This window comes from Streptococcus sp. 20925_1_77 (assembly GCF_041432125.1).
Lineage (GTDB): Bacteria > Bacillota > Bacilli > Lactobacillales > Streptococcaceae > Streptococcus.
In genome coordinates this window covers 1-57,671 of sequence record NZ_JAPVZB010000008.1, presented here as the reverse complement: position 1 = coordinate 57,671, position 57,671 = coordinate 1, and the positions used below count along the sequence as shown (strand labels likewise).

Genomic DNA, 57,671 nt, shown 5'->3' with positions numbered 1-57,671 from the left:
TGCAGGTTCAAAGAAATCTGCTCCGAGGTAATTTTTCAACTTCACTTCATTAAGCTGGTCATTGCCAACAAGAAGGGCCACAACTGGCTCATCATCCGCAATATACACCAAAGTCTTGATCGTTGCTTCTTCTGGGACATTCAAGAAGGCTGCCACTTCATCAATGGATTTGACACCTGGCGTTTCCACGCGTTTCACTTCTTCTTCTGCTACGACACGGTTACTTGGCTTGTATTCATTGGTAGCCATTTCCAAGTTTGCAGCATAGGTTGATTCACTTGAATAGGCAATAGTATCTTCACCAGAGACCATCCATTTGAGCAATTCTGCTTTGATTTCTTCTTGGACTTCTGCTGGAATCTCATCAAATGAAGCCACCGATTTGTCTAAAACAACCCAACGATCCAAGTCAGTACGAGCAGGTGTAACAGCCATAAACTCTTGGCTATCTTTTCCGCCCATGGCACCACCATCACCGATGATGGCCTTGAAGTCGATGCCGCTGCGGGTGAAGATCCGCTCATAAGCTGCCTTGTACTCATCATAAGTAACATCCAAGCTATCATAGTTGGCATGGAAACTGTAACCATCTTTCATGATAAACTCACGGGTCCGAAGAAGACCATTACGTGGGCGTTTTTCATCGCGGTATTTTGGTTGGATTTGGTAGAGATTCAATGGCAATTGTTTGTATGATTTCACTGAGTCGCGCACAATAGCGGTAAAGGTTTCTTCATGGGTTGGGCCCAAGATAAAGTCAGAGCCTTCACGGTTTTTCAACTTATAGAGGTCTTCCCCGTAAGTTTCGTAACGACCAGATTCACGCCAGAGATCTGCACTCAAAAGGGCTGGAGCTAGCATTTCTACTGCTCCAATTTTTTCGAATTCTTGGCGCATGATGCCTTTTGCTTTTTCAATCACACGATTAGCAAGTGGCAGATAAGAATAGACACCAGCTGATACTTGGCGAACATAACCCGCACGCAACATCAGAGCATGGCTAATGACTTGGGCATCGCTTGGCATTTCGCGAAGCGTTGGAATCAACATTTTACTTTGTTTCATGGACAATATCCTTTTCTATTTCAAAAATAATTTCATAATATCATTCCAGGTGACAGCAATCATTAAAATAACCATTACAGCTACACCTGCAAGCGTCATATAGGTTTCTACTTCTTGTTTCAGTGGCTTTCTCCGGACCACTTCGATCAAATTGATCAAGATTTTTCCACCATCCAGGGCCGGAATCGGGATTAGATTGAAGATCCCAATATTGATGGAGAGCATGGCCATAAGTGATAAGACTGCCGGAATCCCTAATTGAGCAGCTTGTGAGCTGGCATTGTAGATGGCAACCGGACCACCCAGTTTATTGAGACTAAAGTGGAAAATGATATCTTTCAGGGCTCCCAGGATCCGGGTCGCTGTATTCCAGGTATCTGTAAAACCAGACAAGAGTTTATCCACAAATCCTGTCTTGAGGCCGTTTGTCACACCCAGATAGTAACGATTTCCTGACTTGGTTGGCTTCACTTTAACTTCTTTTTCTTGACCATCTGTCTTGACCTTCAGGGTCAATTCAGGAGCCGTCTTGCTGTCCTTGGTCGCTTTTTCAACAGCATCTGTCAACTCATCCCAGTTGCTAACGGTATCGTTGTTTACCTGAAGAATCTGAACATTGCTTTTGACACCGACCTTGGCCAGCGCCCCATCGGGGGCCACCTGAACATTGTTGCTGTAGTAGTCAATCGCACCGCCTCGCATAAAGGCTAAGAGTGAGTAGACAACAATACTGAGGATAAAGTTGTTCATAGGACCCGCAAAGTTGGTGATTAACCGTCCCCAAATGCTGGCATTCTGATACTGAACATCTCTCGGTGCAATCCGCACTTCTGTCCCATCTTCCTCAACGATGGTTGCATCATGATCGACACTATAGGTCTTTGTCTCATCGAGAACCAAGCCTGTGATTTCTAATTTATCTTCAAAGTCAAACTGGGTGACATTCATAGGAAGGGCTGTCTGATCTAGATTCTTTCCTGAAAGATTGATCCGGATGACCTTGCCAGCCTCATTTACCGTCAAGCTGACAGGAGTTCCGGTTTTAATCTCCGTTGTATCTTCACCCCAGCCAGCCATACGAACATAGCCCCCTAAAGGTAGGATCCGAATCGTATACGCTGTCCCATCTTGACCAATATGGGCAAAGATTTTCGGACCCATCCCGATCGAAAATTCTCGCACTAGGATGCCCGATTTTTTTGCAAAATAGAAATGACCAAACTCGTGAACGAGAACGATCACTCCAAAAATAACTATAAAGGCAATAAACTGCATCGTTCTATACGTGGTTTCCTTTCTATCTCTTCTGTCTTAGAACAATCCCAAGAAATGCATCAAGGGAAAGACAAAAATCAAACTATCAAAACGGTCTAGAACACCGCCATGTCCTGGAATAAATTTTCCAGAATCTTTCACACCGAAGTGGCGTTTAATTGCACTCTCTACCAGGTCGCCAAACTGACCTGCAATACTAAAGAGAATGGTAAAGAAGATCATAGCTAGAAAACCATGCCCACCTGCCACCGAGCGATCCACGATCATATAGATCACAGTTACCGCAACTGCAGACAAGATTCCCCCAAGACTTCCTTCAATCGTTTTATTAGGAGAAACCGCAGGCATAAGCTTACGTTTCCCAAAGCGACTTCCTACTAAATAGGCACCGGAATCTGTCGCCCAGACAATAAAGAGTGCCAATAAGACCTTATCAATACCAGCAATTCGCGCATCCACTAATGAATGGAAACCAAGTCCAACATAAAAGCTAGATGCGATGGGGTAAACCACATCCTCATAATTGTAATTCTGAGCAAGAACAGTTGTTCCCATGAGAATCAAGATAATCAGACCATAGGCAATCATATTGCCATCTGCTGGAAGGTAAGGCAGATAGTCCTCAATCGGCAAGGTTAAGACAAAGGCCGCCAACATGGCTAGCGCTCCTTCAAAGGTCGCTGTTTCAAGCCCCTTCATCTTGAGTAATTCATGAACCCCTAACATAGCGATCAAACCAATTACAATCTGGAAGAACATCCCTCCAACCATTACTGTTGGAATGAAAAAGAGCAGGGCAATTCCTCCAAAAATTACACGTTTTTGTAAATCTTTCGTCATCATTTTCTCCTAAACACCGCCAAATCTCCGGTGGCGATGGCTATATTCTACTACAGCACTTCTTAGTGCCTCTTCTCCAAAATCTGGCCACATGACATCTGTGAAATACAACTCACTATAGGCGGCCTGCCAAGGAAGGAAATTACTCAAACGGATTTCTCCGCTGGTACGGATAATCAAATCCGGATCCCTTAGGACACGTGGCAAACTCTCGGTATAGAGATAATCTGCGATCATCTCTTCTGTGATATCTTCTGGACTGAACTTCGCATCCAAGACTTCATGAGCGATCTGCTTCACAGCCTGAGTAATCTCTGCACGTCCACCATAATTGAGTGCGAAATTCAGGATCAAGCCCGTATTGAGGTGGGTCATCGCTTCTGCTCTTTCCAAAGCTTCTAATGTTTCTTTGGGTAATTTCTTAGTGTCACCGATCATTTGAATCTTGACATTATTGCGATGCAATTCAGGGACAAAGCGATCATAAAACTCAACTGGCAAGTGCATGATAAACTTGACTTCATCTTCAGGGCGTGTCCAGTTTTCCGTCGAAAAGGCATAGACCGTCAAGACCTGAACTCCCATATTTTTTGCTGCAATCGTCACTTCTTGGAGAGCTTCCATCCCTGCCTTATGACCAAAGACGCGCGGTTGCATCCGCTTTTTTGCCCAACGACCATTGCCATCCATAATAATGCCAATATGTTTCGGGACTTCTAAAGGGATCTCGATTTTTTCTTTCTTCTTAAAACGAAACATGTTTTTCTACCTATTTCAATATTTATCGCTTCATTATACCATAAATCCCCATAAAATAGGGATACTGGCCTCTATTTTGAACGAGCAGGCCTTTCCTTCATCGTGCAATTCCATTTGCCCACCAAAAAAGAGGCTCTTGCCTCTTCTTTGATGATTATTCTTCGATAGCTGAATCGACATCTGAGCTAGCAGATTCTGTAGCAGTGGCTGAGATCCCTTCTGATACAGGAAGAACTGTTTTGATCGCTCCCAATTCAAAGGTCAGGTAGACACCATCAACATCCAAGACAACGGTCTTGCGATCTGTATCGACTTCATCGATGGTTCCGTACAAGCCACCAATCGTGATGACTTCATTTCCTTTTTGAAGTTTATTCAAACTTTCCATCCGTTTTTGGTACTGTTTCTTTTGGCTACGGCTCATGAAATACATCAAACCGACCATAAGAACAAGCATAATTAGCAAACTTCCGCCTTGCATATGTTTCTCCTTTAATTTTCATATATGCTATACTATATCAAATTTCGCCCGCCTTTTCAAGTTTTCCCATCCTCTTCAAGCAAAATCAGACTCCAGTCTCAGATTTTGATGCAAAAGAAAAAAACCACGAAAAGTGGGCTACTGACTAGTCAATCGTAATGCCATACTTTTCGTGATTCTCATCATACCAATCAATCAAGGCCAAAGCCGTTTGATAGGTAATATTTTTGATTTTACTCGTTCCCTTCGTCAAAGTCGCCAAGCTCATTTTGCTGATGTTTGTTTCAGTTGCGACACGATAGCTCGTCAAGCGACCATCAACCATCAGTTGAACAACGGCTTCTACTTTTCTGTATTCGGGAGTTGAGTAGATATCAATTGTATTGCTCATCTTACTTCCATTCCTCAAATTTTATTCTTGTATAGATTATATACTTATTTTCTTTATTTATTAATAAATTTGCTCAATTTGGGTTAATTTCACTAATTATTGATGTTTTTTTGGCCCAAATAGGGGGATTTTAGCCTTATACAGCGAATAATTTCCCCCAGGTGGGAAGAAAAAATAAAGGCTGCTATCATATAGCAGCCTCTATTTTCACAAACTAATTCGCCTTATTCTGCTTGTTTATCAGTGGTTTCTTTTTTCTTTGTGTCTTTTTCTCTGATCACAAGTACACCATCTTCCATATCAGCTTCTAGGTGTTTAGCATCAAGGTTATCCAAGTGGAAGTCTGTGACTTTGTCACGGATTTGTTGTTCAACTACCCGACGGAGTGGACGAACACCCATCACTTCATCATAACCTTCTTCAGTCATATATTCTTTAGCTGCATCGCTCACTGCCAAGTCGATTTCTTTCTTAGAAAGGGTCTTATTGACATCTACCAACATCAAATCCACAATCTTAGAAAGGTCTTCCTTGCTCAAGTGTGAGAATTCAATCACAGCGTTGAAACGGTTCAAGAATTCTGGACGGAAGTAAGGTTTCAAACGATCCATGAGTTCTGGTTTATCCGCATCTTCTGTCAAGTTAGCTTCGTAACCAAATCCAGCGTTTGAAGTAGCGATAATTACAGTGTTCTTGAAGTTGACCGTATTCCCTTGACCATCTGTCAAACGACCATCGTCCAAAACTTGGAGGAGAAGGGTGATCACTTGAGGATCCGCCTTTTCAATTTCGTCAAGAAGGACGATTGAGTAAGGGTTACGACGAACACGTTCTGTCAAAGTATTGCTATTGTCATCATAACCAACATAACCAGCTGTTGTACCAATCAATTTAGAAACGGCTGTACGGTCGCTGTATTCTGACATGTCCAAACGGATGATGGCATCTTTGGTTCCGAACATATCAAGAGCCAATTGTTTAGCCAATTCAGTCTTACCAACACCAGTCGGACCTACAAAGAGGAAGCTACCAATTGGGCGGTTACCTTCGTCAAATCCTGCACGGTTCCGACGAATAGCACGCGCTACTGCTTCAACAGCCTTGTCTTGACCGATAACTTTCGTTTGCAAACGGTGACCCATATCTTTCAAACGTTCGATATCAGTTGCACCCATTTGTGACACTGGAATACCAGTCATCCGTTCTACTGATTCAGCCACATCGTTGATTGTTGCAGTTACCTTATGGTCTTCTGTATGGTTTTCAATTTTCTTTTCAAGTTCTTCGATACGAACTTTTGCTTTCAAAGCTGCTTCGTAATCTTCTTTCGCCGCAGCTTCTTCTTGTTTGGTTTTTTCTTCTTCAATTTCATGTTCCACGGCATGGACATCTGTTACTGGATGTTGAGCCGCCAAGTGAGCAGCTGTTACATCGACCAAGTCAATGGCCTTATCAGGCAAGCTACGTTGTGGAATGTATTGGATCGAATAATCAACCGCTGCTTTCAAAACTTCATCTGGCAAGATGACATTGTGGTGTTTTTCATAAAGATCACGGATCCCTTGAAGAATCTTGAACGTATCTTCAGCTGATGGAGCATTAACCTTCACTTCGTTGAAACGACGAGCAAGGGCCGCATTCTTCAAGATGGTGTTACGGTATTCATCTTGAGTAGTTGCACCAATGACTGTCAATTCCCCACGTGAAAGAGCCGGTTTGATGATATCCGCAAGACCTTTAGATCCTTGACCATCACCTGTGCTACCTGCACCAAGGATTTGATGGATTTCATCAAAGAAGAGAATGACATTTCCCATCGCCTTGACTTCTTGGATCAGATTTTGAATATTTTCTTCAAAGCTACCACGGTATTGAGTCCCTGCTTCAAGACCAGAAATATCAATGGAGATGACCTCTTTGTTCTTGATGGCAGCTGGAACGTCCCCGTTCACAATAGCTTGTGCCAAACCTTCTACAACTGCTGTTTTACCAACACCGGCATCCCCTACAAGGACAGGGTTGTTCTTGGTACGACGAGACAAGATTTCAGCCGTTTCTTGAATTTCTTTATTGCGTCCGATAACCGGATCCAGTTTTCCTTCACGTGCTTCTTCGGTCAAGTTGCGACCAAGTTTTGCAAGGATCCCATCTTGTTTCATTCCTTTAGCTTGATGGTGTTGCGCTTGCTCACTTCCTTCATTTGGAAGTTGACCAGTTTGACGGTAGATAGCGAATTCTTCTGGTGTCACTTCACGACCATTAATCATGTAGCGACGGCTTTCAGAACGAAAACCACCCATGTTGCCCATTAGTTGATTGAAAAGATCATCCATATTGTTAAAGTTGTTGTTCATAGTTCTTACCTCTAATTTACATAATTTTTATTTGTTCTTAGGAATAAGCAGACCAATTGGCTGCGGTTTGGTTGTTTACATAATTTTAATTCATTTATTTAATAATAGCCCTACAGGCTAACAGTTTCTATTCTTCCTTTTATCAATTAGTTGTCTTAATTCTGGAAATAGCATATTACCATCTCCTTTCCACTATTGATCTTGTAAACCAGTAGGTGTTTCCAACCTCTTTTTGTTTACATAAATTATTATAACGCAGACTGATTTCTTTGTCAACACTTTTTTACATAATTTTTTAAATTTATTAAAAAAATCTGGATGTTACTCCAGATTCCATATTTAAATGGAAGTTCTTGGCTAGATAGATTTAAATTTCCCAGCTTTTTCTTGAATAGCTGTCTGTACATTTTTAGCAAATTGCCCCACCATGGATTGGTCCAGTTGCTTTCCGACTACCTGTACGTCTTCTTCAGCTACTGTTGCAATTACAGTCAATTCATCATTGAAGCGTTTCTCGACTCCTGCCTTGCAGGTCAATAAAATGGGGGCATAGACAACCCGTATTAATTCTTTTTCAAGTTTCTTTCTGCTTTCGATGATCCTCATCTTATCTTTCATATCTAAATCAAAGAAATCTTTGACAGGACTATCACCCATACTTCCTCCTCTTCTATACTATGAAACTTTATCTTGTGCAATTTCCTCTTCCAACTGGCATCTCTCTTTACGGTAGGATTGCCATAAATTCTCTTCTTCAGTATCGATCTGTTTTATGGCTACTTGCGCTGCATCTCTAGCTTCGAGATCATACTCTTCTATACAGCGATGAAGGGACTCCCATGCACAACTGCTATCAACCTCCTGCTTTTGTAAAAAGGAAGCTGCCATCGCATACTCTTCTTCCAACATCCGGGTAAAGAGCTGCTGTTTTCTTTCCACCAAGCAACGCTTTTCATCGAGCTCCAAGCGCGCTTTTTGAAATTCTCTTTCCAAGTGATCTAGTTGCTTTTCCCTTTTCGAAGGAGTAGATGACATTAATAAGCTAGTTGTTCCCACTGGTTCATTTCTCCTGCAATTTTTTGATCTTTCGTTTTTAAGAGCTCAATTCCTGCATTCACTTGCTCGTTTAAAGTATGAAATTCATTCGACAAGGACTGATACGCAGCCAAACGGTTGTCGAACCTTTCTCTTACTTCAGTGACAACTGTTTGCCTTGTTGCACCAGCCTGTGCATAGGCCTCTTCTACTTCTGCAAGATTGAGAATGAAGCCTTTCGGAACGGTCTGTAATACTTTCTCCAAAGCTTCTAAATCTGTATCCAGTTGTACCTTAGATTTCTGAGCTTGCTCCAGCCCTTCATCCACTACTCGAATCAGCTCATCAGAAGCCAAGCGCGCCTGCAAAGCATCAAGATAAATCCGTTCACTTGAGCTCAGTCCACCACCTGTTTTTTGCAATTTATCCTTTAGGCGATAGTAAACCTTCATCCGCTCTTCAATGATTTCCTTCCGAGTGATGGCTTCCGTTCCCTTTTCAAGAACCAAATTCCCATCCTTATCATAGATATAACCATGCATCATGTGCTGCAAGCCGGTATTTTTCAAATTCTTCGTTTTGAGGTGCTTGACAATCCCACTGGATTCCTTGCTTCCAGAATCCTGATAGCCCAAGCTAACCAAATCTTTATGGTCAATGTGGTTGTAGATTTTGTACTTCAGCGAATCTATACGCACTTTTTGCTCGGGTGTTAAGATAGGATAGGCATTAGGGCCATTGTATAGATGGACGGTCCCAATATGAGAAGCTTCCTCTTCCGTCAAACAAGCAAGCGCATACTGAATATTCATAGACCCCAGAGAGTGACCGTATAGATCTATCTTGGCATTGGGGTATTTTCGGATCACCTCTTTCAAATGAGCTGCAGCATCTTTAAATTGCGGAGGTGGGAAAGTACCGTTTTCGTCATTGTATTTTTTTAAAAAAGCAGCTCCCATTAAAGTAGGAAATCTAACCTGTTCTTCGGCTGTCCTTTCTGCAAAAAATCCGACCATATCTGATGCTTTTTCCTGTACGAAATTGCTGAAAGGATTGTCCATCGCTTTTTGTATGAATCTACCTAAGGGAGTGGCCTCCGGTGGAAGATTAACTGATGTAGGAATAATTGCATCTTCAAGAGCTTCTACAGCATTGTTAAAACCATCTTTAGCCTTATCTCGCGCATAATTCTTCGCATATTCGGTTGCATACTCGCTCGCACCACCAGGGTTCAAAATATTGGAAGCTGCCGGCAAATCTGTCTTTACCCAATCCGTAAACGTATCATGGAGTAATTTTTGTGTACTTATTTCAGTTTCAGATCCCTTCATCAAGACTGTCACGTCATGGATCTGGGCGCGCGCATCATCTGAAGCAGTATAGGGGACTGGATCTTGTTCAACACCCTTGCCACTATCCGTCAGTACGAAGACCTGTTCTTCATTGCCATTTATACTATCATAAATGTGAGAAACATTGCCAACATATTCACTACCTTCTTTAATTTTTTGATTTTTTCCTAATTTTAATGATCTATATTCAATTAATGATGCTTCTACATGCTGTCTGTCTGAAAAATTTGTGTTATTTACCATATTCATCTCCCCTCAGTAAACGACTTAACTCTGCAGAAATACCATAACTTCCAGCCTCAAATTCTCCCGAATCTTCCATATGAACAGTAGTATCAATAGTTAGTTTTTCATCATTATTGACTTCCAAATATACATTCATACCACCCATTGGATTGTATTCCAATTGATTTTTCAAGATTTTATACGAGTGTATTTTCCCCTGCGGAGTTAATGCTTCAGGATCAATATCCTTTAACATATTCTCAATCGCTACCTTCATCTTCTTACTCTCTGCGATTTGAATCATTTCTTGTTTCTTGGCAGATTGTCCATTTAAAAAGCTACATCCCCCTAAGCTCAGGCTAAATACTACCATTATCAACACAATAAATTTACTTTTTTTCATCTTCTTCCCATTCTTTCTTCAGGTTTCTTAGAATTTATTATACAAAATTCTATTCATACCTGAAATGTTACTTTTGTTAAAAAATGTTGCCAAATCGTTACAAGCACTAGCTATTAATGTAACATATTGGTTTTGATACAGAAATGTTTCTATTTACCTATATTAGGGGTATTTACCTAAATGAGTTTATTTCCCAGTCTCTTCTGCTTTACTTAACAGATCATCTAATTTTGCTGAAATACCGTAACTACCTGCTTCAAACTGTCCTGAATCTTCCATTTGAATAGTCGTATCGATCGTTAACTTTTTATCGCCATTGATAACGAGATAGACATTCATGCCTCCCATTGGGTTGTATTCCAATTTACCTTTTATCAGGGTATAGGAGTGAATGACTCCTTCTGAAGTGAAAGCTTTCGGATCGATACTGATTAACAAGTGTTTTATCGCTCGCTCCATTTTCGTGCTTTCTGCAATCTGAATCATTTCCCTTCTCTCAGCAGCTTTATCCGTAAAAAGACTGCAACCTCCTAGAAACATAGTCAGTAAGAATAGTAGTACAAATCGTTGTTTTTTATCAGTCATATTTCCCTCTCACTTATATTATTCGTAATGATTTTTAAAAAATGAGCTAAATTTTAAAATTTTTTCCAGAATCCAAAAAACACACCCTACATAGGTGTGTCTCTTGTTAAATCATGTATTCGACGCTATAAGTAGCATCAGATAAAATCCGTGAAAGGAATTGTTTGGTCCGTTCTTCCTTTGGACTATTGAAGAATTCATGGGGTTCGTTTTCTTCGATGATGTGTCCGCCGTCCATAAAGATAACGTGGTTGGCCACATCACGCGCAAAGCCCATCTCATGGGTTACGACAACCATGGTCACTCCTTCTTGGGCTAGCTGTTTCATGACATCTAAGACATCCCCAACCAATTCTGGGTCTAACGCTGAAGTCGGCTCGTCCAGCAAGATCACGTCTGGTTTTACTGCGATAGCACGTGCGATTCCGATCCGCTGCTGCTGACCACCTGACAATTGAGAAGGATAGTAATCCTTGTAAGCGAGGAGACCAACTTTTTCAAGGGCGGATTCTGCCCGTTGGATGGCTTCTTCTTTTGGAATCTTACGAGCTACAATCAATCCTTCCAAGATATTTTCAAGTGCTGTTTTGTTGGCAAATAGATTGTAATGCTGAAAAACAAAGGCTGTCTTTTGACGAATTTCTAAAATTTCCTTTTTGCTGAGTTTTGAGAGGTCATATGCTTTTCCACCTAGGGTTAGGTGGCCTGTATCTGCCTTTTCTAAGTGATTGAGGCAGCGAAGGAAGGTTGTTTTTCCTGATCCAGATGGACCCAAAATAACGACGACATCCCCTTGGTTGACCTTGAGATTAACATCTACCAGGACTTGGTGGTCCTTAAATTTTTTCGATACGTGTTCTACTTCTAACATCTTCTTATTTCTCCTTCTTCTATGCGAGTGTCAGGCGTTTTTCCAAGAGGTTGAATCCCCACTGAATCACCCCACAAATGATAATATAAAGAATAAAAATCACGAGATAGGATTCAAAATATTGATAACCATAAGAGGCTTCGACCTTGGCAATGGCGGTGATATCCTTGATCGTCATGACAAAGACAAGGGAAGTTCCTTTGACCAAGTTGATGACCAGGTTACACAAATTAGGAAGGGCTGAACGCAAGGCTTGAGGAAAAACAATTCGGATATAAGCTTGGCGGTTGGTCAAACCAATGGCTTGCGCTGCTTCTAGCTGGCCCTTATCCACAGTCAGAATAGCTGACCGGAGAATTTCTGCAAGACTCCCCGTTGTCATCAAGCTAAAGATGATAAAGGCATAGTAAATGGGATTGATCTCAAAGACATTAAAGTGACTGCCTATGCTCTTAAAAAAGCTATTCAAGAGGCTAGGAAAGAGACTATAAAAGAAGAGAATCAAGAGAATCGGAGGCGTCGCGCGAATAAAGGCTAAGTAAACCACTGAGAAACTGCGAACCCCTTTGACCTTGTAGATCTGACCGAGCGCCAAAAAGAGGGCTGGAAAAAAACTCAAGAGAATCGATACGACCATGATCAGAAGGGTCACTGGAACACCACCCAAGGTGGCTAGAAATGTTTTACTAATAAAATTGAAATCCATAAGCTACCTTTCTGTTACGCTGAGTCGTTTTTCAAGCAATTGAGCGGAGAAGGAGATCACAAGGGCAATCGCCCAGTAGATCACTGCTACAGCTGTATAAGTCTCGAGGGAATAATTCCCAAGATTGCGGCTGATCAAGTTATTTCCTGCTCCCATGATATCGATAAAGCCAATGGTGTAAGCCAAAGCGGCATCGCGCATGAGGTTCAAGATGGCAGTTGTCATATTTGGAAGAGCCACGCGAAAGGCTTGAGGAAGGACAATCCGCCAAATGGTTTGAGCCGGCGTCAAGCCAATACTCAAGCCCGCTTCCATCTGACCTTTTGGAATGGCCAAATAGGCTGCCTTGAAGACCTCAGAGATCATCGCAGCAAAGAGAAGAAACATGGCAACAAGGACAAAGACAAACTTGGACCAGTGGTCAATGTCAATGCCCAACCACCAGTTCAAAAATTGGGGCAGTCCATAAAAGACCAAAAAGAGCAAGACAATCGGAGGGGTACAACGCAAGGTAAAGACATAACCTTTTGCCAGACCTGCTCCTACCTTATCTTCTGATACTTGTGCCCAGGTCAAAACCAAGCCAAATGCAGAACCGAGAACCGTCGTTAAAACCATCAAAGCTAGGGTCGCTGGTAGAGCTTGGACCAAGGTTGGAAGAAATGACCAAACCTTGGAAATGTCGTATGAGACCATGTTTCTTTTCCTTTCTGTATCCGGATAGAAATAAGGAAGCTGGGGCTATGCGCACCCAGTTCCATCTTATTTCTCTTTATCTACATAACTGAAGACATCTTCACCGAAATATTTTTTCGACAATTTAGCAAGTGTCCCATCTTTTTCCAATTCTTTGATAGCCTTGCTGTATGCTTCCGCAAATTTTTCGTTTTTCTTATCCTTATGGATCAATGGGTAAGTTGGAATTCCTTTGTAGGCAAACCAGCTAAGTTTGTCCGCATATTGGTGGTAAGAACCATCTTTATCTGTGACAGCTTTTTCAAAGGAAAGTTTGATGTCAAAGAAGGCATCGTAACGTCCTTCAAGAACCCAAGCATAAGCATCTGCGACTTTGAAAGATTCCGCAGCTGTTAATTCGATTTGTTGGTCCTTATGCTTTTCATTGTATTCTTTAATAACATTCCATTGTGCATTTTGTGGTGAAATTGGAACCAATTTTCCTTTTTCTTTAGCGAAGTCATCGATGTTCTTGTATTTATTCGCATCTTCTTTCCGGACGGTAAATCCGATGATACTTGCACCGATTGGTTCTTTTGGAATGATAAATTTCTTGGCACGTTCTTCGGTATACCAAGCTCCTTTGGTTCCGATATCGTATTTACCAGATTCTAGACCGATCAAGAGATCGTCATCACTTGTTCCAGTGTACTCAAACTTGTAGTCTGGTAGTTTTTCGTCAATGGCTTTGAGAACGGCTACTTCATAGCCATCTGATTCTCCTTTTTCATCAACGAAATCATACGGTACATAGTTTTGAGTGTGGGCTACTTTCAAGGTTGTTACCTTGTTAGATCCTGTTGAGCCTTTGCTGTCGTTTGCATGGTTCAAGCTCCGTCCAAGAATGGTTGCACCTGCAATGGCAAGAACTGCCACCCCACCGATAATCCATGTTTTTTTACTCATACTTTGTTCTCCCTTTTTCTATTTTCCTTATTCTGCTGCAGCTTCACGAACCCATTCGATTCGTTCTTCATCAATGTCACTTGGAATCGTACAATCGGCACCAATGACCAAGCCTGTGGTTCCTGTTTCTGCGATGATGCGTTTGGTTTCTGCTTGGATCGCAACCTTGTCTCCTGTGTAGAGAAGACCATTTTTGCCATTTTCAAAACCACCAAGAACCGTGCGTCCACCGAAGATTTCGCGTCCTTCTGCTAGGCTGATGCCTTCTGGTCCGACTGCCCAGTTAATGACTTGGGCTGGGTAGTCTGTGAAGAGATGGATATCATTGCGGGCTCCTTCGTAGCCACAGATATGAAGAATATTTACGCCACCGGCTTCATTGGCTGCCTCTAAGACATGGAGTTCACTCGGTGCAATAATGTTTTTATAAACTTCTTGTGTAACTCGCGCATCTTGGATACTTTGAACACTGAGGTAGATCCCGTCTGCTCCTGCTTCTTTAATAATTCGTTGGCTCAAACTTGCAATGTCTTGGCCAATTGTATCCAATACTTTTTTAAGAGTTGCTGCATCTTGATCGATGAAGTTTGCGATCAAGTCATCTCCTCCTGAAACTTCTCCGACCAACCATTTGAAGTAGGTCACCGGAGCAAAGATATTGTAGATAGCCACAATGTCTTCTTCAAAACCGGCACGGATTTTTTTAACCAGCTCTACTTGCTCTGTGATCCATGGATGATCTGCTCCGAGTGGTTCAATCCCTGCTAAGTCAGAGATATTTTCAAGGCCTTTGTGAATGGCTGGGTTTGGATAAGCAAAGTAACCATCACTCATGAGTTTGACAAAGTCTGGTTTGACCTTGTGAAGGAAGTTTTTATGGCCATTGAGGTTTTTTTCAATAATTTCCGGATTAGAAAATCCTTTCAACCATTCTTCTTCTGTTGTAAAATGATGCCAAAATCCAACTGGCACACGGTCAACTGCTTCTCCTTTGAAAGCTTTTAACACTAATTCTCTTTTTGATGACATGTTCTTACCTCGTTCTATCTTTTCTTGTTTGTTATCTTATCACTTCAATGATGCTTTGACTAATATATATTTTTTATCAAGCTCTTCATCTTTTTTTATCACTGATCTTCGAGAAGAAGAATTCCTGCTAGATCAGACGGGCGAAGGAGGGAGAGACTATGGGCTGGAATTTTCTCCAGTCTTGCCATATCTGGATCTTTCTTTGCTTTCCCCTGACTACTTGCAAGAGCGACTTTACTAAGCCCTAAAAGCAAAAACAAAACGGTTACCAGGATGCACCATCCACTGATCTTTTTCATCTCCCTCTCCTTTCTTCTTACAATACAGCTGCTTGACGCACCCAATCTAAGCGTTCCAATTGGAAATCATCTGGTACGGTACAGTCTGCTCCAAGGATCAAACCACGACTTCCGGCTTCAGCCACCAAGCGACGCGTTTCTTGCTCAATAGCTTCTCGTTCCCCTTGATAGAGCAAGCCTTTTTTGCCATTGACAAAGCCACCCAAAACGGCACGATCGCCGAAAAGTTTACGACCTGCGGCTAGGCTAAGGCCTTCATGATGGGTCGCCCAGTTAATGACTTGAGCTGGATAATCCTTGAAGAGCTCCACTTCATTGCTGGCCCCTTCAAAACCACAGATATGAAGGATATTGATGCCTCCAGCTTCATTGGCTGCTTCTAGGACAGCGATGCTGCTAGGCTCAATGAACTTGCGGTATTCTTCATCTGTCACACGCTCATCTTGGATCTGCTGGGTTGAAAAGTAAATACCTTCAATACCTGCTTCTTGGATCAAGCGACGACTTAAAGTAGCGATGTCTCCTGCAATCACGTCAAGGACATGAGCTAAAGTTTCTGGATCTTCCTTGATAAAGTCTGCAATCACTTGGTCTCCACGAGATTGATCCGTACGGAACCAGCGTTTCAAATAAGAAATGGGCGAGAAGATATTGTAGAAAGAAGCAATCTCTTCATGGAAATGAGAACAAATTTCCTTGACCACCTCGATTTGTTTTTCAATCCATGGATGATGCTCTCCAATCGGTTGAATATCCTTCAATTCTCGGATCGATCTGATCTCTCTCGAATAAAGAGCACTCGGATAGCGGAAGAAGCCATCACTCATGATCTTGACAAAATCAGGTGAAATTTCTTCTACATAGTGTTGGTGGCCCTTAATACTTTTTGCTACTACAGCCGGATTGTCTAGACCCAATTCTTTTTCTTCTTGGGTCACATAATGGAGCCAAAATCCTACAGGGATTCGTTCTACTGTTTCGCCTCGAATGGCACGAAGAACCAATTCTTTTTTACTCATACTGTGAATCCTCCTCAATATTTCTCCAATAGAAAGGCTAACTGCTTTCCTTCTGGAATTTGTAACCATGATATCACCTCGAAAAGTAGCTGACTAATATATTTTCCCTATCAAGGCCTTAAAATTTCTTTATTAAAAAAGGTATCAAAAAAACGCAAGTCCTTGAAAATAGGGACTTGCGGGTATCTTTCTTTATTCTTTCATTTTAGAAGAAAAGGGATGCTTTGATCTTTTCTTGATCCGGTTATAGCAGAAAACTATATCCCTTCTTTTAAAGGAAAATATAGCATATGTTGAGGCGAAGAAACCTTTCATAGCAGCGTTTTTCCTTCTTTTTTCTTTTCACCGATTCCTAGACACCTTCTTCTCTTTCTTGTCAGGCAAGATTGAAAGGAGTATAATTTTTATAGAATAATTTTAAGGAGTGTACGGTTTATGAAAACAACAAAAACCACCTTTACCATCGTTTCTGCTCTTGCTTCTGTCATTTTACTGACGAGTTGTGGAAGCAACACCAACAAAACGCAAGAGACAAAAGCAAGCAGCACTAAAAATCAGGTGACGATGACCTATGATCAACAGCGCTCACAAGAAAATACCATGTCTGTCCTTTGGTACCAAAAGGCAGCTGAAACTAAGGCTTTGTATTTACAAGGCTACAATGTCGCTACTGACCGTTTGAAAGAGATCCTCCAAACTCCTTCTGATAAGCCTTATTCCATCGTCTTGGATTTGGACGAAACTGTTTTAGACAACAGCCCTTACCAAGTTCAAAACGTCAAAGATGGTACGGCCTTCAATCCTAAAGATTGGGATGTTTGGGTGAAAAAAGCAGCCGCAAAAGCGGTGCCAGGTGCCAAAGATTTCCTTCAATATGCGGATCAAAACGGGGTTCAAATCTACTACATTTCTGACCGTACAACCTCTCAAGTAGATGATACCATTAAGAACCTTGAAAAAGAAGGCATTCCTGTTCAAGGACGTGACCACCTCATGTTCTTAGAAGATGGCGTCAAATCAAAAGAAGGCCGTCGCCAAACTGTACAAGAAAAGACCAATCTTGTCTTGCTCTTTGGGGACAACCTGGTTGACTTTGCAGACTTCTCTAAGACCTCTGAAGCTGATCGCGACAAGAAATTGGACGAATTGCAAAAAGAATTTGGTGAAAAATTCATCATCTTCCCAAATCCAATGTATGGATCATGGGAATCTGCTGTTTACCAAGGTAAAAAACTAGATGCCAAGGGACAAACAGAAGAACGCCTCAAAGCCTTGCAAGGTTTTGATAAATAAAGCAAACATCCTCGCTAGGAAAAACCTAACGAGGATGTTTTTTTCTATATGGATAATTTTATTCAACTGTTACAGACTTAGCAAGGTTCCGTGGTTTATCAACATCGAGCCCACGATGAAGGGTTGCAAAGTAGGCAATCAATTGGGTTGGCACCACCATTGAGATTGGAGAGAGGTAAGGGTGAACTGCTGTCAAGACCAAATCATCTGTCTCTTTAGCGACATTTTCTTCTGCAATGGTTAAAACATGAGCCCCACGTGCTGCCACTTCTTGGATGTTTCCACGTGTGTGGCTGGCTAGGACTGGATCAGACAAGAGAGCGATGACCGGTGTACCCTCTTCGATCAGAGCGATAGTACCGTGTTTCAACTCACCCGCAGCGAAGCCTTCACATTGGATGTAAGAAATTTCTTTTAATTTCAGACTGGCTTCCATAGCAACATAGTAGTCTTGGCCACGTCCGATATAGAAAGCATTGCGGGCTGTTTCCAACAAGCCACGAACTTTTTCATCGATGACTTCTTTTTCTGAAAGGGTTGATTCGATCGATTGGGCAACGATAGACAATTCGTGCACCAAATCAAAGGCTTTGGCCTTCTCATTGCCATTGGCTTCCCCAACAGCTTTAGCAAGAAAGGCAAGGGCTGCGATTTGAGCCGTATAAGCCTTAGTAGAAGCTACCGCAATTTCAGGACCAGCATGGAGCAACATGGTCATGTCTGCTTCACGTGAAAGAGTTGAACCTGGAACATTGGTCACTGTCAAGCTTGGAATGCCCATTTCATTTGCTTTGACCAATACTTGGCGGCTATCAGCTGTTTCGCCAGATTGGCTGATAAAGATGAAGAGTGGTTTCTTGCTAAGAAGTGGCATACCATACCCCCACTCAGATGAAATACCGAGTTCTACTGGAGTATCTGTCAACTCTTCCAACATTTTTTTAGACGCAAATCCAGCATGGTAAGAGGTACCAGCCGCAAGGATATAGATGCGGTCTGCTTCTTGAACAGCCTTGATAATAGCTGGATCTACCACCACTTGTCCAGATTCATCTGTATAGGCTTGGATCAACTTACGCATGACAGTTGGTTGCTCATCGATTTCCTTGAGCATGTAGTATGGGTAAGTCCCTTTTCCAATATCAGAAAGGTCGAGTTCAGCCGTGTAGCTAGCCCGTTCTTTGACGTTGCCATCATAGTCTTGCACTTCAACGCTGTCAGCCTTGACAATGACCAACTCTTGGTCATGGATTTCCATGTATTGGTTGGTTTCACGAATCATGGCCATGGCATCAGAACAGACCATATTGTAACCATCGCCAAGACCGATCAAGAGTGGTGATTTATTTTTTGCCACATAGATGGTGCTTGGATCTTCCGCATCCATCAAAGCAAAAGCATAGGCCCCACGGATGATGTGGAGGGCTTTTTTGAAGGCTTCGAGCGTAGACAAGCCATCTTCTTCAGCAAATTTTCCGATCAAGTGGGCTGCGATTTCTGTATCTGTTTGCCCCTTGAAATGGTGACCGGCTAGGTATTCTTCCTTGATTTCAAGGTAGTTTTCAATCACCCCATTGTGGACCAAAACAAAGCGACCTGTTTCAGAGCGGTGTGGGTGAGCATTGTCCTCAGTTGGTTTTCCATGAGTGGCCCAACGGGTATGTCCAATCCCAGCTGTCCCTTCGACACCTTCTGCCTTAGATGACAATTCTGCAATACGGCCAACTGCCTTTACCAATTGGCTCTTGCCTTCACTAGCCAGAAAAACACCCGCAGAGTCATAGCCTCGGTATTCGAGTTTTTCAAGTCCTTGAATCAAAATATCAGTAGCATTTGTATTTCCTACAACACCAACGATTCCGCACATAGTTTTTACGATATAGCCTTGCTATACTTTCCCCTTTACTTAGTCAAACGACCCATGGTCGATTTCTCAGTTACTTTGAAATTGGTCTAGTCTAATTTGACCAAAAAGCAACCAGCGGAGTCAGTATACAATGCTTCTTCCAGTTTGTCAACTAGGAAATTCAAGAAAATTGGTCTAGTTAAGGAGGGGTTAAGAAAAACCTATCAACATCTTGGTTGATAGGTTGCTTTTTCTACTCTTCAAATCCATTCTGCTGGCTCAACTTACGGAACCAATGACCAGATTTTTTGAGGGTTCGTTTTTGACTTTCGAGGTCCAACTCAACCAAGCCATAGCGGTTCTTGTAGCCATTGAGCCATGACCAGCAGTCAATAAAGGTCCAGATCAAATAACCTTTACAGTTGGCACCATCTTGAATAGCCCGGTGAAGCTCACGAAGATGGTCTTTGACAAAGTCAATCCGGTAGTCGTCTTGGATCACTCCATCCTTGCGGAATTTTTCCTCTCCTTCAACCCCCATTCCATTTTCTGTCAGGATCCACTCGATATTGCCATAGTTTTCCTTGATATTTTGGGCAATGTCATACAAACCTTGCTCATAGATTTCCCAACCTCGGTGGGGATTGATCTTGCGCCCTGGCATGACATAGGGTTCATAAAATTGTTCAAAGAGTAAGGGAGATGCTGGATTTGGAGCATAACGAGGAGCTGCCACACGGAGTGGTTGGTAATAGTTAACACCTAGATAGTCGACGGTATTTTCCTCCATCAAGCGCAACTCAAAGGGATCATAATCTGGCAAGAGATCAAGCTCCCGCAAGATCTTCACTAATTCTTGAGGATAATGGCCAAGAACAGAAGGATCTAAAAAAGATTTGGCTTGGAAGAGCTCGGCGATACGAGCGGCTTTAACATCTTCTGGATGCTGGCTCCGAGGGTAGGCTGGTGTCAGATTGAGCACAATCCCGATCCGGGAATTGGGATCCACCTCGTGACAGGCCTTGACCGCTAGAGAGCTTGCTAACTGGGTGTGGTAGGCTACTTTTACAGCTGCAGCTGCATCTACCTTATGAGGAAAATGGGCATCATAAAAATAACCAAACTCCACAGGGACAATGGGTTCATTAAAAGTGATCCACTGGTCGACCAGATCCCCATAGGTCTTGAAACAAAAACGCGCATATTCTTGATAAGCATAGGCGGTTTCCTTGTTTTCCCAACCATCGCCCTGCTTTTGGAGAGCCATCGGCAAATCAAAATGATAGAGGTTGACCAAGAGGTGAATCCCTTTTTCCTTAATCTTTTCAAAGACACGACGGTAGAAATCGACACCCGCTTGATTGATCTCCCCTCGGCCTTCTGGGAAAATGCGGGACCACTGAATAGACGTCCGAAAAGCTGTGTGACCGGTTTCTAACAAGAGATCCAGATCTTCTTCCCAGTGTTCATAAAAAGTGGATGTTTTCTCTGGTCCCTGCCCTTGATAAAAGCGATTGGGTTCGATCCTATACCAGTAATCCCAGAGATTGTCACCTTTTCCATCCTGATCTAGACGCCCTTCTGTCTGTGGACCCGAGGTCGAACTCCCCCATAAAAAATCCTTTGGAAATTGAAACATGTTCTAATCCTCCTCATTCTACTAGCTCTATTGTAGCGAATCCTCCCCCAAAACCTAGGCACAATTTACAGTCTTTCTTACGCAGATTAAAGAAAAAGCTCCCTTAGAAAAATTCCTAAGAGAGCTGGTCCTCATTATAAGTCATTCACAACATATTCAAAGAGTTTGTGGTCTGCTGGACTCTTGTCAAAACGCAGTTCCGGATGCCACTGAACGCCGAGAAAACGACTCTCATCTGTGGATTGAACCGCCTCTATGACGCCGTCTTTGGGATCCCGCGCGATTACTTCTAAGCCAGCTGCCAAGTCTTTGATACTTTGATGGTGAAAGGAATTTATGCGACTGGTCTTACCATAGATCTCTTGTAAAACCGTCTGATCCTTGGTCACCAGCTCTTGGCTGGTGTACTGACCTGGATTGTCCTGCCAATGGTGTTCAATGTCTTGATGCAGAGTTCCCCCTAGAGCGACATTGTAGAGTTGGGTCCCACGGCAAACGGTAAAGATCGCTTTTTTAGCCGCACGCGCTTCCTCAATCAAGGCCAACTCAAAAAGATCACGTTTTAAGAGGTAGTCGTCGCTATCAATGGTGATTTCTTCTCCATAAAACTTGGGCAAGACATTTTGACCACCAGTAATGATGAGCTTATCAATCATCGACATGTAGTGTTTGGCCATGTCCGCATCTCCAATTGGCAAGATCAAGGGAATTCCTCCCGCCTCTTTGACCGCTTCGACAAAACCAGTCGCCGCATAACTCATGTTCGCGTCTGGATCATCTGGGAAGGGTCTTTCATTTCCTGTAATTCCAATCACTGGCCTTTTTTTCATACTTGTTTCCATATACTTTCATTCGTTTTCAAGGCTTATTGTAACACAATTTTAAGCTAGACTCAATGGAGAGTTTTTGAAGAGAAGGCCTCTCCCTCTATAACAAAAGCTTGCTGAAAAGGGTTAAAATTGCTTCCTATCAAAAAATCCTCAAGTGCGAAGACTTGAGAATTGTTTGTTAATTTTTGATAAACCCTTCTTTTACCAAAAAGTCACGCGCTACTTGAGCAGCAGGCTTACCTTCTACTCCGACTTGGTAGTTCATCTGACTCATTTGGTCTGCTGTGATTTTACCCGCCAACTGATTGAGAATCCCTTCCAATTCAGGGTGTTTCTTAAGAAGAGTTTCTTTCATGAGGGGCGCCCCTTGATATGGCGGAAAGAGTTGCTTATCATCTTCAAGAACCACCAGGTCATAGCGAGCCAGCTCGGCATCCGTTGAGTAAGCATCTGTGATCTGGATGTCACCGGACTGGATCGCCTGGTAGCGAAGGGCTGGCTCCATGGTGGAGACTTGTAGATGAAGACCATAGACCTTCTGCAAACCCTTATTTCCGTCCTCTCGATCGTTAAACTCCAAGGTAAAGCCTGCCTTGAGTTGTCCTTCCACCTTTTTCAAATCTGAAATGGTCTTGAGGCCATACTCTTGGGCAATTTTCTTAGGCACCGCGACAGCATAGGTATTCTGATAAGCCATGGGTTTGAGCAAGGCCAGGTTGTCTTGTTTCTTGATCCCATCTCGAGCCGCTTGATAGACTGCTTCTGGATCATGGTCGACTTGCGGCGCCGGCTTGAGGAGACTTTCGGTCACAGTCCCTGTAAACTCTGGATAGATAGCGATATCCCCTTTTTTCAAGGCTTCATAGAGGAAGGTAGTCTTGCCAAAATTCGGTTTGACGGTCACTGTCATATCCGTATTTTTCTCGATCAAGATCTTATACATATTGGCGAGAATTTCAGGTTCAGGACCTAACTTCCCAGCAATGACCAGGTTTTCTTTCTTCGGTTTTGGAAGAAGACTTTGCGTATAAGAAGCTCCTAATCCAATCACCATCACAGCAAAGGCCGCAAAGATGGTCCTCAATTTAGCCTTTTCCATCCATTTGAGAAGAAGGTTAAAAGCAATGGCTAAGAAGGCAGAAGATAGGGCACCGATCAAAATCAGACTCGCATTATTGCGGTCAATCCCTAGAAGGATAAAGGAACCGAGTCCCCCTGCTCCAATCAAGGCAGCTAGGGTAGCCGTCCCGATAATCATCACAGCGGCCGTGCGAATCCCAGACATAATGACGGGCATGGCCAAGGGAATCTCGAACTTCTTGAGTCGCTCCCACTTGGTCATCCCAAAGGCGACCCCTGCTTCTTCAAGGCTTGGATCAATCCCTTGTAAACCAGTGATGGTATTTTGAAGGATGGGGAAAATGGCATAGATGACAAGAGCTGTTAAGGCCGGAAGCGTCCCGATTCCCATAATGGGAATGAAGAGGCCGAGAAGAGCCATGGAAGGAATGGTCTGGAAGATCCCAGCTAGCTGTAAGACCCAGTTGCTTGTTCTTTTGTGGATACTCAAATAAATAGCTAGAGGAACAGCTAGAAAAATCGCAAGGAGCAAGGTCAGTAATGACAGTTGCAAATGTTGCCCCAGTGCAGCGAGCCAGTCCCCAAAGCGTTCTTGAAAGGTTGCAAGTAGTTTAGACATGGTGAGCACCTCCAAATAGATCTGCGACAAAGTCGTTGGCTGGCTGGGCAAGAATGGTCTCAGAATCCGCTACTTGTACAATCTCTCCTTCTTGCAGTACTGCAATCCGGTCGCCTAATTTTAAAGCCTCGTCCGTATCATGGGTAACGAAGATGGTGGTCATACCAAACTCTTTGTGCAATTTTTTAGTCAAAGCCTGCAACTGCTTACGGGAGATGGCATCCAAGGCTGAAAAAGGTTCGTCCATCAATAGAATTTTTGGCTCTCCAATGATAGCTCGAATAATGCCAATCCGCTGTTGCTCCCCACCAGATAACTCGCTTGGTAACCGATGAGCATAGTCTGCCGCAGGAAGCCCCACCTTGGCCAAGAGTTCTTCTGTTTTCGAAGCGATTTGCTCCTTGCTCCAGCCCTTCATTTCAGGAATGAGAGCAATATTTTCCGCAACGGTCAAGTTAGGAAATAGGGCAATGGCTTGAAGCACATAGCCGGTACTGAGACGTAACTCCCGTTCATCATAGTCCTTGATACGTTTCCCATCCATATAGATATTGCCATCTGTCGGCTCCAAAAGACGGTTCACCATCTTGATCATGGTGGTCTTACCAGATCCTGAAGGACCCACTAGCACCATGAATTCTCCATTTTCAATGCGGAGATTGACATCTTTCAAAATGTCCTTTTCCGTGTAGCGCAGGGCTACATGTTTGTATTCAATCATGTTTTTCCTCAATAAGTTTTCTGTCTCTTAGAATATCCAATAAGCTACTTGCTGGATGCCCTAGGACTTTTTCGACATCTGTAGAAACCCCAGCTTGTTCTCCAGCTTTAATCGCTGTATAGGTGCTGACCCAGGCATCGTACTCCCATGTTTGTGCTGGCCATTTTTTCCGTGACTCATAAGCTTCTTCTACCGATTCATCCACATACGCGATGGTCTTACCGGTCTCTTTTGAGAGAAGCGCTACGATTTCCTCCATAGAAAGTTCCTCTGGTCCTGTTAGATTCAAGGTTTGATTTTTCCATTTCTTAGCATGTAAGAGAATCTCTGCTGCAACCCTAGATGTGTCCTTTCGGGCAACTGCTGAAACCTTCCCACTTCCTGCTGGACCACGAATCTCTCCATTTTCAAGCGCAATATCCATCAAGAAGTCCAAGTAAAAATTATCTCTCAAAAAAGTGTAGGTGAACCCTAACTCCTTGATATAGGCTTCCGTCTGGGCATGATCTCGAGACAAGGTAAAGCTTGCTTTTTCATCTGCTCCGTAAAAGGAGGTATAGACGATATGCTGCACCCCCGCTAGCTTTGCAGCATCTAAAAACTCCTTGTGCTCCTTGACACGCTCTGGATTTTCCCGAGCAGAGACCATCAACAAGGTATCGATACCCTTTAAGGCCTCAACCACCTCTAGAGTATTGGCATATACCATCTTACGGATTTCTGCAGACGCGTAGACTTTTGCCCGCTCTGGACTTCGTGCTAAGTGCACGGAAACCATTCCTTTCTTATCGACAAGATCAGCCATATAAGAGCCTAATTTCCCTGTTACACCTGTTATTCCAATCATAAGCATTTTCCCCTCTACTACAGTTCATTCTCTTTAGCTTTTAGATTGTCAATAATCCGCTCTTGATAGGCTTCAAATTCTCGGATTTCTTGATCAGAAAATCCTTGATAAAAAATCTCTCCCAGTTCTTTGCTGACACGGTCTCCAATTTCCTTTTGCGCCCAACCAAGGTCTGTCAAAGAAATATATTTTTTCCTTTTATCCTGCGTACAAGGTTGAATCGTGACCAGGCCTTGTTCTTCCAATTTCTTAACCATACTGGTCAATGTATTATTGGCTAGACCCGTCGCAAGAGCGATATCTGTCGCAGTAGCGCACCCCAACTCTTGCTTCCACAAAATCGTTAAAATTTTCCCTTGTTCACTTCTGTATTGAGCATCTGGTTCCTTGCTCAAGAGTTTTTGAAAAAGTCGCCCGTTCAATAAGCGTATCTGTAAAGCTTGGTAGCCCCCTTGCATCTTGTCCATTTTGTCTCCTTTTTATTTCTATATCGAAATATCAAAGTCATTGTACCACTGCCTATTACATCTGTCAACTGTTTCTATATAGAAATAACATTTTTTTCTAAGATACTCTTCAAAGAATTCTTGACGACCTCAAAATTGCCAGACTTTTTCTCTTTTTTCACAATTTTTCTTGGAAAAAGAGCAACATTTAAACTCCTTGTAGAACAACAATGAGTTTTACATCTGTTCACTGTAATCCAGAATGAAATTTGTTAAAAAGCCTCGGTAGCGTTCTTCCTACCGAAGCTTTTTTGATGAAAGAGATAAGGGTTAATGTCCTTTATGCTTGTCTCTTCGTTTTTGCTGTTTGCGTTCGAATTTCTCTTGTTTGAGCAATTGCTTTTGGACACTAGATTGATGTTTTGAAATCTTTTTCCTTTCCTCATACTGCAACTGCAATAGTTCTTTCGACTTGGAAGAAATTTTCTTCTTTACTTGTTTCTTCACAGCTCGCTGTAATCGTTTAGGATTCTTGATTTTTACATGTTGCTTAACTGTAGCTTCTGGACTAAAAGATAAATGAGTAAACTGAGTCTGTAACATCTCTAGAATTTCATCATCTTTTGGCTCCTGACCAAATGTCACACGACAAACTTGATAAGTTTCTCGATACACTTGTTCGAACAAACCATGCCAAAATCCATCTTCAAAATAAACTGTCAATCCAATTGAAATTGTTTCCACGACAGCACCTCCTTAAATCTATCCCTAAGAATGGACAACCAAGGAGGAAGGTTACTGATAGGCTTGCCTACGTCTGGACTACCAACCAGAACTGTGTTTTTATCTTAGTTGGGACTATTATAGCATATTTATAATCTTATGTTATTGCTTCTTCAAATACCTATCAAAAAAATGAATCGTAGCCAACCAAGAATCCTTACTCTCTTTCATCAATAAACGCCAATCTTTTCGATAACGATGATTTGGTTGATAAGCCACTGTCAACATGTGACCTGTTTCATAGTATTTTTTAAATGTAATGTGGTGTCCTTTATAATGTGAAACAATATCATCAATTGCTGACGAGGCATCCCATATTTCATCAACAGTACTTCCGAGCAATAAGATTGGTGAATGCATTTGGCCAATATCTATCCTAGCAGAGCAATCTTTAAGGAAGGATTTTTTTAAAAGTTTGCTGAACAGATAATCTCTAAGTCGAAACTTTTGATAGGGAAGTTCTCTTTGCAAATACGTCCAAGAAGAAGAATGGGAGTTCCATTTCCCTTCTATCCCTTCATACACCACATCAGAGGGTGAATTTAGTACCAAACATTGGACGTCATTAAAAATGCTCTCCTCAGCTAAAACTAACTCTGCTCCCTTAGAACGTCCATAGATTCCAATTCTTTCACTATCTACTTGATGATGCTGACGTAGATAATCCTTTGCTTCCACAAGGCACTCTAAAGGAATACGTTCCAAATGTTTTGGGAACCCCTCTAAACCAAAGTAGGCAACTGCTAGGCAAATATAACCTCTAGAAGATAGAAGCTGAGCTATATTCTGTGCCTTTTCAATCCTTCCTTCACTACCGCTCACAATAATCAATGCTGGTGCTTTTATTGCCTTTTTATCATAAAATAGTCTCCCTTGAAAATGTTTCCTGTAAATATCTTGATGACTAATTTGCGAACTCATGTAATGTCTTGTGAAAGTTCTCTCTGCGACGACAGTATTACCTTGTATAATTTTGATTTCCACAAAAAAGTGATCTAATAAAGGAATTTTAGAAAGAGAGTTTGGAAGTTTCTTTTTCCTATTGGTCAAGGGCTTGGCATTGGCTTGGCATTAAAGAATAACCCCATTGTTGCAATATCTTCATAAGAGCCAGAACAAGATGGAGTTTGTGAAATATCAATAATACCATTCTTATCTGATACAAAAGTCGCTGTTGATTTCCATAAAACATCATGAGCTAAAAGCATAGGAGCATTGATACAATAATAATCAGATAAATACATTTCGACTCGATAGGTTTCTCTTGGTTTTAAGCCATCGATGACAATATTAAAAGATTCGTCTGCTAAATCAGACTCTGAGATCAGTTCAATTTGTATATTCATATCTTCCTCTTTTTGTTAATATAATTAACAATATAGTTTTAAAATTACCGTGATTTTTACCACGGCAATTCTTGCCATACCTGTTCAACATCATCCATCAGTTTCATAACCATTTGAAGATCCTCCTCACTATAGTTTCTTAAAACTGAAAAAATGGCCTTTTCAATATGTTCTTGCTGCTCTTTATGGATATTAAAAACTTCAACACCTTTTTTGGATAATATCAGATATTTATTTTTTTCATTATCCGGTGCAAATTCAAAAGTAACGAGGTCTTTCTTAGTTAAACGTCTAACACTCTGAGTAATGGCACTCCTAGATACTTCAAGTAACTCAGATAATTTCACTAGATTCACAGGCTGATTGCGACCTATCAGGTCGATCAAATGGACTTCATTAATAGTGATTGATTTATCAATACTGTTCCTATGCTGAGCTTTTTTCAACTGTTCAAAAGCTAAAGCAAAGCTGTTAAAACGATTATTAAACTTATGCAGTTCTTTCTTATTCATAGCGCCTCTCTTTTGTTAATGATATTAACAAAAATACTATTTATTGTCAAGCTGAGCCTAAAAAGTCCTCCAGAGCTGAACTCTGAAGGATTTTTAAATTTATTTAACAACAATATTAACGAGTTTATTAGGGACACTAATCACTTTCACGATGTCCTTGCCATCGATCTCTGCCTTGACTTTTTCGTCAGCTAGAGCGATTTCTTGTAATTCTTCGCGTGAAAGATCCTTCGCAACCATGAGTTTAGCACGGACTTTACCTTTGATTTGAACGACGATTTCAATTTCGTCTTCAACCAGTTTGCTTTCGTCCCATGTTGGCCAAGCTACATAAGAGATAGACTCACCGGTTGCTGCGACTGTTTGCCAGAGTTCTTCTGCCAAGTGAGGCGCAAATGGGGCAATCAATTGGATAAAGCCTTTGGCATAGTCTACATAAAGTTTATCTTCCTTATTCGCTGCATTGACAAAGACCATGAGCTGAGCAATGGCAGTGTTGAATTTCATCGACTCGATTTGCTCAGTGACAGATTTAACGGTTTCGTTATACACCTTGTCAAGAGCGCCATTGTTTTCCGCAACGATTTCTTTACTTGTGATCAAACGGTACACACGGTCAAGGAATTTACGGCTTCCTTCCAGACCTTCTTCAGACCAAGCGATGGAAGCATCAAGTGGTCCCATGAACATTTCATAGACACGAAGGGTATCCGCACCGTATTGTTCCACCACATCGTCTGGGTTCACCACGTTCTTGAGGGATTTAGACATCTTGGCTGGCGCTTGCTCCAACTCTTCTCCCGTTTCCACATGGAAGAAAGAACCGTCACGTTTTTCAACCTTGTCAGTTGCCACAAGAGCTCCACGGTGATCACGGTAGCTAGTTCCCAAGATCATTCCTTGGTTAAAGAGTTTTTGGAATGGCTCTTTAGTCGGTACAACACCAAGGTCATAGAGGAATTTGTGCCAGAAACGAGCGTAAAGCAAGTGAAGCACAGCGTGTTCTGCACCACCCACGTAGATATCGACTGGCAACCATTGTTTGAGGAGATCCTCGTCAGCCAATTTTTCAGTGTTGTGTGGATCGATATAGCGGAGGTAGTACCAGCTTGAACCTGCCCATTGTGGCATCGTATTCGTCTCACGACGACCTTTGACTCCATCCTCACGAGTCACTTCCAGCCAGTCTGTCAAGTTGGCCAATGGGCTTTCCCCAGTACCTGAAGGGCGGATGTCCTTGGTCACTGGCAAGACAAGTGGGAGTTCACTTTCTGGAACAGCTGTCGAAGTCCCATCTTCCCAATGAATGATTGGGATTGGTTCACCCCAGTAACGTTGACGGCTAAAGAGCCAGTCGCGGAGACGGTAGGTCACCTTTTCTTGACCAAAGCCTTTTTCTTCTAGCCAAGACACGATTTTAGCAATCGCTTCTTCTTTGTTGAGACCGTTCAAGAAGTCAGAGTTGACGTGAAGGCCATCCTCCGTGTAAGCAGCTTCTGTTACGTTGCCACCTTCCAAGACTTCTACGATTGGAAGACCAAACTGTTTAGCAAATTCCCAGTCGCGCTCATCGTGGGCAGGTACGGCCATAACAGCACCTGTTCCGTAGCTAGCAAGAACATAGTCGGCAATCCAGATTGGAATTTCTTTACCATTGACAGGGTTGATAGCATAAGCACCAGTCCAAACCCCTGTTTTTTCCTTGGCAAGGTCTGTACGAGCCAAGTCTGATTTAAGGCTAGCTTGGTGTTTGTAGTCCGCTACAGCCTCAGCTTGTTCAGGTGTCGTGATGGCATCTACTAGTTCATGTTCAGGAGCCAAAACAGTGAAGGTCGCACCGAAAAGGGTATCCGGACGAGTTGTAAAGACGGTGAATTCCTTGTCAGTCCCTTTTACTTTGAAAGTAACGTTAGCACCAGTTGATTTACCAATCCAGTTGCGTTGCATGTCCTTGATAGACTCTGGCCAGTCAAGGTCATCCAAGTCGTTGAGCAAACGTTCCGCATAGGCAGTGATTTTAAGCATCCATTGGCGCATTGGTTTGCGGACAACTGGATAGCCACCACGCTCAGAGGTTCCATCTGGAAGAACTTCTTCGTTAGCGATAGCTGTTCCTAGTTCCTCAACCCAGTTTACTGGTACTTCAGCTTCATAAGCCAAACCTTTTTCGTAAAGCTTAGTGAAGATCCATTGCGTCCACTTGTAGTAGTTTGGATCTGTCGTATTGACTTCACGGTCCCAGTCGTAAGAGAAGCCAAGCGCATTGATTTGGCGTTTGAAGTTAGCGATGTTTTCTGCTGTGAATTCCGCTGGGTCATTCCCTGTATCCATAGCGTATTGCTCAGCAGGCAAACCAAAAGCATCCCAGCCCATTGGGTGAAGGACATTGTAACCTTGCGCACGTTTGAAACGGCTAAGGATATCTGTTGCTGTGTAGCCTTCTGGGTGTCCTACGTGAAGACCCGCTCCAGATGGATAAGGGAACATGTCCAATGCATAAAACTTAGGTTTTGAAGCATCCGTTCCTGTCTTAAAGGTGTGATGGTCAGCCCAGTATTTTTGCCACTTAGGCTCAATTTCTTTATGATTGTAAAAACTCATAGCGTCTCTCCAATTTTCGTGATGCTCCTATTATACCATTTTTAGGCGATTTTTAAAGGTTCAGACAAAGAAAACAGGTCCCATACGGGACCTGTCTTTCCTGTTTTCTTCAAGAAAAGTCTATTTCACATGCTTTTCAAGTTCTTCTTGCGCTTTTTTATTGGATTTTTCTTTTTCTTTCTTCCATTGATCACGCGCTTTGTCGTAGTCTTTAGCCGATACGACCTTGTCTTGAACTTCCAAATATTTATAGTTGAAGGATTGACCCTTGTGGCCTGTCCAAGCAAAGGCTGCGGAGTATGGTACAGTCTTACGAACGCCTGGAGAAGCTCCATCTGAATGGATCGGAATCAAGAGGGCACTATCGGTCAACCAAGCTTGAGCGGCAGCATATTTTTCGTAACGCTTGTTCACATCTTTGGTTTCATTGTGCGCATCTTCGATCAATTGATCGTATTCATCAAAACCAGCTGCTTTTGCGGCCGCATTATCCGTACCAGCATCGAATCCAAAGTAGGCATTGGCATTTTCGCCAGATTTACCACTAGTGATATCAATGTAAGAAGATGGGTCCGTATAGTCTGGTCCCCAACCCAAGTTATTGTTCAAATCCCAGTCTTGTTGCGATGCATTTTCAGCAAAGTAGGTAACCCGTTGCAGGTCATCATCTGAGATCATTTTCAGATCAATAACAATATTTTCTGCTCCTAAAGTTGACTCGATCGACTGTTTGAAGGATTGGGCTTGTTTGATTCCTTCTGTATAAGTTGAAGAAGTTGGAAGGTCCAAATGAATTGGGAATTCAACTCCTTGAGCCTGCAAATCTGCCTTAGCTTTGGCAAACTCTTCTTTGGCCTTGGTTGGATTGTAGAGGGTATCTTTTCCATCTGCGACAGAGACCCCTTTCCATTCATCCCCATAAGCTTCCAAGTCTTTTTCTACTGCATCCCCAAATTGTTGGCCATTGATTTGGACAAAGTTTGGTGGCGTAAAGGTATTACGGATGACCTTATTGGCAGCAGCTTCCCCGTTCGCCTGAGCTACATATGCCTTACGGTTGAAGGCAAACATAATGGCTTGACGGAAGTCTTTATTTAAAATTGCTTTCTTAGTTGAAGTCTTTTGAGCATCTGTGGTCTTGGCTGTAATTTCATAAGACTGACGGTCAATGTTGAAGGAAAGGTTGTAGGTTGAGGAACCTTGGTCACTAAAGACGATATCGTCTTTGTGCTTCTTCTCTACACTCTTATAGTTAGAGCCACTTGGGAAGACACGGGCAACCGTATAGTCGCCTTTATCAAATCCACGGATCAAGGATTCTGAATCTTGTCCATCATAATAGGTCAACTTGACTTTACTGATCTTGACATTATCCGCATCCCAATATGTTGGGTTCTTTTCCAAGGTCGCAGAAGATTTAGAAGTGATGGACTTGATCAAATAAGGACCGCAGTAGAGGATACTAGATGGAGAAGTTCCTTGACCATAGTCATCTCCTTTAGATTTCAGGAATTCTTCGTTAACCGGCATCAAGATCCCCATCGTAGTCTTAGAATTCCAGAAACTTTCCGGTTGGCTCAAGGTATATTGAACGGTATAATCATCAATAGCCTTTACTCCAACAGTTGAGAAATCAGATGTCTTCCCTGAAACATAATCATCCAAGCCTTTGACAGATTTTTGGACCAAGTAAATCGCTTGTGATTTCTTGTCTGCCGCGTGTTTGAGGCCTGTGACAAAGTCTTGGGCTTTGACTTCTCCATATTCTTCCCCTTCAGAAGTCATCCATTTGACCCCTTTACGGAGTTTATAAGTATAGGTCAAGCCATCCTTGGAAACAGTCCAGTCTTTAGCAAGCGATGGGATCAAGTTCCCGTACTTATCCACTTCCAACAAGCCATCTATCGCATTTCCTGTAAACTCGGAAGTCGATTTTTTATTGGAAATCGAGTAGTCTAAGGTATCCGGATCCTGGGTATAGACATAGCTAAATGTCTGACCACCAGAGCTACTAGATTTCCCTCCTGAGCAGGCTGCCAGTACACCAGCTGATAAAAGCAGAGCGCTGGTAGCTAAGAGTACCTTCCCTTTGTTCATATAAATCACCTCATTGTAAAAAATGTTATACTCAATTTAAATTATAGCACTTTCTAGGGAAATGTAAACGCTTTTACTGCGAAATTATCCTATTTTTCCTTTATTTTTTCAATTTCTACTTTTTCTAAAATTTTTTCAAGTTGAATCCCTGGCCTGTATGATATAATGGAATCTATGAATTATGTGAGACATTTACACAAACGACTAAAACGCAGCCTCTTGTCCCTCCTTGTAGGAGTCTTGACATTAGGCCCTATTTCCACTGCTTTTGCGGATGACATCTACCAGCAAGAAGATGTCATGAAAATCGCAGCTGATGCTGGACTGGTATTGGACGATTTTTACAAGCCTAAGGCTGACATCGTCATCGACGCCAATACTGGAGCCATTTTGTACGGAGACAATATCGACACGGTCCGGGACTCCGGAAGCATGGCCAAACTCATGAGTGCCTATGTGGTCTTTCGGGCCCTTAAGGAAGGCAAGATCAAATATGATACCGTGGTCACAGCAACAGAGGCTGATCAAGCTATTTCGGAAAACAATTTGTTAAGTAACTCACCTATTGTAGCTGGTGTGGACTATAAGGTATCTGAATTGATCAAGATGCTCTTTGTTCCATCTTCTAGCGCAGCTGTGATTATGCTCGCAAACGCTGTTACGGACAATGATCCCGATAAGTTTTTGGACTTAATGAATCAGTACGCACAAGAAATGGGGATGAGCCATACCAAATGGCACAATCCAAATGGGGCGATGATCTCGGTGCTTCAAGGCTACTACAACCCTCAGCGCTATGATGTCAATGCCAATAACGAAATCACAGCACGAGACATGTCTATTCTGGCTTATCACATCGTAAACGACCTGCCAGAAATGTTGGAATACACCAAGCAAGCTCACACCACCATCATGGAAGGAACCCCTTACGAGCAAAGCTACGATAATTACAACACTTCCCTCGAAGGTGGAAAGTTCGCCCTCAAAGGAACAGATGGACTCAAGACCGGATCCAGCCCGACTGCTGACTACAACTACACCGCGACAACCAAGCGTGGTAAACAGCGGATTATCGAAGTCATCCTAGGCGTTGGAAACTACGATGTCGAGATCGCCGAAAGCTACCGCAATCAAATCGGAAATACCTTAGCCGAGAAAATGTTTGCGGACTACCAGTATAAAAAAGTCCTTTCTGCAGGCCAACACACCATCGACGGGAAGACCATTCAACTGAAGCAAGACTTTTATGCAACCGTTAAAAAAGGTACGAATCCAGCAATTAAACTGGAAAACAACCGCCTGGTCGTCCAAAACGGCTTGCAACAGGTATCTCCAAGTATTAAAGCGGGAGTGGCCGTAAGTGAGTCTAAAACAACGACCTCTAGCAGTAAAAGCAAAGGACTCGATATCATGTGGCTCTTCTGCTTCCTGCCTGCCGGAATTTTATACCTGATCTTTAAACAAACCGATCCAAAAAGAAGAAAATAGAAAAAGAACTCCCATTACCATAAGGTATGGGAGTTCTTGGTTTGTCGACACAATGATTGAGAACGCTTCATTATTATTTGATATTTCTTATGATTTCTAATCCAATCAAAAATCCCAAAAGCTAGTTTCAGTAGGTTGAAACTTGGCTTTGGGGATTTTTATTTTTTTCACGAGCGATCAAGAAAATCAATCGCCTAACTGAAGTCGAGACTACTTCCTTTGGAAAAAAGATAAATCACTATCACGAAATTGAACTCGCCCTAAAAGCGTCGAGAAAAAGAGAGATTGACTGGTGGGCATGGCCTACATGGTCAATCTCCTATTTTCTTCTCGCTTTTTTACGGGCTTAGTATCTTAATTTACCAAATAATTACACGATCCTCTGGTGCGCGCCACATGCCATCTCCTTCTTTGACATCAAAGGTTTCAAAGAATTCGTCAAAGTTTGGCAATTGGACATTGGTACGGAGTTTTCCTGGTGCGTGGACATCAACACTTGCGAGGAGTTGCATGTACTCTGTCCGAGCTTTCATACGCCAGATGCGAGCAAAGTTGGTGAAGAATTCTTCTGCTGAGAAGTCTGCTTCTTTCTTCGCTGCTTCAAGGGCTGCAGCAATTCCTCCTAGATCTGCCACGTTTTCAGAAACGGTCAATTTCCCGTTAATCTTAGCACCGTAAGAGTCTTGCCCTTCAAACTGATCGATGACCTTTTGCGTGCGAGCGGTAAAGGCTTCGTAATCTTCTGGCTTCCACCAGTCTTTCAAGCTACCGTGCTCGTCAAAGGAAGCACCATTGGTGTCAAAGGCGTGGGAGATTTCATGGGCAATGACCGCACCGATTCCACCGTAGTTGGCTGATGATGATTGGTGAAGGTCATAGAATGGTGCTTGTAAAATCGCTGCTGGGAAGACGATTTGGTTTTGTTGCGGATCATAGTAGGCATTGACCATATTAGCTGGCATGTGCCACTCGCTTCGATCAACCGGTTGGTTCCACTTGCTCCAAGTATGGGCAATGGAAATTTCGTAAAGGGCTTGAGCATTTTCCACCAAGGTCTTGCTCTCGTCGATGATCTTCTTGGCGTATGTTTCTGGTAATTTTTCAGGGTAGCCGATATGCGGTGTGATGACATTGAGCTTGACAATAGCTTTTTCGCGAGTTTCAGGAGCGAGCCAGCCTGCTTTTTCCAGACGATCCTTGTAGACCTCAATCATGGTCGCTACTTTATGCTCTACGTCTGCTTTTGCTTCTGGTGAGAATTTTTCACCTGCATACCAGAGTCCAAGCGCTTGGCTATATGGTACTTCTGCTAATGACAAGGCCGCCTTTTCTTTTGGACGAGCTTCTGGAATACCCGAAATGGTCCGTCCATATTCACCAGCCAAGACACGAATTTCTTCGGTTAAGAATAAAGTCCAATCTAGGGCTGCACTGAGTTTCAATCTTGCATGAATAGTTTCCCAGTTGGCTGCTGAATAGAATGTTGGTGCGAATTCCTTCCAGAAACGCTCTTCTGGAACGATGATTTTATCTGGTGTTTGTCCGATCACTTCTGTAAAGAAAGTATCGAGTGGCAATTCTGGAACCAAGGCCTTGAAATCTGCCCACTTATAAGGATGGTAGAGTTTATTGTACTCGGATCTTTCTTCATTTGACAAGATATATTTGGCCAATTCTGCATCCGACGCAATGACCTTATCCAGGATATCTTTGATTTCTGCCTCTGAGAATTCAAATTTAGGTAAAAGTTTTTCCATCATTTGGCGCCAGATAGCCAGTAATTCTGGGCCTTTTTCGTTACCTTCTTCATAGTAGGTCGTATCTGGCAAGATATGAGCCGGCGCTTCTCCCCACAAGACATTCATTTGGGCATTCATATAGTCTGGTGACACGCTAAATGGCATGATATTTGGTTTGCCAGCTAGTTCATAGGCTCCCAGCTTGCTGGTATAGTCTTCAAAAGAAGACAAGGCCTTGATTTCATTGATCAAGGGCATGGCTGGTGCTACACCAGCTGCTTCCCGTGCATCAAAATCTGCCACCATTTTATGGTATTTGACAAAGTTTTGCAGAATGCTGTCTTCAGGTAGCTCTTCTCCTCGTTGCCATTTTCCAGTGATATCCAACATCAAGTTTTCGATATCTTGGATCAAGTCCATAAAACCACCAGTTGACGGTTTGTCATCAGGAATCACAGCTGTCTCAGCCCATTCCCCATTGACGTAATCATAAAAATCATCTTGTAAACGTACCATGATCTTCTCGCTTTCATTCTTTTCTAATAACCTTATCAAAAATAGGAACTTTTTTCAATGATTACAAGAGATTTAATCTAAATTATTTCAAAAATTAACTTGACTTAATTTTTTTATTCATGTATATTAATGGTAAAGGAGAAAAATCATGATTCAAATTGAACATCTAAGTGTTGCTTACCAGCAAACACTGGCCTTGGAGGATCTTTCCCTCACCATCCAGGGTCCAACCATCCTAGGCATTCTTGGCCCCAATGGGGCTGGAAAATCAACCCTAATCAAGGCCATGCTAGGACTTCTCCCTCATTCGGGAAGGGTCCTGCTCGATCAAAAAGATCTCGGCCAAGTTCTTCAACGAGTGGCCTACGTCGAACAGAAATCCGCTATTGATTTCCACTTCCCCATCACGGTGCGGGAGTGTGTCTCACTGGGTCTCTATCCCCATCTTTCGATCTTCAAGAGAAAAAGCAAAGAGGATCTCCAAAAGGTGGAAAATGCCTTGAAACTTGTCAATCTTCTTGATCTAGCGGATCGCCAGATCGGCCAGCTTTCAGGAGGGCAATTCCAACGGGTCCTGATCGCCCGCTGCTTGGTCCAAGAAGCAGATGTCATCTTTTTGGATGAGCCCTTCGCAGGGATTGACTCTGTCAGCGAAGACATCATTATGCAGACCCTTCAGACCTTGAAAAAAGAAGGCAAGACCATTCTGATCGTCCATCACGACCTCAGCAAGGTCCCAGCTTATTTCGACCAGGTCCTCCTCCTTCATCGCAAGCTGATTGCTTTTGGGAAAACAGAAGAAACCTTTACCAAGGAGAATCTTCACGCAGCCTATGGGCATGAACTCTTTATAGGAGGTGGCGTCGGATGATTACAGAATTTATCGATGGATTACAGCAATTCCACTTCTTACAGAATGCCCTGATCACAGCCATCGCCATCGGGATTGTCGCTGGAGCCGTTGGATGCTTCATTATTTTAAGAGGCATGTCTCTCATGGGAGACGCTATCTCACACGCAGTTCTTCCTGGTGTGGCTCTCTCCTTTATCCTGGGCATCAATTTCTTTATTGGCGCTATTGTCTTTGGCCTCCTGGCGTCCGTCCTTATCACCTATATCAAGAGCAACTCCATCATTAAGAGCGACACTGCAATTGGGATTACCTTTTCTTCTTTCCTCGCCTTAGGAGTCATCCTGATTGGAGTCGCTAAAAGTTCCACCGACCTTTTCCACATCCTCTTTGGGAATATCTTGGCCGTGCAAGACCAGGATATGTGGATAACCATCGGTGTTGGTGCTGCGGTCTTGCTGGTGATTGTCCTACTCTTTCGACCCTTACTGCTCACATCTTTTGATCCTGTTCTGGCTCAATCCATGGGCGTCCGGGTCAAGGTCTATCACTACCTCCTTATGGTGCTCTTGACCTTGGTTTCTGTCACTGCTATGCAGAGTGTCGGAACCATTCTCATCGTCGCCATGCTCATTACACCCGCTGCGACGGCCTATCTCTATGCCAATAGTCTCTGGTCCATGATGCTCCTTTCATCCGGATTAGGTGCTCTTGCATCCATCCTGGGACTCTTTATTGGCTATAGCTTAAACATCGCCGTCGGGTCTTGTATTGTCCTCACTTCTGCTGTCTTCTTTCTCATCAGCTTCTTTATCGCTCCTAAGCAGAGAAAGAACAAGCACGCTCTTTCATCTCATTAAAGGGGAAACACATGAAAAAAACCGCTTCTGTCCTCGCCCTCTTTGTGGCGCTCTTATTCGGTCTGTTGGCCTGTAGCAAAGGCTCTTCTTCCAAGTCCTCATCCGATAAATTGAAGGTGGTTACCACCAACTCCATCCTAGCAGATATGACCAAAAATATCGCGGGGGATAAAATCGAGCTACACAGTATTGTCCCTGTCGGTCAAGACCCCCACGAATACGAACCACTCCCAGAAGATGTCCAAAAAACTTCACAAGCAGACCTCATCTTCTACAACGGGATCAACCTCGAAACCGGTGGTAATGCTTGGTTTACTAAATTGGTCAAAAATGCCAATAAAGTTGAAAACAAAGACTATTTCGCAGCTAGCGACGGAGTCGACGTCATCTACTTGGAAGGCCAAAACCAAGCTGGAAAAGAAGACCCTCATGCTTGGCTCAATCTCGAAAACGGGATCCTCTACGCTAAAAACATTGCCAAACAATTGATCGCAAAAGATCCCAAAAATAAGGACTTCTACGAAAAAAATCTAGCTGCCTATACTGAAAAACTTAGTAAGCTGGACCAAGAAGCCAAACAAAAATTCAACAATATCCCAGAAGATAAGAAGATGATTGTAACCAGCGAAGGCTGCTTCAAATACTTCTCCAAAGCTTACGGCGTCCCATCTGCCTATATCTGGGAAATCAACACTGAAGTAGAAGGGACACCTGAACAAATCAAAACGCTGGTAGAGAAATTGCGTCAAACCAAGGTGCCGTCTCTCTTTGTTGAATCCAGTGTCGATGAACGTCCTATGAAAACTGTCTCTAAAGATACCAATATCCCGATCTTTTCAAAAATCTTTACTGACTCGATCGCCAAAGAAGGCGAAGAAGGCGACAGCTACTACAGCATGATGAAATGGAATTTAGAGAAAATCGCAGAAGGTTTGAACAAATAAGGTTTCAAACTCATTAGATTCTCAAACAAATCAGTGGCTCTTCCCCCTTCATTGATGTACAATGAAAATAAAAAAGGAGTCTTTGCTATGACAACATTTTTAGGAAACCCTGTTACCTTTACCGGATCTCAACTTCAAGTTGGCGATACTGCTCACGACTTTTCACTGACCACTCCTAACTTGGAGAAAAAATCTTTGGCTGATTTTGCTGGCAAGAAAAAAGTCCTCAGTGTAATCCCATCCATTGACACGGGTATCTGTTCCACTCAAACACGTCACTTCAACCAGGCCCTCTCTGACCTGGAAGATACTGTGGTCTTGACAGTTTCTGTCGACCTTCCTTTCGCTCAAGGCAAATGGTGTGCTGCAGAAGGGATCGAAAATGCCATCATGCTTTCAGACTACTTCGACCATTCCTTCGGAAAAGCCTACGGCCTCTTGATCAATGAATGGCACTTGCTCGCACGCGCTGTCTTGGTCTTAGATGCGGATAACAAGGTCACTTATGTTGAATACCTAGACAATATCAACAGTGAACCAAATTACGAGGCGGCAATCGAAGCCGTCAAAGCACTTGGATAAAGTAAAAAGAGGTCTAGGACCTCTTTTTACTTTATCTATAAAATCTGTTCAGAGACTTTCCTTAGGTGAGTTTCTAAGAGGCCTTTGGCTTCAATCCGAAAGAGGATACTATAAAATCCGATGGAGTCCATTCTGTAAGAGAATCCGCCAGCGTAAGCGTGGGATGCCTCTGAGGAAACTCCGCACGCGCCGTGCTACCTGTTGCTTGTAGCTCTTACCACCTTGTGCAAAGGTTCCCTTCCGGCTCCAATAGCCCTGCTCTCCGCGGTCATTCTTCGGAGCTAGATAGCGAATCCCCTGCTGATAGAGAACCTTCTTGCGAAAAGCTGGATCCCACGGTTTAACGGGATCGATATCCAAGTCCTTATGGGTATGGCCTTTGGCTAAGCCATAGTTGAAACTGGCTCCATTGACAATGCCATTTTCAGAAATCTGATACGGATCCACTTCGTTGAGAAACTGGCCACCCTGATCCAGGATATACTCTGTATGAAAGTTGAGCAAGACCTTAAAATTCAACTGGGCCTGAGCACGAGATGGGAAGGCGAGTTGGCCGTCTTGATCCACATAGACCTTATTATGGAGACGAGCTGCCGCATAAGCATCGATTTTGATCCCTTTTGTCTCCTGCAAGTAAGCTTGTAGCGCCTCTTCATCAGTCTGCCCCGATCTGGCATAATGCTCCCGAATCCACTGGGCCTGGTAGGCAGAGAGCAGATAGCGAAACTGGTGAACCTGTCGTTTTAAGAGCTGATCTCCTACTTTGCTGGCTAATGGATCCTGAGCAAATGCTACTTGAACCACTCTTGAAAAAGAGGACCAAAAAGACGAATGAGGAGGGCAAGCTGGAGCCATTCTACTTAGAAGAAAAGCTGTCTCTTCACAAGTTCCAGACAAGTCACTTGGCATGAGAAGAATTTTCATGACTCCCCTCAACAAGCCTTGAGCAACGGCTCCATCCAGATTTTGGAGTTCTTGAAACCACATTTTTTGAAACAGAGGACTGGCAAAGAAAAAGACAGACTGGTATTGTTCTTGGTAGGCTTGTGGATCTATGTATTCCTGCAAGTATTTCTCTAAATAGGCTAAACTATTCTCCCTCCACCCTAGTCTCACCAAGTCCTGTCTGTTCATAATTCCATCCTTTCTATGCTACTATACTACCATCTTTTGTAGCTTGAGACAATTCTCATTACTCCACTAGCGTTTTTGAGGATTTTTTTGATATACTAGAAGTGAGCGAAGAAAAGAGGAAAGCATGACACCAAACAAAGAAGATTACCTCAAGTGCATTTACGAAATTGGCACAGAAGTAAAAAAAATCAGTAATAAAGAAATTGCCAGTCGCATGCAGGTCTCTCCACCCGCTGTGACCGAGATGATTAAGCGCATGATCTCAGAGGGTCTCTTGGTGAAGGACAAGTTTCGTGGGTATTTGCTAACGGATTTAGGATCGCAGTTGGTCTCTGATCTCTACCGCAAGCACCGCTTGATCGAAGTATTTCTGCTGGAAAATCTTGACTATACAACTGAAGAAGTCCATGAAGAGGCAGAAGTTCTCGAGCATACCGTTTCTGAACATTTCATTGACAAGCTTGATCACATGCTTGGAAATCCTAAGACCTGTCCTCACGGGGGGACCATTCCACCCAAAGGACAACTTCTCATCGAGGCTTACCAGGACCGTTTGAGTGATGTCAGCGAACCGGGAACCTATCGTTTGCGAAGAGTTCAGGATAGCTTTGAATTGCTGAATTTTTTAGACCAGATCCAGCTGACCATCGGAGATGACATTCTCTTCAAAGGCTATGACGATTACACTGGCCTCTATCAGCTCCAAATCAAAGACCAAGATATCCAGATCAATCATCTGATTGCCCAACAACTTTACATAGAAAAACATGCCCTTTGATTAAGAGCATGTCAGATTGAAGAAATAGTATTCCTAGAAACTTTCCTTAGGTGAGTACGGACGTCAGCGAACTTCTACGAAGTTCCATGACTTAGTTTTGAACCTAAGGTTTCAAAACTCCCGAATGCTTGAAACAACAATGTTTCAAGCATTTTTCTCACGGCGGAAAGTTTCGGATTTACTTTGACAATCCAAAGTAATATAAGAATTTTTTGAAAAATTATCCAGCTATCCTAAGTAAAAAGTAATTTGTCTACATTCAAACAAGCCCTTTAATCAAGGGCTTGTTTTTTTATGGATTTTTCGTATCGAGGATGATGGTCACTGGGCCATCATTGATGAATTCGATTGCCATATCTGCAGCGAAGACCCCTCGTTTGACAGGGACTTCCTTTTCTAACAAATCATTGAAGTCATCGTAGAGCTGGCTGGCCATCTCTGGATTGGCTGCCCCAATAAAGGCTGGACGATTACCTTTTTTTGTTTGGGCAAAGAGGGTAAATTGAGAAATCGACAAAATTTCCCCTTGAATATCCTTGACAGATAAATTCATCTTCCCTTCTTCATCCGAGAAAATCCGCATTTGGGTGACCTTCCGCACCGCATACTCCAAATCCTTCTGGTCATCCTCAGGCCCCACTCCCACTAAGAGCAGAAGCCCATCCTGAATCTGACTATAGACTTTACCATCAATAGAAACCGAGGCCCTTTTGACCCGTTGAATCACTAATTTCATCTTATTATCCTATTTAAACAATCTATTGGGTATTCACTGCTACCTTCAAAGAACATCGACATCAAGCAAGGCAGCGAGACGAAGACAGTACTGTAGTACGGCGAGACGAGCTAACCAACTAATAAAAGAGTTCTACTTGCTTCAAAGAAAATCGGCTCCAGACAAGGCAGTGAGACGCAGGCATAACTATAGTTAGACCAGTCGAAACTAACGCAGTATGAAGTCGATTTTCGCAGAAGATTAGCCGTTGGTACGCTTAACAGAGTACACCTCCGGCACACTCTTAATCTTATCCACTACCGTTGTCAACATAGATAGGTTTGGAATCCCGAAGGAAATGTGGATATTGGCAAATTTCATATCTTTGGTTGGTTGGGCATTGACAGTTGAGATCATCTTAGCCGTATTGGAGAGGACTTGAAGGACATCGTTGAGAAGGCCTGCACGGTTGAGGCCGTAGATATCGATATGGGCGATGTAGTCCTTGGTCGTATTGTTGTCTTCCCACTCGACATCGATCAAGCGTTGCTCGTAGTTGTCTTGAGCCCGCAGGTTCATACAGTCTTGACGGTGGATGGCAACCCCACGCCCTTTGGTAATGTAGCCGACAATTGTATCTCCTGGCACGGGATTACAACACTTGGCAATCCGGATCAAGAGACCGGAAGCTCCTTGGATGACCACGCCACCTTCATGGCGGACCTTTAGGGTGTCTTTTTTATTTTCAACCTTGACTTCGCCACCTTTGACCAGCTCTTCGGCTTCTGCACGCGCCTTGGCCTTTTCCTCTTCGCGACGTTCTTCTTCCGTCAAACGGTTAAAGATAGAAATGGCTCCTACTTCTCCAAAACCGATGGCCGCAAACAAGGCCTCTTCGGTCTTATAGCTGTTTTTTTGCAAAACTTTGTCCATGTGCTTTTTGTCCATGAACTTATTGGCTACCAAGTCATGCTCGTGGAATTGGGCCATGAGCAACTCCCGTCCACGGTTAATAGACAATTCCTTGTCTTGATTTTTAAAGAACTGGCGGATCTTGTTACGCGCCTTGCTGGTCTTGACAATAGTTAGCCAGTCACGACTCGGACCAAAGGAATTGGCATTAGTGATAATCTCCACCTGATCCCCAGTCCGAAGTTTAGTATTCAGAGGGACCATCCGGCCATTGACCTTGGCACCTATGGCTTTTTCTCCAACCTTGGTATGGATCTCATAGGCAAAATCGATCGGTCCAGAATCTTTAGGAAGCGAGCGCACGGTTCCGTCTGGTGTGAAGACATAAATTTCTTCTGCTAGAATATCTTCTTTTACATTTTCAACAAATTCTTTGGCATCACCTGACTGGTCCTGGAGCTCCATCATCTCTTTGATCCAGTTCATCCCAATGGCAGATTCCTTGCTGTTAACCTGACCCTTGATCCCTTTTTTGTATGCCCAGTGAGCGGCAACCCCATATTCGGCAACCTCGTGCATCTCCTTGGTACGGATCTGGAATTCAATCGGTCCTTTAGGGCCATAGATCGTCGTATGGATGGACTGGTAGCCATTGGCCTTCCGATTGGCAATATAGTCCTTAAAACGCCCCGGCATCGGTTTCCACAGTTCATGGATATAACCCAGCATGGCATAGACATCACTTGGAGTATCCAGAATACAGCGGATGGCAATCAAGTCATAGATTTCATCAAAGCGTTTCTTCTTATCCTGCATCTTGCGGTAGATGGAGTAGATATGCTTTGGCCGGCCATAAATTTTTCCATGCAAATGGCGTTCCCCTGCATAGGTCTCAATCTTGTGGACAACTTCTTCCACTAACTCTTCTCGCTCACGACGTTTTTCCTTCATCATATGAGAAATCTTGTAGAATTCTGTCTCATTCAAATAACGGAAAGACAGATCCTCAAGCTCCCACTTAACACTGGAAATCCCGAGACGATGGGCTAGTGGCGCATAGATCTCCATGGTTTCGCGAGAAATGCGTTCTTGCTTGTCCTTACGCAAATGCTTCAAGGTGCGCATATTATGCAAGCGGTCTGCTAGTTTAACCAAGATTACACGGATATCCTGAGACATGGCCATGAGCATCTTGCGATGGTTTTCCGCCAATTGCTCTTCGTGGGACTTGTACTTGACCTTCCCGAGTTTGGTCACCCCATCGACAATCACGCGCACATCATGACCAAATTCGCGTTCTAAATCATCTAAGCTTGCATTCGTATCTTCCACGACATCATGCAAAAAACCACAGGCCACCGTTACAGCATCCAGTTTCAGCTTGGCGAGAATTCCTGCCACTTGAATGGGATGAATGATGTAAGGTTCACCAGACTGACGGAATTGACCACTATGGCAATCAACTGCATAGACCAAAGCCTTTTGCACAAAAGCAACATCCTCAGGTGATAAATATTTTTTTGTAAGGGCAACGACTTGGTCCCCAGTTAAATTCTCTTCTTTTGGCATTCGTTTTCTCCAGTTTCTTGGATACTATTTTAACACTTTTAGAAGCAGATGGAAACCAATGAAGCTACTTTAATATACGGTTACTACTCGAAGATCATTCTGGGATCCACCTTGCTTTCATCATTCGTAAAAATTTTTGTAAAAAAACTAACGAAGCGATTCCTTCACTTCGTTAGTTCATTAATTCTGTAACAACACTCACAGCGCTGAGGGCATAGAGTGGAGCGGTTTCTGCTCGTAGGATGCGAGGTCCAAGTCCCGCCAAGACAGCTCCTTTAGCTGTAAAACTTTCAATTTCTGCAGGAGAGAGACCACCCTCTGGTCCAAAGATAAAGAGCAGTTTACTTCCAGCTTCTAATCCTGTCAGCGACTGAATCAGAGCTGCCGCCTCTCCTTCTTTGGCCGACTCTTCATAAGCCACCACGATCCGGTCAAACTGGTCGAGTTGAGCTAGAAAGTCAGATTTTTTCTCAAAAAGGGTGATACTTGGGACCAGATTCCGCTTGCTTTGCTCGGCTGCTCCAAGAGCGATTTTTTCTAGTTTTTCGACCTTTTTACCCAACTTCTTGCCGTCCCACTTGGCGACTGACCAGTCTGCAGGGAAGGCCCAGATTTGGCTGGCACCCAGTTCCGTCACTTTCTGAGTGATGAACTCGAGTTTGTCTCCCTTGGGAAAGCCTGATGCAATGGTCACTTGGACTGGCAGTTCCACATTGTCAACTAATTCTTCGATTAGCTCCAACTGACGGGCTTCTACATTTACCACGCGCCCCAAGCGCTTGATCCCATCATCAAAGACCAAAGTCACCTCATCATCTTCTTTTAAGCGCATGACCTGAAACATGTGCTTGCTGGTCTCCTTGTCCTCAATGGTGACAGGTGAGCTAGCCAAGCCTTTTACAAAATACTGCTGCATGCTAGCCTCCAATCACACCGGAGACATCCTTGGTCTTCTTGAAGACGCAGGCATTCCATTCCCCTTGGATCATGTGGGTTTCAAGGAAAAATCCAGCCGATTCAGCCGACTCACGCACCATGTCCCACTTGTCCTTGATAATGCCACTCATGATCAGGTAACCTTCGTCCTTGACCAAACGATAAGCATCCTCTGTCAGATGGATAAGGATATCTGCCAAGATATTGGCCATGATGACATCTGCCTCAATCTCCACACCTTTCAGCAAATCGCCTGGAGCTACATGGATGTTTTCCATTCCCGGGTTGAGTTCAATATTTTCCTGAGCGACGCGAACCGCTACATCATCCAGGTCATAGGCGAAGATTTCCTTAGCGCCAAGAAGCGAGCTAGCAATGGAAAGGACACCTGAACCTGTCCCTACATCTAGCACCGTTTCCCCACCACGAAGGACCTGCTCCAAGGCAAAGAGGCTCATCTTGGTTGTTGGGTGGGTTCCTGTTCCAAAGGCCATACCAGGATCCAGCTTGATAATCTTTTCTCCAGCCGTCGCCTCATAGTCCGTCCATGACGGCACGATGGTCAAGTCATGAGTGATGCGAGCTGGTTCATAGTATTTCTTCCAGTTGTCGGCCCAGTCTTCCTCAGCCAAGGCAGTCGTGCCCATCTTAACCTCTCCTAGATCCATAAAATCCGTCAATTCTGCCAAGCGAGCCTGCAAGTCCGCTTCAACCGCTGCTACATCAACCGTTTCCGGATAATAGGCTGTCACTACAATTTCTTCTTGTTGTTCGACATCAGGAAAAATCTCACCAAAGCGGTCGACATTTCCCACATAGTCCATGCTGTCTTCGATCGCAACCCCTTGGGCGCCTAACTCGATCAAGAGATTAGAGACCAACTCCTCCCCCTCACGCTTCACCGTAACTTTTAACTCTTGCCATGTTTCCATCATTAAGATACCAAGCCCGTAAAACACAAAGCCAAAATAGGAAACTCTCTGAAGACACTTGTGTCTATGAGAATTTTATCTTTTTGGTATAGTGTTTAGGGCGGGTTCAGTTTAGAAATTTAACCGAACCGTCCTTTCTATTTCTCTATCAATTTTTTCATGTAGACCATATCCATGCCTTCTTTTTCAGGCTCGATATGGGTTTGATGGTAGCCATTCTTCTCGTAGAAGGCGACCATGCCTGCATCTTGTAACACCGTACACAAATCCCATTGTGTGATGGTTGGAAATTCTTTTTCCAGCAAGCTCAAACCTTTAGATCCATACCCTTTTCCTTGATAGGGAGGTAAAATCGCCGCTGTTCCCAACCAAGCATTTGTTAACTCTTCATTGGTCTGAATTCGTAAAAAACCAATCTTGTCTTCGTTTTCTTTTACAAAGTAGTAATAGCTATTAGGACGTTCTACGAGTTTCCACTTGATTCGTTCGCGGTCCTCCAGATAAGGATCATACTCATCTTGGTATTTCTCATAGACCGCCTTAAAACTGGCTCTTTGAATGGCAATAATGGTTTCTAAATCTTCCGCCCCTGCTCGTTCTAGTCTAATCATAGTTTTCCTCGCATAATTTTATTTTTTGCCATGAACTAAAGTTCTAAAATCCATCAGATATTTTCTAGTCTTCCTTACATTCCTTCAGCACATCTGCATAATATCTTTTCATCGCCTTGTGAAGTTGTCTCTTGTATCGACCAATCTTATGGTAATGGACTGAAAGATATGTCGGTATGAATAAAACAACAAACAATACTAAAAAAACCAAGGCCAAAACAACATCATCTAGTCTTCTAAAATTTCCCCCAGCAACCATGATTGGAAAGAAGAAGATCATAAAAATAACGATTAGTTTTGCTATAAAAAATGCTTCTTCTTTCCGCTCTCTCATCCTTAAAAAATCTTTATAGATGGCCGTAGCTTCTTCTCTGCTGTATTGCCCATTCTCTAACTTTCTTTTGACATCCTTATCCAAACTTGTCGTGGTTAAAACGGGCCCGTCTATATTTTCCTCCACATAATCACGTACTCGTTCTTGCAACTGCGGAACAACCCGATCTGAAGTTAAAAACTCTTCAAAGCTCACTAACTTATAGCCCTGTCCCTCATCTCCAAAGTCGATGCGGTCAAACTCTTCTTGGGCTAGATTGCCAACTAGAAAAACAAACTGTTTCTTCTCATCCAAGATGCCAGGATAGATCCCAGACCAGATGACGTCATCTTTCGACAGTTGGATGTTCAATTCCTCATAAACCTCACGCGCCACACACTCAAAAGGTGTCTCATTTCCTTCCCGACCACCACCTGGCAAGTCCCACATATTGGGGTATGGAATCGTTTCTTTATCATCGCGCAAGATGGTCAAAATTTGCCCCTCACAAATCAAGGCAATTTTACAACCCGTAAATTCGAATCGTGCTTCTAAGCAATCCTCAAGCATGAGCTTTCCCTCCTAGTATCTCGGATAAGGATAAAAGGTGCTTTCTTCTAGGCCAACTTTGCCTTCTTCAAAAACTTCTTGGTTCCAGACGATCTCAAAGCTCTCTGCTTCTTCGTCTGCTAAGAAATCCATGAGCTCATCCAAGGCCAGCTCAGCTGTATCTCTAAGGAAAGTCGCAAAATAGGCTAGAAACTCACGAGACAAGCCTTTTTTAGGCTCATAAGGAATCGCTGTTAAATAGGCATCTTCCTCCACATGAGACTTGGCTGGATTGTAGAAGATGACGGCTTCTTCAAAGAAGATATCCTCATCAGATTCTTCGCCAGCTTCATCAACCAGTGCAACCCCTCCCGTATTCTGTGCTTCCAACAAGAAAGCCACTTCTACCCCATGGTTTTTTTTATCCCAATTGATCTCAAAGTCAAAGGGAAAAACCTTGTCCATCTCCTCTTCTAAAATATCCAAAAATCCATATTTAGACATAGCGTCCTCTTTCTAATTTCCCACTCTTAGAGCGGAATATGATACAATAGTTACTACAATCTTACCATAAAAAACGCCTCTTTGAAAGGAGACAAAGCTAGAAAGGAGAAGGAAATGCCCGACAATCTCGCACTCCGTATGCGCCCACGGACGATCGATCAAGTCATCGGTCAACAACACCTGGTCGGAGAAGGCAAAATCATCCGCCGCATGGTCGAGGCCAATCGTCTGTCTTCCATGATTCTCTATGGACCTCCGGGGATCGGAAAGACCAGTATTGCTTCTGCCATCGCAGGAACGACCAAGTATGCCTTTCGGACCTTTAATGCAACGGTTGACAGTAAAAAGCGCCTCCAAGAAATCGCAGAGGAAGCCAAGTTTTCAGGTGGCTTGGTCCTGCTTTTAGACGAGATCCATCGCCTTGATAAAACCAAGCAAGATTTTCTCTTGCCTTTGCTCGAAAGTGGTCTGGTCATCATGATCGGTGCAACGACTGAAAATCCCTTTTTCTCTGTCACACCCGCTATTCGTAGCCGCGTACAAATCTTTGAGCTGGAACCGTTGACGACGGAGGAGGTCAAGCAAGCTCTAAAAACGGCGCTAGATGATCCCGAGCGTGGCTTTGATTTTCCAGTTGTGCTCGATGAGGACGCTTTGGATTTCATCGCTACCTCGACCAATGGAGATCTTCGTTCCGCCTTTAATTCTCTCGATCTGGCGGTGCTGTCGACCTCTGAAAATGCAGAAGGCATCCGTCACATTACGCTAGAGATCATGGAAAATAGCCTCCAGCGCAGCTACATCACCATGGACAAGGATGGAGACGGCCACTACGATGTGCTCTCTGCCCTACAAAAGTCTATCCGTGGTTCGGATGTCGATGCTAGTCTTCACTACGCCGCTCGTTTGATCGAAGCTGGAGATCTACCCAGCCTAGCTCGTCGCTTGACCGTCATCGCTTATGAGGATATCGGCCTGGCCAATCCAGATGCGCAGATCCATACCGTAACAGCCCTTCAGGCAGCGGAGCGTATCGGCTTTCCTGAGGCCCGCATTCTCATCGCCAACATCGTCATCGATCTAGCCCTTTCGCCTAAATCTAACTCAGCTTACGTTGCCATGGACAAGGCCCTGTCTGATCTGAGGACATCTGGCAACCTTCCCATTCCTCGCCACCTCCGCGATGGTCATTATGCTGGAAGCAAGGAACTGGGGAATGCGCAAAACTATAAATATCCCCACAACTACCCTGGCAACTGGGTCAAGCAGAACTACCTGCCAGACAAGCTCAAACACGCGTCCTACTTTATTCCCAATGAAAACGGCAAGTACGAGCGTGCTCTCGGAGCTACCAAGGAGAAGATTGATCAATTCAAGAAAAAGTGACATCGGTTTCAAAAAAATGAGATTTTTTCTTGAAATATTTCCAAAATGTGGTATCATATACATATAGAAACGCTGTGGTGTACGACTTCACACTTAAGTGTTGACCGACTATTTTTTGTATTATTAGGGAAACAAAAGACTTCTGGCAGTATGCAGGCCGTTTCACGCGGAAGCAGCTAAGTCAGAGCGAGTTGCCCACCTGCTTAATTGCGCGGGTTCAATACAAATCGTGAAGTTTCGGCACCAATACAGCTTTTTATATTTGCCTCCTTAGCTCAGTTGGTAGAGCAGTAGACTCTTAATCTATGGGTCACAGGTTCGAGCCCTGTAGGGGGCATCAAACTTCAACAGTAAAAGCCTTGATAACCAAGGCTTTTTTGCTTGTCTTAAGAGCATTTGCCCCATCATTTGCCCCACATTTTTTTATGAGCAATCTTTCCAGACATCTCTGACTACGAAAAACAAAAAAGCTATCCTACCTTTGCAAATTTAGATAAGATAGCAGAATATTTTAATGCAACTCCAACTCAACTTTTTGGAACAAGTAAGGAGATTGAATTAGAAAAGAGTGTTCTTGAATCGAATGAATACTCTGATAAAGTAAGTGAGATCTTAAAGGCTGTCAAATACATCGAACATTTTCTAGAAACTGATGGACAGTACTTAGAGGATTTACTTTACCTAACAAGAGGCAAACAACTATACACAGAAGATGGAGAAGAGTTGTATACTGATCCAACTTCTCAGAAAAGAACATTTCATACCCAATATGAACCTGGTTTTATTGTAGCAAGAGATAAATCCCCACTAGAACTCTTAATTGAAAATAAGGACCTATTAGATTAAAAAAGCGAGGATATGTACTGATCCCAAAAGTTAGACAGAAAAAAATCTAACTTTTGGGATCAGTACATTTTCAACTCTCTTATTTATTTTCTTATCTCACATAATTACTTCACATGTCCAGGCTCATCAAATTCATTTTTTTCAATAACATATGCCACATTTGCATCCTTATTGATCAAAGAACATATATCTATTATATTACAAAAAGCTCTCTGACCGCAAAATTCCGTTAATTTACTACCTTATTCCTACTTTCTATTTTCTATTTTACTTTTCTGATAAATAAGATTATAATAAGGAGTATTTATTTTCGGAGGTTTTTATGTCATTTCTATCAAAAAATTGGGCAGGACTGTTAGCCTGTCTGATCATTTCTATCATCTCTTGGGTTTTAGGAGGCTTTCTGCCTGTTGTGGGAGCACCTGTTTTCGCCATTTTTATCGGAATGATTCTCCATCCCTTTCTCACTTCCTATAAACAACTGGATGCCGGCTTGGCTTATAGCTCAAAAAAATTGCTTCAGTACGCTGTTATCTTACTGGGATTTGGACTCAATATCTCACAAGTTTTCGCAGTTGGAAAATCTTCCCTTCCTGTCATCCTCTCAACTATTTCAATTGCTTTGATTATAGCTTTCTTTTTCCAACGCTTTTTTAACCTAGATACAAAGCTAGCTACCTTGATTGGAGTTGGATCTTCTATCTGTGGCGGTTCTGCCATTGCAGCGACTGCTCCTGTTATTCACGCCAAGGAAAAAGAAGTAGCCCAAGCCATTTCTGTTATCTTTTTCTTCAATGTCTTGGCAGCTCTTATCTTTCCAACTCTAGGTTCTTGGCTCCATCTCTCCAACGAAGGTTTTGCTCTCTTTGCGGGTACTGCGGTCAACGATACTTCCTCTGTAACAGCCACAGCTAGCGCCTGGGATAGTCTGTATCATACCAATACTCTAGAATCTGCAACCATTGTCAAACTGACTCGTACCTTAGCTATTATCCCTATTACTCTCTTCCTCTCCTATTGGCAAAGCCGTCAACAAGACAACAACCAAGGAGTAAAGCTTAAAAAAATCTTCCCCGTTTTCATTCTCTACTTCATCCTAGCTTCTCTGCTAACTACCGTCCTTACTTCTTTTGGTGTTAGCAATAGCTTCTTTTCACCTCTCAAACAGCTCTCCAAATTCCTCATCATCATGGCTATGAGTGCTATTGGTCTCAAAACTAACCTCGTTGCTATGATCAAATCCAGTGGAAAATCCATTCTTCTTGGAGCCCTTTGCTGGATCGCTATCATCCTGACTAGTCTTGGCATGCAATTACTCATCGGTATTTTCTAAGAAAAAAGGGAGCCTAAAGGCTACCTCAGAACGTAGACAAACGTCATTTTTGGCGTTTGTCTTTTTGTATCTTCAAAGATATTTTGTCTTATCATCTACTATTCCATCCAAAAATCTGATTTAAAGCAAAATAAAAAGGGATATTCCCTATCCATTTCGATAATTTTTTCATTAATTTGTTTTTCCATTTTATCCTCCGATTAGTCTCGCACTGATATTTATTGATAACAACACTATATTTCTAGTATAGCATAATCATTAGATATTATAGGTTTTCAAACCAAATGAGAGTCATTCGTTTTTGCCCCACTTTTGCCCCATTTTTAAATCATGACATTGGAAATACCTAAAAGTACTTCCCTAAAATCACTTATATTTCAATATTTTTAATTACTCTCAATATGAAAATCCTTTCCAAATCCATGTAGGGGGCATTTTTTATGCACAAAAAGCCTTGATTTATAAGGCTTTTTTGCTTGTCTTAAGAGTACTTAGCTCACTTTTTTATGAATACAAATAAGCGAGCTTCATGACAAAGCTCGCTTTTATCTAACACATCGTTATAATCTCAAAACCACCTCGGAGGTAGTTTGTTAATGAAAGTCTATATTAGGTATCATAATTCTAACAATAGCTGTTGAACAACTTCCAAAACATCCCTGAAAGAAATAGAAGTTGCATAAGGGTAATGAGACTGATAATTTTCCCAATGACGCGCCAATGTTATATCATCCTTCATCTCATCAATCATATTTTGAAAATCTACTACATCTAACGTTGTCTGACGATAGGAGAATGTTGCCTCGCAAGCTGATCGAAGCTTTTTACTATCCAATCGGCTTTTTTCCATACTATAAATTACATACACATCATAAAAATCCTTGCTTCGAGTGTTAAAGAAAGATCTTCGATAAATCGTTTCCAATTTTTCAGCCAATATTGTCTCCAAATTATAGGCCACGATCTCATAGTCAATCTCTTGAAAGAGACTATGATAACGATAGGAAACGGATTTGGGAGTAATAGGATCACCAGTCGCAATATCTAAAGGAATTGTCTGACGTATATTATCAAGCCGACATAAAATATGGATTCGATAACCACCATAAGGATCTTCATCTTTAATTTCACTTATCTTAGTAATTTCATAATGAACCAAATCATCAGTTAGGATTTCCTTTAAAGTACTTTCTAGTAGAGATTTGTCCATCTTAAATTGTTCTAAAATAAAATCCATATCAGAAGTTGTTCGACTTTCAACACCAATAATATTGGATAAAAGAAATCCTCCCTTGAATACAAAGTTATGACTATACGGACTAGATGCTATCTTTGCAAGTATCGTTTCTAGAAAATAATAAGTTAGCACAACATTGAAATCTACCTGTTTTTCGTTTGAAATTTTATGGCACAGAGCAATCAATCTATCTTTATTCATATAAGACCTCCATCAATGATTGGACGTTTTCGAGCACATGAAACTCTCGCGCATATTTGTAGAGTTTTCGTAGATCTTTTTTTGAAGATTGAATATATCTCTTTAAAGAAGTCGAAAATATTTCCACATCTATCTTTTGTCGCTCGCGAATGAGATCGCATATCGATCTCTCCAAATCATATACCCTTACTTCATTTCCGAAGGACGTTTGTAGCTTTGTCACACCGACTTCATACAATTCTTTCTGGATGAAATGCCTTTTTACCTCCTTAGGAAATCGATGAGGATTATAACCTGTATAGACCGTCACTTCTTTGTATTTAGGGATAACATCTATCAGCCCATGGAGATACAATGCTGATAGATAAGAATAAATCACTTTTTGATGTTGGAGTTGGAAAATGGCATACTCATCATACTGAGACCAATCGGTGATATAAATCCCTCTGGCAACCTTTATGAGTTGACCATTTTCCACCATTCGATTTAGGTAAGGCTTTGGGATCCCTTTTTTAACTACATCAGATGTTCTAATAATAGACTGATGATCTAGCATTTCCTGTATTTGTTTTTGAATCATTTCAGCATTCCTATTGTTGTTACTTCTGTGCTTTTATTATATCATATCACACGCACAAAAGTAACAATAACGATTATTCATAAAAAGATGCCGGACAAATAGCTCCGACATCACTTTCCAAAATCCTCTCTCCAAATATCCTTGACGGTCACATCGTCCCAATTCTTTGGACTGAAGCGGCTGGAGTAGATGGAGGTCCAGTTCACAGTTCACCGGTCCACCACTCGCGCTTCAAAGTGGGCTGGTTTATCGTCTACATTGGTGATGGTGATGTTGTAGGGCTTTCGTTCCGTCACCCCAAATACTTCCTCTACTTCCCCTTGAATCACTATTCCATCGTTTTCTAAATAGAAACTCTTACTTTTATCATTTGGTAAGTCTTTACGCTCTGTTTTGTCTTTTAAAAAAATGAGCTCCGTTATTGTTTGCTTTTCAACATTATAGACTATGTGACTATCTTTCATCCCCCAACCTTTTCGACCGGACAATTTTAACTTAGCATCATCAAATTTTTTAAACTGGAGTTCCGACCTATATTCTAGCTGATCCGTATTGGGATAAACTCTCAATTGAACACTTTGACCAGGCTGGAGGGTGTAGCTTCCATAAGTAAGGATCGAATAAACAAACCAGACTGCAAATGAAGCATATAAGAATCCAATGATCTTTCGTGAACGTTTGCTTGTAAAACGACGCAAAAGCAAGACGAGAGAAATAATAAATATCAGGGGTGTTACCATTTGTCTTCCTTTCTTACCAGCATTGACCCGGTTATGATTTCTACAGCAGCTTTTCATTTCACTCCTAGCCACACTTTCCATCTAGTATACCATAACCTGAAATGATCTAATCACAAGAACCCTACCAAACATTTGACAGCTCTTCACCGAATCCGCTATGATAAGGGTACTTGAAATTCCAAGTTTTCATGCATTTGAAATGTAAGGAGTCCAAAATGAAAATCTATTATTCAAAATTTGTTGGTGTCGGTTATCTAATCTTTGCGGCGGGTGTATCCTTTCAATTTTTCTTTTCTCCCGCTCATGGATTGATCGACTTTTCTCAACTAAATCTTCCCACTGTGATTTCAACCATTCTCTTTTTCGCTGCTATCTACGCAACAATTGCAGGCATCAAAAGACTAACTAGCCACAGAGTCTCCTTTGAATTCACCTTTGAAGGTATTGAGGTCTATCCCGGACTCTTCTTCTCAAAAGAAATCTTCATTCCCAAAGAAGAATTGTTGCGAGCATCGTATGTTGAAGTGGACGTCAGCGACCCTGATCATGTCAACAGCAAGGCTTGCTATTTAGATTTTAACCTCAGAGAAGTCACCCAGTTAGAAAATATTTCTAAATCAAACATCATCATCAATACAAGCACCTTGAAATTGCGTCTCGCCCTTAGCCTCTGTCGATTTAGAGAGGAAGAAAAAGCCGAGTTAGCGACCTATCTAAAAGAAAACTACGGCATTGATTTTTTCTATTAGCATGTAATAAAAAAGCCCTCCATTAGAATTTTAGAATAGCAAGATCTTTCCAAGTATTTGACGAACGAATACCGAATAACCGTTTTATAGCAAAGAAAAAGCCTTGAAAATTCAAGGCTTTTTTAACTGCTCTTAGTTCCTCATTTTCCCTTTGGGTACGAGCAGATAGAAAAATAGCAAATTCAATCCAAATACAGCAACAAAGAGTCCTAATTGGGTGGCATCGATCGTTTGTTTCTCGGTCAAATCTTGGATCAGCTTTGTATAATAATAGCCTGGGAAAGCCCGTTGTAGCTTGCCAACCAAGTCCATAAATCCTCCACTTGCGCCAAGCGTATCAAAGGGAATAATGGTCATGGCGGCTAAAATAATAACAGGAAAGCCAATGGTATCAATCGTCTTGGCATCTACCCTCACCCCAAGTACAAAGCCAATCACACTAAAGTAGATCCCCATCAAGGATAAGAGGAAAAATTGTACCAACAGGCTAGTCGTCACTGGAAAGTGAAAACCTAGGACAGCAACAACTAGCACCGCTAAAAAGATCAAGCTGTTCAGAATCAGTTGTACAATCGATTGATCCCATAAATAGTGCTTGACACTATAGCTTGTAAAGTGGGATTCAAAAGAATAAAAGCCGATATCTGAGGCGATACGCTTACTAAAAGTTGCAAGGCTATTGCCAATGACCCCGATAAATACAGCAATGCCTAACAAAATACTTGGTGAAACTCCCTTTTGAAGCTGATAAAAGAAGATATACCAGCCTATGGGTAAAATAATGGTGAATAATACGAAGCGCTTATTTCGTAAAACTTGTTTTAATTGAATCTTTCTCATGCTTGTTCCCTTCCTTTATTCATCTCTTCTCGGAAATACTGCTCAATGGTTTGACCAGCCTGGTGAATGTCCTCAACAGCCTTTGTTGCAGCAATTCGACCCTCTTTTAAAATCAGGACTTTTGTAAAAAAGGCATCAATTTGGTTAAAATCATGGGTCACCACAACAGATGTAAACTCTTGCTGCTCCAGCAATTTCCAAAAATTATCCACTGCTTCCAAGTCCATGCCAGTCGTCGGCTCATCTAAAAAAATCAATTTTGGATGATTCAAAATGGTTAACAATAAGGACAAGCGCCTCTTTTGACCACCAGAAAGACTTCCCACCATCTGCTCTCTTGATTCTCTTAATTCGACCATTTCTAAGAGTCCATTGATATCAGCCTGCTTCAGCTGATTCATCCGGCTTTTTAATTCGACGAATTCAGCAACGGTTAGATCCTCGATGAGCAGATCCCCCTGAGGCATCATCCCAATTTCTCTTTGAAAATCAAGCGAAGTCTTTATCGTCCCCGAATCGGCCTGGAGCTGTCCAGCGATAATATTGAACAGGGTGCTTTTACCTGCCCCATTATTTCCCAGCAAGGCAATTTTGTCTCCTTCTTCTATCGAAAAAGACACTCCCTTTAATACAGCTTTCTCCTTAAATGATTTTGTAATAGATGCTACCTGAAACATACGATCCCTCTTTTCTTATTGATCTTGTATACAGTATACTTCAAAGGGACAGTCTTTGTAGCTCTCTGTCAGAATCGGTCAGAAAATCGTCGTGAATGGTCAAAAAAGAGGCTGGGACAAAAGTCCTAGCCTCTCAATTATTTTTGATTGTCGAGCAAGA

Annotated in this window: 54 protein-coding genes, 1 tRNA gene, 1 other RNA gene and 2 pseudogenes (1 of these 58 running past the window's edge); 13 read left to right on the top strand and 45 right to left on the bottom strand. The window is 42.5% G+C overall.

Features of this window, described 5'->3' with window-relative positions; genetic code table 11:
- From O3626_RS05890 to O3626_RS05800, 19 genes are all read right to left on the bottom strand, one after another.
- Positions 1-1,065: the 5' portion of a proline--tRNA ligase gene (locus O3626_RS05890; protein ID WP_371495810.1), read on the bottom strand. 786 nt of this gene lie to the left of the window's left edge; only the first 1,065 of its 1,851 coding nucleotides appear in the window; it begins with the start codon at positions 1,063-1,065; the stop codon falls past the left edge of the window.
- A 15-nt stretch (positions 1,066-1,080) separates the two neighbouring features.
- Positions 1,081-2,340, bottom strand: coding sequence for an RIP metalloprotease RseP (rseP, locus tag O3626_RS05885; protein ID WP_371495808.1), 1,260 nt, complete (start codon positions 2,338-2,340; stop codon positions 1,081-1,083).
- 36 nt (positions 2,341-2,376) lie between these two features.
- A complete protein-coding gene (locus O3626_RS05880; protein ID WP_371495806.1) occupies positions 2,377-3,180 on the bottom strand; it encodes a phosphatidate cytidylyltransferase in 804 nt (267 codons plus the stop codon).
- 9 nt (positions 3,181-3,189) lie between these two features.
- Complete coding sequence (locus O3626_RS05875; protein ID WP_247923503.1) at positions 3,190-3,939, bottom strand: isoprenyl transferase; 750 nt, start codon at positions 3,937-3,939, stop codon at positions 3,190-3,192.
- A 154-nt stretch (positions 3,940-4,093) separates the two neighbouring features.
- Positions 4,094-4,420 carry a preprotein translocase subunit YajC gene (gene yajC / locus O3626_RS05870; RefSeq protein ID WP_003009970.1) on the bottom strand — a complete coding sequence of 109 codons (327 nt, stop codon included), beginning with the start codon at positions 4,418-4,420 and terminating at the stop codon, positions 4,094-4,096.
- Between the two features lie 145 nt (positions 4,421-4,565).
- Entirely contained in the window at positions 4,566-4,811 is a 246-nt protein-coding gene (locus tag O3626_RS05865; RefSeq protein ID WP_003009969.1) for a hypothetical protein, read from the bottom strand.
- Between the two features lie 224 nt (positions 4,812-5,035).
- Positions 5,036-7,165, bottom strand: coding sequence for an AAA family ATPase (locus tag O3626_RS05860; protein ID WP_371495803.1), 2,130 nt, complete (start codon positions 7,163-7,165; stop codon positions 5,036-5,038).
- Positions 7,166-7,522: 357 nt separating this feature from the next.
- Positions 7,523-7,822: a hypothetical protein gene (locus O3626_RS05855; protein ID WP_371495801.1), complete on the bottom strand. Its 300-nt coding sequence runs from the start codon at positions 7,820-7,822 to the stop codon at positions 7,523-7,525.
- Between the two features lie 18 nt (positions 7,823-7,840).
- A complete protein-coding gene (locus tag O3626_RS05850; RefSeq protein ID WP_049514938.1) occupies positions 7,841-8,221 on the bottom strand; it encodes a hypothetical protein in 381 nt (126 codons plus the stop codon).
- A complete protein-coding gene (locus O3626_RS05845) occupies positions 8,200-9,795 on the bottom strand; it encodes a hypothetical protein (protein WP_371495799.1) in 1,596 nt (531 codons plus the stop codon). Before O3626_RS05845 ends, O3626_RS05850 begins: the two co-directional genes overlap by 22 nt.
- Positions 9,785-10,180, bottom strand: a complete 396-nt coding sequence (locus O3626_RS05840; RefSeq protein ID WP_371495797.1) for a DUF1310 family protein — start codon at positions 10,178-10,180, stop codon at positions 9,785-9,787. The genes O3626_RS05845 and O3626_RS05840 overlap by 11 nt, the downstream gene beginning before the upstream one ends.
- A 186-nt stretch (positions 10,181-10,366) precedes the next feature.
- A complete protein-coding gene (locus O3626_RS05835) occupies positions 10,367-10,765 on the bottom strand; it encodes a DUF1310 family protein (protein WP_223325219.1) in 399 nt (132 codons plus the stop codon).
- Between the two features lie 106 nt (positions 10,766-10,871).
- On the bottom strand, positions 10,872-11,636 hold the full coding sequence (locus tag O3626_RS05830) for an amino acid ABC transporter ATP-binding protein (protein WP_070505348.1): 765 nt from the start codon (positions 11,634-11,636) through the stop codon (positions 10,872-10,874).
- Between the two features lie 19 nt (positions 11,637-11,655).
- Positions 11,656-12,342, bottom strand: coding sequence for an amino acid ABC transporter permease (locus O3626_RS05825; RefSeq protein ID WP_070505347.1), 687 nt, complete (start codon positions 12,340-12,342; stop codon positions 11,656-11,658).
- Positions 12,343-12,345: 3 nt separating this feature from the next.
- Positions 12,346-13,038 carry an amino acid ABC transporter permease gene (locus tag O3626_RS05820; protein ID WP_045759047.1) on the bottom strand — a complete coding sequence of 231 codons (693 nt, stop codon included), beginning with the start codon at positions 13,036-13,038 and terminating at the stop codon, positions 12,346-12,348.
- A gap of 66 nt (positions 13,039-13,104) precedes the next feature.
- Entirely contained in the window at positions 13,105-13,983 is an 879-nt protein-coding gene (locus O3626_RS05815; RefSeq protein ID WP_003004175.1) for a transporter substrate-binding domain-containing protein, read from the bottom strand.
- Between the two features lie 27 nt (positions 13,984-14,010).
- Positions 14,011-15,012, bottom strand: a complete 1,002-nt coding sequence (locus tag O3626_RS05810) for a uroporphyrinogen decarboxylase family protein (RefSeq protein ID WP_247919804.1) — start codon at positions 15,010-15,012, stop codon at positions 14,011-14,013.
- 98 nt (positions 15,013-15,110) lie between these two features.
- Positions 15,111-15,311 carry a hypothetical protein gene (locus tag O3626_RS05805; protein ID WP_070674749.1) on the bottom strand — a complete coding sequence of 67 codons (201 nt, stop codon included), beginning with the start codon at positions 15,309-15,311 and terminating at the stop codon, positions 15,111-15,113.
- A gap of 17 nt (positions 15,312-15,328) precedes the next feature.
- The gene (locus O3626_RS05800) at positions 15,329-16,330 is read right to left on the bottom strand and encodes a uroporphyrinogen decarboxylase family protein (RefSeq protein ID WP_049482361.1); all 1,002 of its coding nucleotides are present in this window, start codon (positions 16,328-16,330) and stop codon (positions 15,329-15,331) included.
- 435 nt (positions 16,331-16,765) lie between these two features.
- Here O3626_RS05800 and O3626_RS05795 point away from each other — a divergent pair, with 435 nt between their 5' ends.
- Positions 16,766-17,623 (top strand): 5'-nucleotidase, lipoprotein e(P4) family, encoded by an 858-nt coding sequence (locus O3626_RS05795; RefSeq protein ID WP_045759042.1) that lies wholly within the window; start codon positions 16,766-16,768, stop codon positions 17,621-17,623.
- Between the two features lie 58 nt (positions 17,624-17,681).
- Here the strand turns inward: O3626_RS05795 and glmS are convergent, their stop codons facing one another.
- From glmS to O3626_RS05735, 12 genes and pseudogenes are all read right to left on the bottom strand, one after another.
- Positions 17,682-19,490 carry a glutamine--fructose-6-phosphate transaminase (isomerizing) gene (gene glmS, locus O3626_RS05790; RefSeq protein WP_371495792.1) on the bottom strand — a complete coding sequence of 603 codons (1,809 nt, stop codon included), beginning with the start codon at positions 19,488-19,490 and terminating at the stop codon, positions 17,682-17,684.
- A gap of 232 nt (positions 19,491-19,722) precedes the next feature.
- Entirely contained in the window at positions 19,723-21,108 is a 1,386-nt protein-coding gene (locus O3626_RS05785) for a glycoside hydrolase family 1 protein (protein ID WP_371495790.1), read from the bottom strand.
- A 134-nt stretch (positions 21,109-21,242) separates the two neighbouring features.
- Positions 21,243-21,938: a gamma-glutamyl-gamma-aminobutyrate hydrolase family protein gene (locus O3626_RS05780; protein ID WP_371495788.1), complete on the bottom strand. Its 696-nt coding sequence runs from the start codon at positions 21,936-21,938 to the stop codon at positions 21,243-21,245.
- A gap of 178 nt (positions 21,939-22,116) precedes the next feature.
- Positions 22,117-23,637: an ABC transporter permease/substrate-binding protein gene (locus tag O3626_RS05775; RefSeq protein WP_371495786.1), complete on the bottom strand. Its 1,521-nt coding sequence runs from the start codon at positions 23,635-23,637 to the stop codon at positions 22,117-22,119.
- Positions 23,630-24,358 carry an ABC transporter ATP-binding protein gene (locus O3626_RS05770; protein WP_129824475.1) on the bottom strand — a complete coding sequence of 243 codons (729 nt, stop codon included), beginning with the start codon at positions 24,356-24,358 and terminating at the stop codon, positions 23,630-23,632. The genes O3626_RS05775 and O3626_RS05770 overlap by 8 nt, the downstream gene beginning before the upstream one ends.
- Positions 24,351-25,205 (bottom strand): SDR family oxidoreductase, encoded by an 855-nt coding sequence (locus O3626_RS05765; RefSeq protein WP_371495783.1) that lies wholly within the window; start codon positions 25,203-25,205, stop codon positions 24,351-24,353. Before O3626_RS05765 ends, O3626_RS05770 begins: the two co-directional genes overlap by 8 nt.
- A 17-nt stretch (positions 25,206-25,222) precedes the next feature.
- Positions 25,223-25,672 carry a MarR family winged helix-turn-helix transcriptional regulator gene (locus tag O3626_RS05760; protein ID WP_003009927.1) on the bottom strand — a complete coding sequence of 150 codons (450 nt, stop codon included), beginning with the start codon at positions 25,670-25,672 and terminating at the stop codon, positions 25,223-25,225.
- A gap of 309 nt (positions 25,673-25,981) precedes the next feature.
- Positions 25,982-26,395: a YjdF family protein gene (locus O3626_RS05755; protein WP_073949360.1), complete on the bottom strand. Its 414-nt coding sequence runs from the start codon at positions 26,393-26,395 to the stop codon at positions 25,982-25,984.
- Between the two features lie 141 nt (positions 26,396-26,536).
- Positions 26,537-27,780, bottom strand: a pseudogene (locus tag O3626_RS05750) (acyl-CoA thioesterase/BAAT N-terminal domain-containing protein).
- Positions 27,781-27,836: 56 nt separating this feature from the next.
- Complete coding sequence (locus tag O3626_RS05745; protein ID WP_003018344.1) at positions 27,837-28,292, bottom strand: MarR family winged helix-turn-helix transcriptional regulator; 456 nt, start codon at positions 28,290-28,292, stop codon at positions 27,837-27,839.
- Between the two features lie 99 nt (positions 28,293-28,391).
- Positions 28,392-30,893: a leucine--tRNA ligase gene (gene leuS, locus O3626_RS05740; protein WP_371495781.1), complete on the bottom strand. Its 2,502-nt coding sequence runs from the start codon at positions 30,891-30,893 to the stop codon at positions 28,392-28,394.
- Between the two features lie 120 nt (positions 30,894-31,013).
- Positions 31,014-32,990 (bottom strand): peptide ABC transporter substrate-binding protein, encoded by a 1,977-nt coding sequence (locus O3626_RS05735; protein WP_070505340.1) that lies wholly within the window; start codon positions 32,988-32,990, stop codon positions 31,014-31,016.
- 165 nt (positions 32,991-33,155) lie between these two features.
- On the opposite strand from O3626_RS05735, the gene O3626_RS05730 reads away from it, so the two are divergent.
- On the top strand, positions 33,156-34,478 hold the full coding sequence (locus O3626_RS05730) for a DUF1958 domain-containing protein (RefSeq protein ID WP_371495779.1): 1,323 nt from the start codon (positions 33,156-33,158) through the stop codon (positions 34,476-34,478).
- A 359-nt stretch (positions 34,479-34,837) separates the two neighbouring features.
- Here O3626_RS05730 and O3626_RS05725 read toward each other — a convergent pair whose 3' ends face one another.
- A complete protein-coding gene (locus tag O3626_RS05725) occupies positions 34,838-36,733 on the bottom strand; it encodes a M13 family metallopeptidase (RefSeq protein WP_371495777.1) in 1,896 nt (631 codons plus the stop codon).
- 148 nt (positions 36,734-36,881) lie between these two features.
- Between O3626_RS05725 and O3626_RS05720 the strand changes: the two genes are divergently transcribed.
- From O3626_RS05720 to tpx, 4 genes are all read left to right on the top strand, one after another.
- The gene (locus O3626_RS05720) at positions 36,882-37,604 is read left to right on the top strand and encodes a metal ABC transporter ATP-binding protein (protein WP_254728277.1); all 723 of its coding nucleotides are present in this window, start codon (positions 36,882-36,884) and stop codon (positions 37,602-37,604) included.
- The gene (locus O3626_RS05715) at positions 37,601-38,443 is read left to right on the top strand and encodes a metal ABC transporter permease subunit (RefSeq protein ID WP_368385556.1); all 843 of its coding nucleotides are present in this window, start codon (positions 37,601-37,603) and stop codon (positions 38,441-38,443) included. The genes O3626_RS05720 and O3626_RS05715 overlap by 4 nt, the downstream gene beginning before the upstream one ends.
- An 11-nt stretch (positions 38,444-38,454) precedes the next feature.
- Complete coding sequence (locus O3626_RS05710; protein ID WP_371495774.1) at positions 38,455-39,387, top strand: metal ABC transporter substrate-binding lipoprotein; 933 nt, start codon at positions 38,455-38,457, stop codon at positions 39,385-39,387.
- An 87-nt stretch (positions 39,388-39,474) separates the two neighbouring features.
- Positions 39,475-39,969 (top strand): thiol peroxidase, encoded by a 495-nt coding sequence (tpx, locus tag O3626_RS05705; protein ID WP_118228535.1) that lies wholly within the window; start codon positions 39,475-39,477, stop codon positions 39,967-39,969.
- Positions 39,970-40,077: 108 nt separating this feature from the next.
- On the opposite strand, the gene O3626_RS05700 is transcribed toward tpx, so the two are convergent.
- Positions 40,078-41,103, bottom strand: coding sequence for a DUF3114 domain-containing protein (locus O3626_RS05700; protein WP_371495771.1), 1,026 nt, complete (start codon positions 41,101-41,103; stop codon positions 40,078-40,080).
- Between the two features lie 124 nt (positions 41,104-41,227).
- Here O3626_RS05700 and O3626_RS05695 point away from each other — a divergent pair, with 124 nt between their 5' ends.
- Complete coding sequence (locus O3626_RS05695) at positions 41,228-41,881, top strand: metal-dependent transcriptional regulator (RefSeq protein WP_371495769.1); 654 nt, start codon at positions 41,228-41,230, stop codon at positions 41,879-41,881.
- 292 nt (positions 41,882-42,173) lie between these two features.
- Here O3626_RS05695 and dtd read toward each other — a convergent pair whose 3' ends face one another.
- The 7 genes and pseudogenes from dtd to O3626_RS05660 all read right to left on the bottom strand — a co-directional run bounded on the left by dtd (position 42,174) and on the right by O3626_RS05660 (position 48,922).
- Positions 42,174-42,617: a D-aminoacyl-tRNA deacylase gene (dtd, locus tag O3626_RS05690; RefSeq protein ID WP_371495767.1), complete on the bottom strand. Its 444-nt coding sequence runs from the start codon at positions 42,615-42,617 to the stop codon at positions 42,174-42,176.
- A 240-nt stretch (positions 42,618-42,857) separates the two neighbouring features.
- Positions 42,858-45,077, bottom strand: a complete 2,220-nt coding sequence (locus O3626_RS05685; protein ID WP_371495765.1) for a bifunctional (p)ppGpp synthetase/guanosine-3',5'-bis(diphosphate) 3'-pyrophosphohydrolase — start codon at positions 45,075-45,077, stop codon at positions 42,858-42,860.
- 172 nt (positions 45,078-45,249) lie between these two features.
- Positions 45,250-45,993, bottom strand: a complete 744-nt coding sequence (locus O3626_RS05680; RefSeq protein ID WP_371495763.1) for a 16S rRNA (uracil(1498)-N(3))-methyltransferase — start codon at positions 45,991-45,993, stop codon at positions 45,250-45,252.
- A gap of 1 nt (position 45,994) precedes the next feature.
- A complete protein-coding gene (gene prmA, locus O3626_RS05675) occupies positions 45,995-46,945 on the bottom strand; it encodes a 50S ribosomal protein L11 methyltransferase (RefSeq protein ID WP_371495848.1) in 951 nt (316 codons plus the stop codon).
- A 137-nt stretch (positions 46,946-47,082) separates the two neighbouring features.
- Positions 47,083-47,556 (bottom strand): GNAT family N-acetyltransferase, encoded by a 474-nt coding sequence (locus O3626_RS05670; protein WP_371495760.1) that lies wholly within the window; start codon positions 47,554-47,556, stop codon positions 47,083-47,085.
- Between the two features lie 445 nt (positions 47,557-48,001).
- Positions 48,002-48,439 (bottom strand): annotated as a pseudogene (locus O3626_RS05665) (NUDIX hydrolase); the annotation flags it as partial.
- A 12-nt stretch (positions 48,440-48,451) separates the two neighbouring features.
- Entirely contained in the window at positions 48,452-48,922 is a 471-nt protein-coding gene (locus O3626_RS05660; RefSeq protein WP_371495758.1) for a DUF3013 family protein, read from the bottom strand.
- Positions 48,923-49,036: 114 nt separating this feature from the next.
- On the opposite strand from O3626_RS05660, the gene O3626_RS05655 reads away from it, so the two are divergent.
- The 5 genes from O3626_RS05655 to O3626_RS05635 all read left to right on the top strand — a co-directional run bounded on the left by O3626_RS05655 (position 49,037) and on the right by O3626_RS05635 (position 52,487).
- On the top strand, positions 49,037-50,308 hold the full coding sequence (locus O3626_RS05655) for a replication-associated recombination protein A (protein ID WP_371495756.1): 1,272 nt from the start codon (positions 49,037-49,039) through the stop codon (positions 50,306-50,308).
- 66 nt (positions 50,309-50,374) lie between these two features.
- Positions 50,375-50,567, top strand: a non-coding RNA gene (ssrS, locus tag O3626_RS05650) — 6S RNA.
- Positions 50,568-50,572: 5 nt separating this feature from the next.
- Positions 50,573-50,645, top strand: a tRNA-Lys gene (locus O3626_RS05645).
- Between the two features lie 95 nt (positions 50,646-50,740).
- Complete coding sequence (locus O3626_RS05640; protein ID WP_371495846.1) at positions 50,741-51,154, top strand: helix-turn-helix domain-containing protein; 414 nt, start codon at positions 50,741-50,743, stop codon at positions 51,152-51,154.
- Between the two features lie 322 nt (positions 51,155-51,476).
- The gene (locus O3626_RS05635) at positions 51,477-52,487 is read left to right on the top strand and encodes a YeiH family protein (protein WP_155125039.1); all 1,011 of its coding nucleotides are present in this window, start codon (positions 51,477-51,479) and stop codon (positions 52,485-52,487) included.
- Between the two features lie 616 nt (positions 52,488-53,103).
- Here O3626_RS05635 and O3626_RS05630 read toward each other — a convergent pair.
- The 3 genes from O3626_RS05630 to O3626_RS05620 form a co-directional block, all read right to left on the bottom strand.
- The gene (locus O3626_RS05630) at positions 53,104-53,925 is read right to left on the bottom strand and encodes a nucleotidyl transferase AbiEii/AbiGii toxin family protein (protein WP_003004480.1); all 822 of its coding nucleotides are present in this window, start codon (positions 53,923-53,925) and stop codon (positions 53,104-53,106) included.
- Positions 53,918-54,505, bottom strand: a complete 588-nt coding sequence (locus O3626_RS05625; RefSeq protein ID WP_003004721.1) for a type IV toxin-antitoxin system AbiEi family antitoxin domain-containing protein — start codon at positions 54,503-54,505, stop codon at positions 53,918-53,920. The genes O3626_RS05630 and O3626_RS05625 overlap by 8 nt, the downstream gene beginning before the upstream one ends.
- Positions 54,506-54,714: 209 nt before the next feature.
- Positions 54,715-55,245, bottom strand: coding sequence for a hypothetical protein (locus O3626_RS05620; protein ID WP_024056220.1), 531 nt, complete (start codon positions 55,243-55,245; stop codon positions 54,715-54,717).
- Between the two features lie 215 nt (positions 55,246-55,460).
- Here O3626_RS05620 and O3626_RS05615 point away from each other — a divergent pair, with 215 nt between their 5' ends.
- On the top strand, positions 55,461-55,994 hold the full coding sequence (locus tag O3626_RS05615) for a hypothetical protein (RefSeq protein ID WP_371495753.1): 534 nt from the start codon (positions 55,461-55,463) through the stop codon (positions 55,992-55,994).
- Between the two features lie 132 nt (positions 55,995-56,126).
- On the opposite strand, the gene O3626_RS05610 is transcribed toward O3626_RS05615, so the two are convergent.
- Positions 56,127-56,834 carry an ABC transporter gene (locus O3626_RS05610; RefSeq protein ID WP_195423866.1) on the bottom strand — a complete coding sequence of 236 codons (708 nt, stop codon included), beginning with the start codon at positions 56,832-56,834 and terminating at the stop codon, positions 56,127-56,129.
- Positions 56,831-57,511 carry an ABC transporter ATP-binding protein gene (locus O3626_RS05605; RefSeq protein WP_049506162.1) on the bottom strand — a complete coding sequence of 227 codons (681 nt, stop codon included), beginning with the start codon at positions 57,509-57,511 and terminating at the stop codon, positions 56,831-56,833. The genes O3626_RS05610 and O3626_RS05605 overlap by 4 nt, the downstream gene beginning before the upstream one ends.
- Positions 57,512-57,671: the final 160 nt, after the last annotated feature.

Bases quoted from the DNA above. Each gene is read 5' to 3' on its own strand.
- rseP (WP_371495808.1), bottom strand. From the start codon at position 2,340: ATGCAGTTTATTGCCTTTATAGTTATTTTTGGAGTGATCGTTCTCGTT.
- O3626_RS05880 (WP_371495806.1), bottom strand. From the start codon at position 3,180: ATGACGAAAGATTTACAAAAACGTGTAATTTTTGGAGGAATTGCCCTG.
- O3626_RS05875 (WP_247923503.1), bottom strand. From the start codon at position 3,939: ATGTTTCGTTTTAAGAAGAAAGAAAAAATCGAGATCCCTTTAGAAGTC.
- yajC (WP_003009970.1), bottom strand. From the start codon at position 4,420: ATGCAAGGCGGAAGTTTGCTAATTATGCTTGTTCTTATGGTCGGTTTG.
- O3626_RS05865 (WP_003009969.1), bottom strand. From the start codon at position 4,811: ATGAGCAATACAATTGATATCTACTCAACTCCCGAATACAGAAAAGTA.
- O3626_RS05860 (WP_371495803.1), bottom strand. From the start codon at position 7,165: ATGAACAACAACTTTAACAATATGGATGATCTTTTCAATCAACTAATG.
- O3626_RS05855 (WP_371495801.1), bottom strand. From the start codon at position 7,822: ATGGGTGATAGTCCTGTCAAAGATTTCTTTGATTTAGATATGAAAGAT.
- O3626_RS05845 (WP_371495799.1), bottom strand. From the start codon at position 9,795: ATGGTAAATAACACAAATTTTTCAGACAGACAGCATGTAGAAGCATCA.
- O3626_RS05840 (WP_371495797.1), bottom strand. From the start codon at position 10,180: ATGAAAAAAAGTAAATTTATTGTGTTGATAATGGTAGTATTTAGCCTG.
- O3626_RS05835 (WP_223325219.1), bottom strand. From the start codon at position 10,765: ATGACTGATAAAAAACAACGATTTGTACTACTATTCTTACTGACTATG.
- O3626_RS05830 (WP_070505348.1), bottom strand. From the start codon at position 11,636: ATGTTAGAAGTAGAACACGTATCGAAAAAATTTAAGGACCACCAAGTC.
- O3626_RS05825 (WP_070505347.1), bottom strand. From the start codon at position 12,342: ATGGATTTCAATTTTATTAGTAAAACATTTCTAGCCACCTTGGGTGGT.
- O3626_RS05820 (WP_045759047.1), bottom strand. From the start codon at position 13,038: ATGGTCTCATACGACATTTCCAAGGTTTGGTCATTTCTTCCAACCTTG.
- O3626_RS05815 (WP_003004175.1), bottom strand. From the start codon at position 13,983: ATGAGTAAAAAAACATGGATTATCGGTGGGGTGGCAGTTCTTGCCATT.
- O3626_RS05810 (WP_247919804.1), bottom strand. From the start codon at position 15,012: ATGTCATCAAAAAGAGAATTAGTGTTAAAAGCTTTCAAAGGAGAAGCA.
- O3626_RS05805 (WP_070674749.1), bottom strand. From the start codon at position 15,311: ATGAAAAAGATCAGTGGATGGTGCATCCTGGTAACCGTTTTGTTTTTG.
- O3626_RS05800 (WP_049482361.1), bottom strand. From the start codon at position 16,330: ATGAGTAAAAAAGAATTGGTTCTTCGTGCCATTCGAGGCGAAACAGTA.
- O3626_RS05795 (WP_045759042.1), top strand. From the start codon at position 16,766: ATGAAAACAACAAAAACCACCTTTACCATCGTTTCTGCTCTTGCTTCT.
- glmS (WP_371495792.1), bottom strand. From the start codon at position 19,490: ATGTGCGGAATCGTTGGTGTTGTAGGAAATACAAATGCTACTGATATT.
- O3626_RS05785 (WP_371495790.1), bottom strand. From the start codon at position 21,108: ATGTTTCAATTTCCAAAGGATTTTTTATGGGGGAGTTCGACCTCGGGT.
- O3626_RS05780 (WP_371495788.1), bottom strand. From the start codon at position 21,938: ATGAAAAAAAGGCCAGTGATTGGAATTACAGGAAATGAAAGACCCTTC.
- O3626_RS05775 (WP_371495786.1), bottom strand. From the start codon at position 23,637: ATGTCTAAACTACTTGCAACCTTTCAAGAACGCTTTGGGGACTGGCTC.
- O3626_RS05770 (WP_129824475.1), bottom strand. From the start codon at position 24,358: ATGATTGAATACAAACATGTAGCCCTGCGCTACACGGAAAAGGACATT.
- O3626_RS05765 (WP_371495783.1), bottom strand. From the start codon at position 25,205: ATGATTGGAATAACAGGTGTAACAGGGAAATTAGGCTCTTATATGGCT.
- O3626_RS05760 (WP_003009927.1), bottom strand. From the start codon at position 25,672: ATGGACAAGATGCAAGGGGGCTACCAAGCTTTACAGATACGCTTATTG.
- O3626_RS05745 (WP_003018344.1), bottom strand. From the start codon at position 28,292: ATGAATAAGAAAGAACTGCATAAGTTTAATAATCGTTTTAACAGCTTT.
- leuS (WP_371495781.1), bottom strand. From the start codon at position 30,893: ATGAGTTTTTACAATCATAAAGAAATTGAGCCTAAGTGGCAAAAATAC.
- O3626_RS05735 (WP_070505340.1), bottom strand. From the start codon at position 32,990: ATGAACAAAGGGAAGGTACTCTTAGCTACCAGCGCTCTGCTTTTATCA.
- O3626_RS05730 (WP_371495779.1), top strand. From the start codon at position 33,156: ATGGAATCTATGAATTATGTGAGACATTTACACAAACGACTAAAACGC.
- O3626_RS05725 (WP_371495777.1), bottom strand. From the start codon at position 36,733: ATGGTACGTTTACAAGATGATTTTTATGATTACGTCAATGGGGAATGG.
- O3626_RS05720 (WP_254728277.1), top strand. From the start codon at position 36,882: ATGATTCAAATTGAACATCTAAGTGTTGCTTACCAGCAAACACTGGCC.
- O3626_RS05715 (WP_368385556.1), top strand. From the start codon at position 37,601: ATGATTACAGAATTTATCGATGGATTACAGCAATTCCACTTCTTACAG.
- O3626_RS05710 (WP_371495774.1), top strand. From the start codon at position 38,455: ATGAAAAAAACCGCTTCTGTCCTCGCCCTCTTTGTGGCGCTCTTATTC.
- tpx (WP_118228535.1), top strand. From the start codon at position 39,475: ATGACAACATTTTTAGGAAACCCTGTTACCTTTACCGGATCTCAACTT.
- O3626_RS05700 (WP_371495771.1), bottom strand. From the start codon at position 41,103: ATGAACAGACAGGACTTGGTGAGACTAGGGTGGAGGGAGAATAGTTTA.
- O3626_RS05695 (WP_371495769.1), top strand. From the start codon at position 41,228: ATGACACCAAACAAAGAAGATTACCTCAAGTGCATTTACGAAATTGGC.
- dtd (WP_371495767.1), bottom strand. From the start codon at position 42,617: ATGAAATTAGTGATTCAACGGGTCAAAAGGGCCTCGGTTTCTATTGAT.
- O3626_RS05685 (WP_371495765.1), bottom strand. From the start codon at position 45,077: ATGCCAAAAGAAGAGAATTTAACTGGGGACCAAGTCGTTGCCCTTACA.
- O3626_RS05680 (WP_371495763.1), bottom strand. From the start codon at position 45,993: ATGCAGCAGTATTTTGTAAAAGGCTTGGCTAGCTCACCTGTCACCATT.
- prmA (WP_371495848.1), bottom strand. From the start codon at position 46,945: ATGGAAACATGGCAAGAGTTAAAAGTTACGGTGAAGCGTGAGGGGGAG.
- O3626_RS05670 (WP_371495760.1), bottom strand. From the start codon at position 47,556: ATGATTAGACTAGAACGAGCAGGGGCGGAAGATTTAGAAACCATTATT.
- O3626_RS05660 (WP_371495758.1), bottom strand. From the start codon at position 48,922: ATGTCTAAATATGGATTTTTGGATATTTTAGAAGAGGAGATGGACAAG.
- O3626_RS05655 (WP_371495756.1), top strand. From the start codon at position 49,037: ATGCCCGACAATCTCGCACTCCGTATGCGCCCACGGACGATCGATCAA.
- O3626_RS05635 (WP_155125039.1), top strand. From the start codon at position 51,477: ATGTCATTTCTATCAAAAAATTGGGCAGGACTGTTAGCCTGTCTGATC.
- O3626_RS05630 (WP_003004480.1), bottom strand. From the start codon at position 53,925: ATGAATAAAGATAGATTGATTGCTCTGTGCCATAAAATTTCAAACGAA.
- O3626_RS05625 (WP_003004721.1), bottom strand. From the start codon at position 54,505: ATGATTCAAAAACAAATACAGGAAATGCTAGATCATCAGTCTATTATT.
- O3626_RS05620 (WP_024056220.1), bottom strand. From the start codon at position 55,245: ATGGTAACACCCCTGATATTTATTATTTCTCTCGTCTTGCTTTTGCGT.
- O3626_RS05615 (WP_371495753.1), top strand. From the start codon at position 55,461: ATGAAAATCTATTATTCAAAATTTGTTGGTGTCGGTTATCTAATCTTT.
- O3626_RS05610 (WP_195423866.1), bottom strand. From the start codon at position 56,834: ATGAGAAAGATTCAATTAAAACAAGTTTTACGAAATAAGCGCTTCGTA.
- O3626_RS05605 (WP_049506162.1), bottom strand. From the start codon at position 57,511: ATGTTTCAGGTAGCATCTATTACAAAATCATTTAAGGAGAAAGCTGTA.